Source organism: Pseudescherichia sp. AS216, assembly GCF_037152055.1.
Classification (GTDB): Bacteria; Pseudomonadota; Gammaproteobacteria; order Enterobacterales; family Enterobacteriaceae; genus Pseudescherichia.
The window spans coordinates 569014-626684 of the sequence record NZ_JBBCMV010000001.1 but is presented as its reverse complement, the minus strand read 5'-3'; the positions used below and the strand labels follow the sequence as shown (position 1 = coordinate 626684).

Annotated in this window: 47 protein-coding genes (2 of these 47 only partly in view); 17 read left to right on the top strand and 30 right to left on the bottom strand. The window is 57.6% G+C overall.

Features of this window, described 5'->3' with window-relative positions; genetic code table 11:
- Nucleotides 1–227: the 3' portion of a porin OmpA gene (gene ompA, locus WFN61_RS02955; protein WP_144812867.1), read on the top strand. 835 nt of this gene lie to the left of the window's left edge; only the last 227 of its 1062 coding nucleotides appear in the window; its start codon lies beyond the left edge, outside the window; the stop codon is at nucleotides 225–227.
- A gap of 77 nt (nucleotides 228–304) precedes the next feature.
- Here the strand turns inward: ompA and matP are convergent, their stop codons facing one another.
- Nucleotides 305–757, bottom strand: a complete 453-nt coding sequence (gene matP / locus WFN61_RS02950; RefSeq protein WP_042392481.1) for a macrodomain Ter protein MatP — start codon at nucleotides 755–757, stop codon at nucleotides 305–307.
- A 185-nt stretch (nucleotides 758–942) separates the two neighbouring features.
- Here matP and WFN61_RS02945 point away from each other — a divergent pair, with 185 nt between their 5' ends.
- Nucleotides 943–2703: a Lon protease family protein gene (locus WFN61_RS02945; RefSeq protein WP_337037556.1), complete on the top strand. Its 1761-nt coding sequence runs from the start codon at nucleotides 943–945 to the stop codon at nucleotides 2701–2703.
- 68 nt (nucleotides 2704–2771) lie between these two features.
- The gene (fabA, locus tag WFN61_RS02940) at nucleotides 2772–3293 is read left to right on the top strand and encodes a bifunctional 3-hydroxydecanoyl-ACP dehydratase/trans-2-decenoyl-ACP isomerase (RefSeq protein WP_144812874.1); all 522 of its coding nucleotides are present in this window, start codon (nucleotides 2772–2774) and stop codon (nucleotides 3291–3293) included.
- 55 nt (nucleotides 3294–3348) lie between these two features.
- Here the strand turns inward: fabA and rmf are convergent, their stop codons facing one another.
- The 6 genes from rmf to rlmKL form a co-directional block, all read right to left on the bottom strand.
- Nucleotides 3349–3516, bottom strand: a complete 168-nt coding sequence (rmf, locus tag WFN61_RS02935) for a ribosome modulation factor (RefSeq protein ID WP_072015258.1) — start codon at nucleotides 3514–3516, stop codon at nucleotides 3349–3351.
- A gap of 268 nt (nucleotides 3517–3784) precedes the next feature.
- Complete coding sequence (gene pqiC / locus WFN61_RS02930) at nucleotides 3785–4387, bottom strand: membrane integrity-associated transporter subunit PqiC (RefSeq protein WP_257757130.1); 603 nt, start codon at nucleotides 4385–4387, stop codon at nucleotides 3785–3787.
- On the bottom strand, nucleotides 4384–6024 hold the full coding sequence (gene pqiB / locus WFN61_RS02925; protein ID WP_337037554.1) for an intermembrane transport protein PqiB: 1641 nt from the start codon (nucleotides 6022–6024) through the stop codon (nucleotides 4384–4386). The genes pqiC and pqiB overlap by 4 nt, the downstream gene beginning before the upstream one ends.
- A 3-nt stretch (nucleotides 6025–6027) precedes the next feature.
- Nucleotides 6028–7281, bottom strand: a complete 1254-nt coding sequence (gene pqiA / locus WFN61_RS02920) for a membrane integrity-associated transporter subunit PqiA (RefSeq protein WP_312235008.1) — start codon at nucleotides 7279–7281, stop codon at nucleotides 6028–6030.
- A gap of 14 nt (nucleotides 7282–7295) precedes the next feature.
- The gene (locus tag WFN61_RS02915; protein WP_337037552.1) at nucleotides 7296–9203 is read right to left on the bottom strand and encodes an ABC transporter ATP-binding protein; all 1908 of its coding nucleotides are present in this window, start codon (nucleotides 9201–9203) and stop codon (nucleotides 7296–7298) included.
- A gap of 15 nt (nucleotides 9204–9218) precedes the next feature.
- The gene (gene rlmKL, locus WFN61_RS02910) at nucleotides 9219–11327 is read right to left on the bottom strand and encodes a bifunctional 23S rRNA (guanine(2069)-N(7))-methyltransferase RlmK/23S rRNA (guanine(2445)-N(2))-methyltransferase RlmL (RefSeq protein ID WP_144812890.1); all 2109 of its coding nucleotides are present in this window, start codon (nucleotides 11325–11327) and stop codon (nucleotides 9219–9221) included.
- Between the two features lie 99 nt (nucleotides 11328–11426).
- Here rlmKL and WFN61_RS02905 point away from each other — a divergent pair, with 99 nt between their 5' ends.
- Nucleotides 11427–12536 (top strand): YcbX family protein, encoded by a 1110-nt coding sequence (locus WFN61_RS02905; RefSeq protein ID WP_144812894.1) that lies wholly within the window; start codon nucleotides 11427–11429, stop codon nucleotides 12534–12536.
- Here the strand turns inward: WFN61_RS02905 and zapC are convergent.
- On the bottom strand, nucleotides 12533–13069 hold the full coding sequence (zapC, locus tag WFN61_RS02900) for a cell division protein ZapC (protein WP_144812898.1): 537 nt from the start codon (nucleotides 13067–13069) through the stop codon (nucleotides 12533–12535). The two genes, WFN61_RS02905 and zapC, sit on opposite strands and share 4 nt — an antisense overlap.
- Nucleotides 13070–13237: 168 nt before the next feature.
- A complete protein-coding gene (gene pyrD, locus WFN61_RS02895; RefSeq protein ID WP_337037547.1) occupies nucleotides 13238–14248 on the bottom strand; it encodes a quinone-dependent dihydroorotate dehydrogenase in 1011 nt (336 codons plus the stop codon).
- Nucleotides 14249–14495: 247 nt separating this feature from the next.
- On the opposite strand from pyrD, the gene ssuE reads away from it, so the two are divergent.
- From ssuE to ssuB, 5 genes are read left to right on the top strand one after another with little or no spacing between them, the layout of a single operon-like run.
- Nucleotides 14496–15071 carry an NADPH-dependent FMN reductase gene (gene ssuE / locus WFN61_RS02890; RefSeq protein ID WP_312235003.1) on the top strand — a complete coding sequence of 192 codons (576 nt, stop codon included), beginning with the start codon at nucleotides 14496–14498 and terminating at the stop codon, nucleotides 15069–15071.
- The gene (locus WFN61_RS02885) at nucleotides 15064–16026 is read left to right on the top strand and encodes a sulfonate ABC transporter substrate-binding protein (RefSeq protein WP_337037545.1); all 963 of its coding nucleotides are present in this window, start codon (nucleotides 15064–15066) and stop codon (nucleotides 16024–16026) included. The genes ssuE and WFN61_RS02885 overlap by 8 nt, the downstream gene beginning before the upstream one ends.
- Nucleotides 16023–17168, top strand: a complete 1146-nt coding sequence (ssuD, locus tag WFN61_RS02880) for an FMNH2-dependent alkanesulfonate monooxygenase (RefSeq protein WP_144812910.1) — start codon at nucleotides 16023–16025, stop codon at nucleotides 17166–17168. Before WFN61_RS02885 ends, ssuD begins: the two co-directional genes overlap by 4 nt.
- Before the next feature lie 9 nt (nucleotides 17169–17177).
- Nucleotides 17178–17969, top strand: a complete 792-nt coding sequence (ssuC, locus tag WFN61_RS02875) for an aliphatic sulfonate ABC transporter permease SsuC (protein ID WP_144812913.1) — start codon at nucleotides 17178–17180, stop codon at nucleotides 17967–17969.
- The gene (gene ssuB, locus WFN61_RS02870; protein ID WP_144812917.1) at nucleotides 17966–18736 is read left to right on the top strand and encodes an aliphatic sulfonates ABC transporter ATP-binding protein; all 771 of its coding nucleotides are present in this window, start codon (nucleotides 17966–17968) and stop codon (nucleotides 18734–18736) included. Before ssuC ends, ssuB begins: the two co-directional genes overlap by 4 nt.
- Nucleotides 18737–18804: 68 nt before the next feature.
- Here the strand turns inward: ssuB and pepN are convergent, their stop codons facing one another.
- A complete protein-coding gene (gene pepN, locus WFN61_RS02865) occupies nucleotides 18805–21417 on the bottom strand; it encodes an aminopeptidase N (RefSeq protein ID WP_312273294.1) in 2613 nt (870 codons plus the stop codon).
- Nucleotides 21418–21679: 262 nt separating this feature from the next.
- Between pepN and pncB the strand changes: the two genes are divergently transcribed.
- The 4 genes from pncB (at nucleotide 21680) to WFN61_RS02845 (ending at nucleotide 27555) form a co-directional block, all read left to right on the top strand.
- Complete coding sequence (pncB, locus tag WFN61_RS02860) at nucleotides 21680–22882, top strand: nicotinate phosphoribosyltransferase (protein ID WP_257757123.1); 1203 nt, start codon at nucleotides 21680–21682, stop codon at nucleotides 22880–22882.
- 163 nt (nucleotides 22883–23045) lie between these two features.
- Entirely contained in the window at nucleotides 23046–24446 is a 1401-nt protein-coding gene (gene asnS / locus WFN61_RS02855) for an asparagine--tRNA ligase (RefSeq protein WP_144812925.1), read from the top strand.
- Between the two features lie 594 nt (nucleotides 24447–25040).
- Entirely contained in the window at nucleotides 25041–26177 is a 1137-nt protein-coding gene (locus tag WFN61_RS02850) for a porin (RefSeq protein WP_286172094.1), read from the top strand.
- A 187-nt stretch (nucleotides 26178–26364) separates the two neighbouring features.
- Nucleotides 26365–27555: an amino acid aminotransferase gene (locus WFN61_RS02845; protein WP_238084109.1), complete on the top strand. Its 1191-nt coding sequence runs from the start codon at nucleotides 26365–26367 to the stop codon at nucleotides 27553–27555.
- Nucleotides 27556–27607: 52 nt separating this feature from the next.
- Here the strand turns inward: WFN61_RS02845 and WFN61_RS02840 are convergent, their stop codons facing one another.
- From WFN61_RS02840 to cmoM, 7 genes are all read right to left on the bottom strand, one after another.
- Complete coding sequence (locus WFN61_RS02840) at nucleotides 27608–28255, bottom strand: MBL fold metallo-hydrolase (RefSeq protein ID WP_144812931.1); 648 nt, start codon at nucleotides 28253–28255, stop codon at nucleotides 27608–27610.
- 24 nt (nucleotides 28256–28279) lie between these two features.
- Complete coding sequence (locus tag WFN61_RS02835; protein WP_257757121.1) at nucleotides 28280–28828, bottom strand: YcbK family protein; 549 nt, start codon at nucleotides 28826–28828, stop codon at nucleotides 28280–28282.
- Nucleotides 28829–29011: 183 nt separating this feature from the next.
- On the bottom strand, nucleotides 29012–30790 hold the full coding sequence (gene ldtD / locus WFN61_RS02830) for a L,D-transpeptidase (protein ID WP_257757119.1): 1779 nt from the start codon (nucleotides 30788–30790) through the stop codon (nucleotides 29012–29014).
- 178 nt (nucleotides 30791–30968) lie between these two features.
- On the bottom strand, nucleotides 30969–35423 hold the full coding sequence (gene mukB / locus WFN61_RS02825) for a chromosome partition protein MukB (protein WP_144812941.1): 4455 nt from the start codon (nucleotides 35421–35423) through the stop codon (nucleotides 30969–30971).
- On the bottom strand, nucleotides 35420–36127 hold the full coding sequence (mukE, locus tag WFN61_RS02820) for a chromosome partition protein MukE (protein WP_144812944.1): 708 nt from the start codon (nucleotides 36125–36127) through the stop codon (nucleotides 35420–35422). The genes mukB and mukE overlap by 4 nt, the downstream gene beginning before the upstream one ends.
- Nucleotides 36108–37430 carry a chromosome partition protein MukF gene (mukF, locus tag WFN61_RS02815; RefSeq protein ID WP_144812946.1) on the bottom strand — a complete coding sequence of 441 codons (1323 nt, stop codon included), beginning with the start codon at nucleotides 37428–37430 and terminating at the stop codon, nucleotides 36108–36110. Before mukF ends, mukE begins: the two co-directional genes overlap by 20 nt.
- Nucleotides 37423–38217, bottom strand: coding sequence for a tRNA uridine 5-oxyacetic acid(34) methyltransferase CmoM (gene cmoM / locus WFN61_RS02810; RefSeq protein WP_257757110.1), 795 nt, complete (start codon nucleotides 38215–38217; stop codon nucleotides 37423–37425). The genes mukF and cmoM overlap by 8 nt, the downstream gene beginning before the upstream one ends.
- Nucleotides 38218–38335: 118 nt before the next feature.
- Here cmoM and elyC point away from each other — a divergent pair, with 118 nt between their 5' ends.
- Nucleotides 38336–39115, top strand: coding sequence for an envelope biogenesis factor ElyC (elyC, locus tag WFN61_RS02805; RefSeq protein ID WP_337037520.1), 780 nt, complete (start codon nucleotides 38336–38338; stop codon nucleotides 39113–39115).
- Here elyC and WFN61_RS02800 read toward each other — a convergent pair.
- The 13 genes from WFN61_RS02800 to WFN61_RS02740 all read right to left on the bottom strand — a co-directional run bounded on the left by WFN61_RS02800 (nucleotide 39092) and on the right by WFN61_RS02740 (nucleotide 53973).
- Nucleotides 39092–39985: a YcbJ family phosphotransferase gene (locus WFN61_RS02800; RefSeq protein WP_144812956.1), complete on the bottom strand. Its 894-nt coding sequence runs from the start codon at nucleotides 39983–39985 to the stop codon at nucleotides 39092–39094. The genes elyC and WFN61_RS02800 overlap by 24 nt on opposite strands.
- Before the next feature lie 129 nt (nucleotides 39986–40114).
- Nucleotides 40115–40861, bottom strand: coding sequence for a 3-deoxy-manno-octulosonate cytidylyltransferase (gene kdsB / locus WFN61_RS02795; protein ID WP_257757106.1), 747 nt, complete (start codon nucleotides 40859–40861; stop codon nucleotides 40115–40117).
- On the bottom strand, nucleotides 40858–41040 hold the full coding sequence (locus tag WFN61_RS02790) for a Trm112 family protein (RefSeq protein ID WP_042392435.1): 183 nt from the start codon (nucleotides 41038–41040) through the stop codon (nucleotides 40858–40860). Before WFN61_RS02790 ends, kdsB begins: the two co-directional genes overlap by 4 nt.
- 52 nt (nucleotides 41041–41092) lie before the next feature.
- Nucleotides 41093–42325, bottom strand: a complete 1233-nt coding sequence (locus WFN61_RS02785; protein ID WP_313448041.1) for a winged helix-turn-helix domain-containing protein — start codon at nucleotides 42323–42325, stop codon at nucleotides 41093–41095.
- Between the two features lie 42 nt (nucleotides 42326–42367).
- A complete protein-coding gene (lpxK, locus tag WFN61_RS02780) occupies nucleotides 42368–43345 on the bottom strand; it encodes a tetraacyldisaccharide 4'-kinase (protein ID WP_144812965.1) in 978 nt (325 codons plus the stop codon).
- Nucleotides 43342–45090, bottom strand: coding sequence for a lipid A ABC transporter ATP-binding protein/permease MsbA (gene msbA / locus WFN61_RS02775; protein WP_144812967.1), 1749 nt, complete (start codon nucleotides 45088–45090; stop codon nucleotides 43342–43344). Before msbA ends, lpxK begins: the two co-directional genes overlap by 4 nt.
- A gap of 36 nt (nucleotides 45091–45126) precedes the next feature.
- Nucleotides 45127–47391, bottom strand: coding sequence for a ComEC family protein (locus WFN61_RS02770; RefSeq protein WP_337037515.1), 2265 nt, complete (start codon nucleotides 47389–47391; stop codon nucleotides 45127–45129).
- Between the two features lie 175 nt (nucleotides 47392–47566).
- Nucleotides 47567–47854, bottom strand: coding sequence for an integration host factor subunit beta (gene ihfB, locus WFN61_RS02765; protein ID WP_042392427.1), 288 nt, complete (start codon nucleotides 47852–47854; stop codon nucleotides 47567–47569).
- A 125-nt stretch (nucleotides 47855–47979) separates the two neighbouring features.
- A complete protein-coding gene (gene rpsA / locus WFN61_RS02760) occupies nucleotides 47980–49653 on the bottom strand; it encodes a 30S ribosomal protein S1 (protein ID WP_042392425.1) in 1674 nt (557 codons plus the stop codon).
- Between the two features lie 157 nt (nucleotides 49654–49810).
- Nucleotides 49811–50494: a (d)CMP kinase gene (gene cmk / locus WFN61_RS02755; RefSeq protein WP_042392424.1), complete on the bottom strand. Its 684-nt coding sequence runs from the start codon at nucleotides 50492–50494 to the stop codon at nucleotides 49811–49813.
- A gap of 184 nt (nucleotides 50495–50678) precedes the next feature.
- Nucleotides 50679–51962, bottom strand: a complete 1284-nt coding sequence (aroA, locus tag WFN61_RS02750) for a 3-phosphoshikimate 1-carboxyvinyltransferase (RefSeq protein WP_312633678.1) — start codon at nucleotides 51960–51962, stop codon at nucleotides 50679–50681.
- Between the two features lie 68 nt (nucleotides 51963–52030).
- Nucleotides 52031–53119, bottom strand: coding sequence for a 3-phosphoserine/phosphohydroxythreonine transaminase (gene serC, locus WFN61_RS02745; protein WP_144812977.1), 1089 nt, complete (start codon nucleotides 53117–53119; stop codon nucleotides 52031–52033).
- A 161-nt stretch (nucleotides 53120–53280) separates the two neighbouring features.
- Nucleotides 53281–53973, bottom strand: coding sequence for a DUF421 domain-containing protein (locus WFN61_RS02740; RefSeq protein WP_144812981.1), 693 nt, complete (start codon nucleotides 53971–53973; stop codon nucleotides 53281–53283).
- 138 nt (nucleotides 53974–54111) lie between these two features.
- On the opposite strand from WFN61_RS02740, the gene ycaO reads away from it, so the two are divergent.
- The 3 genes from ycaO to pflB form a co-directional block, all read left to right on the top strand.
- Entirely contained in the window at nucleotides 54112–55878 is a 1767-nt protein-coding gene (ycaO, locus tag WFN61_RS02735; RefSeq protein ID WP_144812984.1) for a 30S ribosomal protein S12 methylthiotransferase accessory factor YcaO, read from the top strand.
- A gap of 398 nt (nucleotides 55879–56276) precedes the next feature.
- Entirely contained in the window at nucleotides 56277–57134 is an 858-nt protein-coding gene (focA, locus tag WFN61_RS02730) for a formate transporter FocA (protein ID WP_144812988.1), read from the top strand.
- A gap of 51 nt (nucleotides 57135–57185) precedes the next feature.
- Nucleotides 57186–57671 carry the 5' end (the start) of a formate C-acetyltransferase gene (pflB, locus tag WFN61_RS02725; RefSeq protein ID WP_144812991.1) on the top strand. The gene runs 1797 nt beyond the window's last position, so the window shows 486 of its 2283 coding nt (coding positions 1–486); its start codon is at nucleotides 57186–57188; its stop codon lies off the right edge, out of view.

The window sequence follows — 57671 nt, the reverse complement described above, 5'->3', positions numbered from 1 at the left end:
GTCTGTCCGAGAAACGTGCTCAGTCTGTTGTTGACTACCTGATCTCTAAAGGTATCCCGTCCAACAAGATCTCCGCACGTGGTATGGGCGAGTCTAACCCGGTTACTGGCAACACCTGTGACAACGTGAAAGCACGTCCGGCACTGATCGACTGCCTGGCTCCGGATCGTCGCGTAGAGATCGAAGTTAAAGGTATCAAAGACGTTGTAACTCAGCCGCAGGCTTAAGTTTACGTCTTATAAAAAAACCCCGCTCTGCGGGGTTTTTTATTGCCTGCTCTCTGCTGATGGGCTGAGGTTATGCGTTACTCTTTGCCCAGCAGCGCCTGCAGATCCTGCTTCAGGGTACTCATTTTGCTAGCATACTTCTCTTTATGCTCGGCGTCTTCAATCAGCTGCACAATCGTCTCTGACAGCGTTTTTCCCCGCCGCTGGGCAAGACCGGCCAGACGTTGCCAGACCATAAATTCCAGATCGATTGATTTTTTACGCGTGTGCTGGTGCTCGGCGTTGAAGTGTCGTTTTCGCCGGGCGCGGATGGTCTGCTTCATGCGGTTCATTAATGCGGCATTCATATGCTGCGCAATCCAGTCGTTAACACGAACCGGTTCGTATTCAAGCTTCAGCAACAGATCGACGGCCTCTTTAGCCGCACTGGTTTCTAAATAGCGCGTGATGAGTTCACCTTCACGGTGCTTTTTCACCAGGTACTTCCATTTCCAGCCGCTTTCGAGATTTTCCAGTTGTTGATATTTCATTGCGATCTCAGTGTTACCGTGTAACTTAGTTCAGAATATCAGTTTTTTGCCAATCTGCTGAAAAGAAATCACATCCTGTGAGCTAAGCGGTGCCCGGATAGCGGTAAAAGCATCTATTCCGCGTGTGCTGAATTGCCGCTTACGCTATAATTTCGCCCTTTACAGCTGATGATAAAACCTCGACTTTGACCATAACTAAACTAGCCTGGCAAGACCTTGTTCCTGATACCGATAGCTATCAGGAGGTGTTTACACCGTCTGACGTTGACCTTGAGTCTGAGCTTTCTCTTGGTGACACGCAACCTCGTTTGCAATACGCGCTGGAGCAGTTGCTGCATCCGTCTGCCTCTTCACGCTTCTTACTGGCCAAAGCGCCGGAAGAGCCGGAGTATCTGTCCCTGATCGCCGCCGCTGCCCGTGAGCTTCAGCCCGCAACGTCGTCGGTTGTTGGCGTCGAGTATAGCGTCGCTGGCCGCACGGTAAGCGTTAAGCCTGCCGCCAGTGCAGAGGCAAACTTTGCCGGCCAGAGTGAAGTGGTGGTTGCCGATTGGGTAGAAGCTGAGCAGCTCTTTGGCTGCCTGCGCCAGTTCAATAATGAGATCACCCTTGAGCCAGGGCTGGTACACCAGGCCAACGGCGGCGTACTGGTGGTGTCGCTGCGTACCCTGCTGAGTCAGCCCCTGCTCTGGATGCGCCTGAAATCCATCGTGACTCGCCAGCGTTTCGACTGGGTCTCCTTTGACGAGTCGCGTCCCCTACCCGTTAGCGTTCCCGCAATGCCGCTGACGCTGAAGGTTATTCTGGTCGGCGAGCGCGAGTCGCTGGCAGATTTCCAGGAGATGGAGCCGGATCTGGCCGCCCAGTCTATCTACAGCGAGTATGAAGAGACGATCCAGATCACCGATCTGGACGCGCTTGCTACCTGGCGTCAGTGGGTCATTCTTAACGCCGAGCAGGCCGGACTTCCCACCCCGGCAGAGGATGCCTGGCCGATATTTATCCGTGCCGCGGTACGCTACACCGACGATCAGGAGACGCTGCCGCTCAGCCCGCTGTGGCTGGCGCGCCAGCTGCGCGAGGTCTCTGCCTTTACCGAGGGAAGCACCTTCGACGCGGAGCAGCTGCAAACCATGCTGAGCCAGCGCGAGTGGCGTGAAGGCTATCTGCCGGAGCGTATGCTGGATGAGATCCTGCTGGAGCAGATCCTGATTGAGACCGAAGGCGATCGCGTGGGGCAGATTAACGCCCTGTCGGTGGTTGAGTTTCCTGGTCACCCTCGCCCCTATGGCGAACCGTCACGCATTAGCTGCGTGGTACACATCGGCGACGGCGAGTTTCATGACATTGAGCGGAAAGCCGAGCTGGGGGGCAACATCCATGCGAAGGGCATGATGATCATGCAATCCTTCCTGATGGCCGAGCTGGAGCTGGAGCAGCAGATGCCGTTCACGGCGTCGTTGACCTTCGAGCAATCCTACAGTGAAGTAGACGGCGACAGCGCCTCAATGGCCGAGCTTTGCGCCCTAATTAGCGCCCTGGCCGATGTCCCGCTGCATCAGCATATCGCTATCACCGGCTCGGTGGATCAGTTTGGACGGGCACAGCCGGTAGGCGGTCTGAACGAGAAGATCGAAGGCTTTTTCGCCATTTGCCAGCACCGGGGTCTGACCGGCAAGCAGGGCGTGATCATCCCGGCGGCCAATGTCCGTCACCTTTGCCTGCATCAGGAGCTGCTGGACGCGGTCCAGGCAGAACAATTTTTCATCTGGGCCATTGATGATGTAACCGATGCACTACCCTTACTGACAGACCTGGTCTGGGATGGCGAAGGGCAAACCACGCTGGTCCAGACTATTCAGGAACGTATTACGCAGGCGACGCAGCAGGAAGCGCGTCATCGCTATCCGTGGCCGCTACGCTGGGTCGGCTGGTTTACGCCTAACTGATCGGAGTTGTTCAGCGTACACGTGTTAGCTATCCTGCGTGCTTCACTAAAATAAGGCTTACTGAGAACATGGTAGATAAACGCAAATCCTCTTATACGAAAGAAGACCTTCTTGCCTCTGGTCGTGGTGAACTGTTTGGCGAAAATGGCCCGCCGTTACCAGCAGGAAACATGCTGATGATGGATCGTGTGATCACAATGAGCGAGACGGGCGGTAATTTCGATAAAGGCTACGTTGAAGCAGAGCTGGATATCAAACCGGATCTGTGGTTCTTCGGTTGCCACTTCATCGGCGATCCAGTAATGCCTGGCTGCCTGGGCCTTGATGCCATGTGGCAGCTGGTTGGTTTTTACCTCGGCTGGCTCGGCGGCGAAGGTAAAGGCCGTGCCCTCGGCGTAGGCGAAGTGAAACTGGCTGGCCAGATTTTACCTACTGCCGCTAAAGTTACCTACCGCATTCACTTCAAGCGCGTGATCAACCGTAAGCTGATCATGGGTATCGCGGACGGTGAAGTGCTGGTTGACGGTCGTCAGATCTACACCGCAACCGATCTGAAAGTGGGTCTGTTCAAGGACACCTCTGCATTCTGATCCCCCTGACAGGCGAAACCTCCGCCAGGCGGAGGTTTCATTTAAAGAGACAGAATCAGGCGATAACTACCCTATCCTCCATGGCTTCTCGCCAGCCTCCAAGCCAGTATGATCTCTGATTCAGCGTCTGGTAAGGACACAACTCTTTTGAGCGTCCGGCAATGCCGGCCTGGTAACCACGTTGATGTGCCCGTTCCAGGCGATCTCGTTTTTGTCTCTTCATGCCTCGTTTCCCTCATTATTTATGTCTGGTGGAAAAGAAAACAGTGGCTACTAAATGTGCAACCACGTCTAAGAAATAGCGCGATAGACGCAGACAGTCAATGCACAAAATTCATACCAATGTCATAAATGTGAGATATGCGAGAGTTCATTTGTACAAAAAGTGTGAGCAGGCACAGGTTTTATCCCGCTTAGAAGGCGAAAAAAAACCACGCTACCGGGAAAGACAGCGTGGATTTTTTAGGATTAATTGCAGACTGAGGTACAAATTAGGGTAAGCGATTTATCTCCCGGGCCATGTTGCTGGCCTGCTGCGCCCACGCTTCGCCCAGCACTTTTACCATCGCGTCATAGCCATCCTGAGGCTGCGTCATCTCCACATGGAAAGGACGCTTGATCAGCGTGCCCTGGTGATTAAGCAGCCACTCGCCGCTGACAATCACGTGCCCATCATAACGGCCATGAAAACCGGTCACGGTAACGTTAAGGGTATCTTGATCGCTGCCCATCGGCTGAGAGGCGACCACCCAGCCTGGGAGATTGCGGCTAAGGTTCGCCACCAGCGAAGTACGCAGCTGCTGGTCGAGCGGGCTGGCCCACAGGTTGTTGTTAGCGATGACGTACTGCACGTCGCTGGTCTGGTAGACCACGCCGTTACCCGCGAGATAGTCCGGAACCGACACCTGCTCCACCCACAGCTGACGCTGTGCCTGCCCAGGGTTGGTTGCCATCATGCTCTGCGACGCGGCGGCCTGCGACAGCTGAGCGTTTGATAGCTGATTGTTCGGCAACTGATAGTAGCGTGGCTCCTCGCTACCGCTACTGCAGGCGCTGAGCAACAGCACCGCAATGACCATTATCCCTTTTCTCACTGTTTAACCCCCTTCGGCTCAGGATCTTTTTTGCCCTTCGCCTCAAAGACCAGGGCGTTGCTCTTCTGGTTAAGCGTTTGCAGCACCGGCTGCAGCTCGCGCAGAACCTGATCCAGGCGCTGCATATCCGCCACCATCTTGTTATAGGCTGCCGATCCCGGCTGGAAGCCCTGCATGCTACGGTTCAGCTCGCGCAGCGTTTTCTGCATATCCTGCGGCAGCTGCTGTACCGACTGGCTGGCTGTCAGCTTGTTCAGATTATCCAGCGTGGTTTGCAGACGGCGCATGGTGCGCTGGCTCTCGGCAAGCGTGCCGGTAGCCTGCTCAAGCATCGGATTCAGCGGCAGGTTGTTGATCTTATCCAGCATGTCCATCAGGCGCTGCTGGATCTGCGCCAGACCGCTGCTGACCGTCGGAATAATGCTGTAGCCGCCAAACTCACGGATGCCGGTGATCGGCGGCGGTTTCGAGACGAAATCCATATCTACGTAGAGCGCGCCAGTCACCAGGTTACCGGTTTTCAACGAGCCGCGCAGTCCCTGCTTAAGCAGCTCAGGCAGATTCGTCAGGATATCCGGACTTTCCCCCATCTGGCTGGCGATCCGCTCTGGCTCAATACGGATCAGCACCGGAATACGGTAGTCCTCGTTCAATGCCTGACGCAGGCCCGGCATAAAAAACGGTACCTTGCTGACGGTCCCAAGACGCATGCCGCGGAACTCTACCGGTGCGCCTGGTTGCAGACCGCGAATGGAATCTTTAAAGAACAGCAGGAAATCTTTGTGCTCGGTGTAGAGCGACTCCTGAATGCTGCGCTGGTTATCATAGAGATCGAACTCGGCCTTCTCGGCTACCGGCTGGCCTAAGTCGATGCCGTCGGGCACGTCAAAGCTGACGCCGCCGCCAAACAGAGTGGTCAGCGCCCCCATCTCGACGCGCATGCCTGCCGAGGTGAGATCGACAGCGATACCGCTATCCTTCCAGAAGCGGACGTTGCTGGTCACCAGACGGTCGTTAGGCGCGTTAATAAACAGCTGATAGCTCATGGTGCGCTTCTGCGGGTCGAACACGCTGGTCTCTACCGAGCCGACGCGATAGCCGCGGAAAAGTACCGGATCGCCAGGGGTAAGCTGACCCGCTTTTTTACTGTCGAGCACCACGCGGATGCCTTTTGCATCCGGCGGTGCCAGCGGCGGCGAGTCCAGCAGCTGGTAATCGTCACGCACGCCGCCTTTGGATCCCGGCTTAAGTTCAATATAGGCCCCGGAGAGCAGCGTACCCAGCCCGCTGATCCCCTCCCTGCCGACCTGCGGCTTCACCACCCAGAACACCGTATCGCCGTGCAACAGCTTTTGCATATTGGCATTCAGCCGCGCCTTGATCTCAACGTGGGTCAGATCGTCGGTCAGCGTTGCGGACTCCACCACGCCGACGTCAATGCTGCGGCTTTTGATGGTGGTTTTACCCGCTTCAATGCCTTCAGCATTGGTGGTGATCAGCGTCACCTCCGGCCCCTGATGGCTATAGTGATAGAAGAGGATCCATGCCCCGATCAGCGCCGTGACAATTGGGAAGATCCACACCGGTGACCAGTTCTTCACCTTCTGCACTTTGGCTTCCCCACCTTTGGTCTCCATGTTTTACGACTCCTCCTGGCTTGATTCTGGCTCGCGATCCCACGACAGGCGTGGGTCGAAGGTCATGGCCGCAAACATCGTCATGATGACAACCAGCGCAAACATCAGCGCGCCCATTGCGGGGTAAATATTCATTAATCCGCCCATACGTACCAGGGCAGAGAGTACGGCAATGACGAAGACGTCTATCATCGACCAGCGGCCAACAAATTCAACGACTTCGTAGATGAGGTGCATACGCTCGCTGTCGCGTCGGCCGTGCCCTTTCGCATCCCAGCAGAGCCAGGCGATGGCGATCATCTTCAGGGTTGGCACCATGATACTGGCGATAAAAATCACCAGCGCCACTGGATAGGAGCCTTCGCTCCAGAGCAGGATCACCCCGGCCAGAATGGTCGAGGGCATTTTATCCCCCAGCAGATCGGTGATCATGATGGGCAAAATATTGGCTGGCAGATAGAGCAGGATGGAGGTGACCAGCAGCGCCATCGTTAGCTGAAGGCTGTTTCTGCGCCGGGCGTGGCCATGGCTGTGGCAACGGGGGCACACCGTCTGATCTACGGGCAGTACCGCCGTGCAGCAGGCGCAGGAGCGCAGCCCCTGACGAATCCCCGGCACGCCGACGTGCAGCGGCTGAGCCAGGGCCGGCGGGGGAGCAATGTCGTCCCACAGCCAGCGTTTATCGACGCACTGAAAGGCGCGCAGATGCAGAATGCAGAACAGACACCAGGGGATGAAGCTGCTACCGACGCCGATATCGCCATAGGCCATCAGCTTCACGAAGCTGACCAGCACCCCGGCGAGGAAGATCTCGGCCATCCCCCAGTTTTTGAGCATGAAAAAGATGCGGGCCAGCCTGCGCTTCAGGCGATCCGGCAGCGGAACCTGGTTCACCAGCAGAATGACGGTGACCAGGCAGAACGCGGGCACGAACTGCACAAAGAGCAAGAAGAAGGTGCCAAGGCTGGCGTAGTCTTCATTGAACATGACGCGCGGGATCTCCATCAGCGTCACTTCACTGGTGACCCCTGCCACCTTCATGTTAACGAAGGGGAACAGGTTAGCCAGTACCAGCATAAACAGCGCCATCACCGAGTAGGCCAGCGGGCGCTGCCGGGGTGCATCCCAGCGGGTGGTCAACGTATGGCCGCAGCGCGGACAGGCTGCCTTGTGCCCGTGTGCGAGCGGTGGCAGCACCACCAGCAGGTCGCACTGCGAACACAAAATGTGCCGGGCGTCATGATGTTGTTCGCACATGCGCACTCCCTGAATTACGTTGCGTTTTTAAGCGCCTCAAGATGCTCCCACCGCTCAAAGGCCTCTTCCAGCGCCTTCTCTGCGGCAGCCATCTCGTCTAACACCTTTTGTGTCTGCTCGTGAGGCTGGCTGAAAAAGGCCCCGTCGGCAACCTGTGCCTGCAACGCAGTAAGATTCGCCTCCAGCTCTTCAAGCCGTTGAGGAAGCTGTTCAAGTTCCCGCTGCAGGTTATAGCTTAGTTTGCTCCCGCCGCGTTTGACAGTATCCCCTTTTGCTACCGGGGTGTCGGTCACTTTTTTAGTAACAGACTGTTTTTGCGCCTGTGAAGCGGCCTGCTGACCACGTGCATCCTGGTAGCCACCCACGTAGCGACCAATCCGACCCTGGCCTTCGAAGATCCAGCACTCGGTCACGGTGTTATCGACAAACTGACGGTCGTGGCTCACCAGCAGAACCGTGCCCTGGTAACCATCGATCAGCTCTTCCAGCAGCTCCAGCGTCTCAACATCGAGGTCGTTGGTCGGTTCATCGAGGATCAGCAGGTTGCTGGGCTTGAGGAACAGGCGCGCCAGCAGGAGACGGTTACGTTCCCCACCGGAGAGCGCCCGAACCGGGGTCATAGCGCGTTTCGGGTGGAACAGGAAGTCCTGCAGGTAGCCCAGCACGTGGCGCGGCTTACCGTTGACCATCACCTCCTGCTTGCCTTCGGCGAGGTTATCCATCACCGTCCGATCCGGATCCAGCTCAGCACGGTGCTGGTCAAAATAGGCCACTTCCAGCTTGGTACCGATATGAATACGTCCGCTGTCAGCCTGTAACTGGCCGAGCATCAGCTTCAGCAGGGTGGTTTTCCCGCAGCCGTTCGGGCCAATCAGGGCAATTTTATCCCCGCGCTGTACCTGAGCAGAGAAATCGGTAACCAGCTTTTTGCTGTCCACGGCGTAGTGAACGTTCTCCATCTCAATAACGATTTTACCGGAGCGGGAAGCCTCTTCAACCTGCATCTTCGCGCTGCCCATCACCTCACGGCGTTCGCTACGCTCGCGACGCATCGCCTTCAGAGCCCGGACGCGTCCTTCGTTACGCGTACGGCGCGCTTTGATGCCCTGGCGGATCCACACCTCTTCCTGGGCCAGCTTGCGGTCAAATTCGGCGTTTTGCAGCTCTTCGACCCGCAGTGCCTCCTCTTTCTCCAGCAGGTACTGATCGTAGTTGCCTGGATAGGTCACCAGCTTGCCGCGATCGAGATCGACAATGCGCGTCGCCATATTGCGGATAAACGAACGGTCATGGGAGATGAAGATAATCGTGCCGTTGAAGGTTTTCAGGAACCCTTCCAGCCAGTCGATGGTTTCAATATCCAGGTGGTTAGTCGGTTCGTCCAGCAGCAGCACGCGCGGGTTGCTCACCAGCGCACGTCCCAGCGCCGCCTTACGCAGCCAGCCGCCGGAGAGCGAGGCCAGCGCCATATCGGCCTCCAGACCCAGCTGGGCCAGCACCTCGTTGATACGGTTCTCCATCTGCCAGAGGCCGTAGTGATCCAGCAGCTCCTGCAGGCGCGCCATCTCGTTGAGGTTCTTCTCGCTTGGATCGGTCATCACCAGATGGGAGATCTCATGGTACCCCTTGAGATACTCCGCCTGCTCTGAGATACCCTCGGCAACAAAATCGTAAACGCTGCCAGCGACGTTACGCGGCGGATCCTGCTGCAGACGTGCCACAACCAGATCCTGCTCATAGACGATGCGGCCATCGTCCAGACCCTGTTCGCGATTGAGGATCTTCATCAGGGTAGATTTCCCCGCGCCGTTACGTCCGACCAGGCAGACGCGCTCGTTGTCTTCGATGTGAAGCTCGGCGTTGTCCAGAAGCGGCGCGTCGCTGAACGACAGCCAGGCACCGTGCATACTAATTAATGACATCTTGTTCTATTCCTCTCAGGCTGCGGTAATCAGCCAGCAGTTATGGATCTGACGGTTGCGGGCGAAATCCTGCGACTGTGTTTTTTGGGTAATGTCTTGTGCTTTCAGCCCCAGTTCAGCCAACCCGTCGTGATCCATGCGGAAACCGCGTTTATTGTTTGAGAACATAATCGTGCCGCCTTTACGCAGCATCCGTTTTAAGTCTTTCATCAAGCTCAGGTGATCGCGCTGGACATCAAACGCCTCTTCCATTCGCTTGGAGTTAGAGAAGGTCGGCGGATCGATAAAGATCAGATCGAACTGCTCGTCGGTTTCCCGCAGCCAGCCCATCACGTCGGCCTGCATCAGGCGATGCTGACGACCGGTGAGGCCGTTCAGGCGCAGGTTGCGCTCGGCCCACTCCAGGTAGGTGCGCGACATGTCGACGGTGGTGGTCGACGCCGCGCCGCCCAGCCCCGCATGCACGCTGGCGCTGCCGGTATAGGAGAAGAGGTTGAGGAAATCTTTGCCTTTGCTCATCTGGCCGAGCATCCGGCGGGCGATACGGTGATCGAGGAACAGGCCGGTATCCAGGTAGTCGGTCAGGTTAACCCACAGGCGGGCGTTGTATTCGCTCACCTCCATGAATTCGCCCTTCTCGTTCATCTTCTGGTACTGGTTCTTGCCTTTCTGCCGCTCGCGGGTTTTCAGCACCAGCTTGTTAGGCGCAATGCCCAGCACCGTGATGGTGGCGGCGATGACATCCAGCAGGCGCTGACGGGCCTTCTGCGCATCAACGGTTTTCGGCGGAGCGTACTCCTGCACTACTACCCAATCGGCGTAGCGATCTACCGCCACGTTATAGTCCGGTAGGTCAGCATCGTAGAGGCGATAGCACTCGATCCCCTCCTGGCGCGCCCACTTCTCCAGCTTTTTGACGTTTTTGCGCAGGCGGTTGGCGTAATCTTCCGCCATGCCGCTGCCTTTAATATCACCAAAGTTTTCTGCGATAGAGTAGTTTTTCTGTACGCAGTCCAGCGGGCCGTTTTTGGCTTTAAACTGGCGGTCGGCGCGCAGCTGGAGGCAGTTGAGCAGCTCCGGCGAGGCGCTGAACAGGGAGACGTTCCAGCCGCCAAAGTTGTTTTTCAGGGTGCGGCCCAGCAGGCTATGCAGGGCGATCAGCGCCGGCTCGCTCTCCAGACGCTCACCGTACGGCGGGTTACTCAGCACGGTCCCGTGCGGCCCTTCCGGCTGCGGGTTGGTCAGCTGGGCAACGTCTTTGACGTTAAAATCGATCAGCTCGCCGACGCCTGCGCGACGGGCGTTGCTGCGGGCAATATCAATAACCCGGGCATCGCTGTCGGAGCCGTAGAAGCGTGAGCCGTAGTCCGCCAGCCCCTGACGGGCGCGGGTCTGGGCCTCGGCTTTCACCTCTTTCCACAGCGCTTCATCGTGCTGCGCCCAGCCGCTAAAGCCCCAGTGCCCGCGATGCAGGCCCGGTGCGCGATCGGTGGCGAGCATCGCCGCCTCAATCAGCAAGGTACCGGAGCCGCAGAGCGGATCGAGCAGTGGCGTACCCGGCTGCCAGCCGGAGCGCATCACTACTGCCGCCGCCAGGGTCTCTTTCATGGGGGCCAGCCCGGCCCGGTCGCGATAGCCGCGCAGGTGCAGGCCGTCGCCGCTGAGATCGAGGGCGATATGCGCCGTCTCTTTATTCAGCCAGACGTTAATGCGCATATCCGGCTGCTCGCGATCGACGTTCGGGCGTTCCATATTCTTACGCGTGAAGCTGTCGACGATGGCGTCTTTTACCCGCATAGCACCGTACTGGCTGTTGCGGATCTCTTCATTCACCCCGCTAAAGTGCACGGCGAAGGTCGCGCCAGGATTGAAAATCTCCGTCCAGTCAATCGCCTGCACGCCCATATAGAGATCGAGGTCGCTGTAGACCTTGCACTCGTTCAGCGGCAGCATAATGCGCGAAGCCAGACGACTCCACATCAGGCTCTGGTAAATGAGCCGGGTGTCCCCCTCAAAATGGACACCGCCCTGAACCACCTGGACGTGCTGCGCCCCGAGGTTTTCCAGTTCAGTTTTTAACAGCTCTTCCAGCCCACGGGCCGTACTGGCAAACAGAGAATTCATATCGTCACTTTTACTCTAATAAAATTGTTGCGCATTATAGCCAATATAAGTGGGATGTCATAAAGTTGAGACCCTATTTTCACACCCATGGAGGGCGCAGTGGCTACCCTGTCGCGGCTTTTTATACATCCGGTCAAATCGATGCGCGGAATTGGCCTCACGCACGCTCTGGCCGACATCAGCGGTCTGGCCTTTGACCGCATCTTTATGCTTACTGAACCCGACGGTACCTTTATTACCGCTCGTCAGTCTCCACAGCTGGTGCGTTTTATCCCGTCGCCGCTGCATGACGGTCTCCATCTCACCGCCCCCGACGGCAGCAGCGCGCTGGTCCGCTTTGCCGATTTCATCAGCGATGCCCAGCCGACGGAGGTATGGGGCAACCATTTTACCGCATTAATTGCCCCGGCGGCGATTAACCAGTGGCTGAGCGGCTTTTTTAATCGCGAGGTGCAGCTGCGCTGGGTAGGACAAGAGCCCACCCGCCGGGTGAAGCGCTTTGAGAGCGTGCCGCTCTCCTTTGCTGACGGCTTCCCCTATCTGCTCACCAACGAGGCCTCGCTGCGCGATCTACAAAACCGCTGCCCGGCCAGCATTCAGATGGAGCAGTTTCGTCCGAACCTGGTGGTGACCGGGGCGCAGGCGTGGGAAGAGGATAGCTGGAAAACCGTGCGCATCGGCGAGGTGATCTTTGACGTCGTTAAACCCTGTAGCCGCTGCGTATTTACCACCATCAGCCCCGAGCGTGGGCAGAAGCACCCGGCCGGAGAACCGCTGCACACCCTGCAACAGTTCCGCACCGCCGTTGATAATGGCGATGTCGATTTCGGTCAAAATCTGATCGCCCGTAACAGCGGCGTGATCCGCGTCGGTGACGAGGTGAGCGTGCTGGCGAGCGGTCCGGCGAGAGTGTACGGTGCCGGGGAGCCGGTTGAAACGCTGGAGATTGAGAAGCAGGCTGCGTCAACGGTGACCATTGGTTGGCAGGGAGAGACCTTTACGGGCAATAACCAGCAGGTGCTGCTTGAGCAGCTGGAGAGTCAGGGGATCCGCGTGCCCTACTCCTGCCGGGCTGGGATCTGCGGCTCCTGCCGCGTACGTCTGATAGAGGGGGAAGTCAGCGCCCTGAAGCAGTCCGCCATTGGCGACGACGGCACCATCCTGAGCTGCAGCTGTATTCCCAAAACGCCGCTGGTGCTGGCGCCTTAAACCGCCTGCTCCAGGCTATACATCTGGGGCAGCGGTCGCATCCGATCGTTCATCACTTTGATCGCGTCGCCAAGCTGCATCGTACGCCCGGCAATCACCACGCCGGGCTGGGCCAGCAGGCAGAGCGTGGCGTTATCACCCGGCTCAACCACCAGCAAATTGACCTGCTCTGCGGTATCGCTGAGCCAGACGCTGGCGGCTTCGCCCAGATCGGGCTGCCAGCTGTCGCCGTAGGAGTGGAAGTGCCAGCTTTTTGGCATCTGCGGCTTGAGAAAACGGATCGCCACCAGCGCATTCAGCACCAGCTCGGCCCGCTGCTCCCGGGAGAGATCAAACTCGCGGCAGCGCTCCTCAAAGGAGAAGTAGAGTGCGGCATCATCCACACAGAAACCAGAGGGTGCGAACGCGTCCGGCGTCAGCATCCGACGGGCGTAACGGGAGCGAAACAGCATCCCATTGGCAAGATCGAGCATCATCCGGTCGTGCTCTTCGTCGTAATACCAGCGCCAGTTATCGTCAGGTTTAATTCGCATAGTCCTCTCCGCTTCCCCTTAAGCATCCTGCTGCGTTTGTATCCGTTGCTACCGCTTCGCTTACCACAAAATGTCAATAGTGAGAACGTTTAAATTAACAACAACCGGGGGAATATAAAACAACCAGGGCGGGAAATAAAGCCCTGGTTAACATTTAGACGCAAAGGATTAGATATGGGTAACGATCTCTTTAATCAGCGGCGGGCCTTTAAATATAAAGCCGGAATAGATCTGCACCAGCGTCGCACCGGCCGCTATTTTCTCCCGGGCGGCGATAACGGAGTCGATTCCGCCGACGCCGATAATTGGCAGCTGACCCTTCAGCTCCTGGGCAAGAAGGCGAATAATTTCGGTGCTTTTCAGCTGCAATGGCCGGCCGCTTAAGCCTCCGGTCTCATCACAGTGCTTCATTCCCTGTACCAGCCCCCTATCGAGCGTGGTATTGGTGGCGATAACGCCATCGATATTATGGCGAACCAGGCTGTCAGCCACCTGAATTAACTCTTCAACCGAGAGATCGGGAGCAATTTTCACCGCCACAGGGACATATTTATGATGAATATTCTGCAGCTCGCGCTGCTTATTTTTGATGGCGGAGAGCAGATCGTCCAGCGCCTCACCGTATTGCAGCGAGCGCAGGCCTGGGGTGTTTGGCGAGGAGATATTAATCGCAATATAGCCCGCGTAGGGATAGACTTTATCCATACAGATCAGATAGTCATCTTTCCCCTGCTCTACCAGCGTATCTTTATTCTTGCCGATATTAATGCCCAGCACGCCGTCAAAATGGGCTTTTTTGACGTTCTCTACCAGGTTATCTACGCCAAGGTTATTGAAGCCCATGCGGTTAATTAACCCCTCGGCCTCGACCAGACGGAAGATACGCGGCTTATCGTTACCCGGCTGAGGGCGCGGCGTCACGGTGCCGATCTCAATCGCGCCAAAGCCCATTGCGCCCAGCGCATCGATGCACTCGCCGTTTTTATCCAGACCCGCTGCCAGGCCGAGCGGATTCTTAAAGGTCAGCCCCATACAGGAGACCGGTTTTTGCGGCACGTTCTGGCGTACCAGTGCGGCTAACGGTGTGCCGGAAATCCGGCGTAATTGCTGAAACGTCAATTCATGAGCGCGCTCAGGGTCGAGCTGGAAAAGGGCTTTACGAACGAAGGGGTAGTACATGAACTCTCCTGGATTCCGGTGTGCAAACCGGGGGCGTATTATCTGCGATTGCGAAGCGAAAGGGAATTGACCTGAGGCAAATAATTCGGATAAAACGCAAACGTTTTCCTTTCTGCTCCCACTTTATCTAGTTTTTAGCTATCTAGTCTCGAATAAATTATTTAGGGAATAACCCGCTCGGTGCCACACTCCTGAAAATTGTTATCAATGTTAGATAAAAGCAAACAATTAGTTATAAGGAGCAAGCATGCGCGTTATTACCCTGGCCGGAAGTCCACGCTTTCCCTCTCGTTCCAGCGCATTACTGGACTATGCCCGCGAAAAGCTCACCGCCCTGGATGTGGAAGTTTGTCACTGGCACCTTCATAACTTTGACGCTGAAGATCTGCTCTACGCCCGGTTTGATAGCCCGGCGCTCAACGCCCTGACCGAACAACTTAAGGACGCTGACGGACTGATCGTGGCGACACCTGTCTATAAAGCCTCCTTTTCCGGCGCGCTTAAAACCTTACTCGATCTTCTTCCTGAACGTGCCCTGGCTGGCAAGGTGGTGTTACCGCTGGCCACGGGAGGTACGGTTGCCCATATGCTGGCAGTGGATTACGCCCTGAAACCGGTGCTCAACGCCCTCAAGGCGCAGGAGATTTTACATGGTGTCTTTGCTGATGATTCGCAGGTCATCGACTATCAGCATACCCCCCATTTCACGCCGAATTTACATCACCGTCTTGATGAGGCGCTGGAAACCTTCTGGCAGGCTCTGCACCGCCGCGATGTTCAGGCGCCTGCATTTAGCCAACCGCAAGGAGTGGCCCATGTTTAAAATTCTGTCCCGCATCGGGCTGGCTGGCGTGCTGACACTCTCATCGCTGAGTCATGCCGCGGAAACCTCTCCGGAAAGTCTGCGCATCGGCTATCAAAAAGGGAGCGTCAGCATGGTGCTGGCAAAAAGCCATCAGCTTTTAGAAAAACGTTTCCCTACTACAACATTTTCCTGGGTCGAATTCCCGGCGGGGCCGCAGATGCTCGAGGCGCTGAACATCGGCAGTATCGATCTCGGCAGCACCGGCGATATCCCGCCTATCTTTGCCCAGGCTGCGGGCGCGGATCTGGTCTACGTAGGCGTAGAGCCTGCCAAGCCTAAGGCTGAGGTGATCCTGGTGGCTGAAAACAGCGCCATTAAACGCGTCGCCGATCTGAAAGGTCACAAGGTCGCGTTTCAGAAAGGCTCCAGCTCGCACAATCTGCTGCTGCGCGCGTTACAGGAGGCCGGGCTTACGTTCAAAGATATTCAACCTGTCTATCTGACACCTGCCGATGCTCGCGCGGCATTCCAACAGAAAAACGTGGACGCCTGGGCAATCTGGGATCCGTACTACTCCGCCGCCTTGCTGCAGGGCGGTGTACGGGTGCTGAAGGATGGCACAACGCTGAAGCAGACCGGCTCGTTCTATCTGGCCGCCCGCCCCTATGCCGAAAAGAACGGAGCGTTTATTCAGAGCGTACTCGATACATTCTCCCAGGCGGATGCCCTGACGCAGAGCCAGCGGCCTGAGAGCATCGCTCTGCTGGCGAAAACAATGGGTTTACCTGAGCCGGTGATCGCCACCTATCTTGACCACCGTCCGCCGACCACGATTGCTCCGGTCAATGACCACGTCGCGGCGCTGCAGCAACAAACTGCCGATCTCTTTTATCAAAATCGCCTCGTTCCAAAACAGGTGAACATTCGCGACCGTATCTGGCAACCCGCAGACACTAAAGGAACTAAATCATGAGCCTGAATCTTTTCTGGTTTTTACCTACCCACGGTGATGGGCATTATCTTGGCACAGAAGAGGGTTCCCGCCCGGTCGATCATGGCTATTTGCAGCAGATTGCCCAGGCCGCGGACCGAATCGGCTTTAGCGGTGTGCTGATCCCTACCGGGCGCTCCTGCGAAGACGCATGGCTGGTTGCCGCTTCCCTGATCCCCGTGACACAGCGGCTAAAGTTTCTCGTTGCGCTGCGCCCGAGCGTGGTCTCGCCTACCGTGGCCGCCCGCCAGGCTGCGACGCTGGACAGGCTCTCTAATGGCCGCGCCCTCTTTAACCTGGTGACCGGCAGCGATCCGCAGGAGCTGGCAGGCGACGGTGTATTCCTCGATCACACTGAGCGCTACGAGGCTTCCGCCGAGTTTACCCGCGTCTGGCGTCGTCTGCTGGAGGGCGACACCGTGACGTTTGAAGGCAAACATATTCATGTCCGGGACGCGAAACTCTACTTTCCGCCGGTACAGCAGCCGCGCCCTCCCCTCTACTTTGGCGGGTCGTCGGACGTGGCACAGGATCTGGCGGCTGAGCAGGTTGATCTCTATTTGACCTGGGGCGAACCGCCGGCGCTGGTTAAGGAGAAGATTGCTCAGGTGCGTGCCAAAGCGGCCGCGCAGGGTCGGACGGTGCGCTTTGGTATTCGTCTGCACGTGATTGTGCGCGAAACCAATGAAGAGGCGTGGCAGGCGGCTGACCGTCTGATCGCGCATCTGGATGATGACACTATCGCCAAAGCGCAGGCCGCCTTTGCCAAAACCGACTCCGTCGGGCAGCACCGGATGGCCTCCCTGCATAACGGCAAGCGTGAGAATCTGGAGATCAGCCCGAACCTGTGGGCAGGGGTGGGACTGGTGCGCGGCGGCGCAGGGACCGCCCTGGTGGGTGATGGCCCAACCGTGGCGGCGCGGATTAACGAGTATGCCGGACTCGGTATCGACAGCTTTATCCTCTCCGGCTATCCGCATCTGGAAGAGGCCTATAAAGTCGGCGAGCTGCTATTCCCGCACCTGGATGTTGCTATCCCGGAGGTGCCGCAGCCGCGCCCGCTGCCGCTTCAGGGCGAAGCGGTGGCCAACACCTTTATCCCGCAAAAAGCGGCGCAAAGCTAAGGAGTCACGATGTCCGCCACCTCACAAAAATGGCTGCTGCGTGCTGCCCCCTGGTTTTTACCCGTCGGCATCGTGGCGATATGGCAACTGGCGTCGTCAACAGGCTGGCTGTCGAGCCGCATTCTGCCCTCTCCTGAGGGGGTTGTAGAGGCTTTCTGGTCGCTGAGCGTTAGCGGCGAGCTGTGGCAGCACCTGGCAATTAGCTCCTGGCGCGCAGTGATTGGCTTTTCGATTGGCGGAAGTATTGGTCTGACGCTGGGGCTTATCAGCGGCCTCTCCCGCTGGGGCGAGCGACTGCTGGATACCTCTATTCAGATGCTGCGCAACGTGCCGCATCTGGCACTGATCCCACTGGTGATTTTGTGGTTTGGTATTGATGAGAGCGCAAAAATTTTCCTGGTGGCGCTGGGCACGCTGTTCCCAATCTACATCAATACCTGGCACGGCATTCGTAATATTGACCGCGGGCTGGTAGAGATGGCGCGCAGCTACGGCTTATCCGGTTTCGCCCTGTTTGTCCATGTGATCCTGCCGGGCGCTCTCCCTTCCATTATGGTGGGCGTGCGCTTTGCACTGGGATTGATGTGGCTGACGCTGATTGTCGCTGAAACGATTTCGGCCAACTCCGGCATTGGCTATCTGGCTATGAATGCCCGTGAGTTTCTGCAAACGGACGTGGTAGTGGTGGCCATCATTCTTTATGCCCTGCTCGGCAAGCTTGCCGACGTCAGCGCCCAGGGGCTGGAACGCGTCTGGCTGCGCTGGAATCCAGCCTATACCCCTCAGGAGGCGAAAGCATGAATACTGCCCGGCTTAATCAAGGTACGCCGTTGCTACTGAACGGCATTATCAAACGCTATGGCGATAACACCGTTCTCAACGAGCTGGATCTGCATATTCCTGCGGGGCAATTTGTGGCCATTGTGGGTCGCAGCGGCGGCGGGAAAAGTACGTTGCTGCGCCTTTTGGCCGGGCTGGAGGCACCCGACGGCGGCGAAATCCTGGCGGGGACGACGCCGCTGGCCACGATTCAGGACGACACGCGGATGATGTTTCAGGACGCGCGCCTGCTGCCGTGGAAAACAGTGGTCGATAACGTTGGCCTGGGGCTGAAGGGGAGCTGGCGCGAGCGTGCCCGTCAGGCGCTGGCCGCCGTCGGTCTGGAAAACCGCGGGGGTGAGTGGCCAGCGGCACTCTCCGGGGGGCAAAAACAGCGCGTGGCGCTTGCCAGGGCCCTGATCCACCGCCCCGGCCTCCTGCTGCTGGATGAGCCGCTCGGCGCGCTCGATGCTCTGACCCGTATCGACATGCAGGCGCTAATCGAATCCCTGTGGCAGGAGCATGGCTTTACGGTGCTTCTGGTAACGCATGATGTGAGCGAAGCCGTCGCCATGGCCGACCGCGTCCTGTTAATAGAAGAGGGGAAAATTGGTCTGGATCTATCCGTGGATATCCCGCGACCTCGCCGCGTTGGTTCAGCACGCCTGGCAGAGCTGGAGGCGGAGGTACTGGATCGGGTGATGCAGCGCGGGGTGAGCGAACGGACATTGATAACCGCCCATGCCTGATGCTCTCTCCCACCGGGAGAGAGCGAAACCGTCAGCCCGATGGCCACCTGCCACCGGGCTTTTTTACATCAGGCCAGCGCCTTGGCAATCTTCTCGTAGAGATCGCCAGAGAGGTTTTCCAGCCCTTTCAATTGCTCCAGCGCGGCACGCATCTGGGTCTGACGCCCTTCATCGTAGCGTTTCAGGCGGATCAGCGGCTCAATCAGACGCGACGCCACCTGTGGGTTACGGCTGTTAAGCTCGGTCAGCATCTCAACCATGAAACGGTAGCCGCTGCCGTCTTCAGCATGGAACGCCGCCGGGTTGCTGCCAGCGAATGCACCAATCAGCGAGCGCACGCGGTTCGGGTTGCTGAGCGTAAAGGAGCGGTGGTTAAGCAGGCCGCGCACCGTCTCCAGCACGTTGCTGGCCGGGCTGGTGGCTTGCAGGATAAACCACTTGTCCATCACCAGACCGTCCTGATGCCACTTATCATCGTACTCCTGCATCAGCGCGTCACGGCACGGCAGCTGCGCCGCGACGGCGGCAGAGAGCGCCGCCAGCGCGTCGGTCATGTTGTCCGCGGTGTGATACTGCTGAGTAACCAGGGCATCGCCCAGCTTCGCGTCGGCAAACGCCAGATAGCGCAGGCAGGTGTTGCGCAGCGAACGCTTGCCGATATCCGCATGTTCAACCCGGTAAGCATCGAGCTTATGCGCGTTGTAGACCGCGAGGAACTCGTCGGAAAGCTCGGTCGCCAGGGTGCGGGTCAGCGCCTCGCGGACGGCAACGATCGCCACCGGATCGATGATGTCGAACAGCTCGGCCATTTCGCCTGCGCCAGGCAGGGTCAGGATCTCTGCCGCCAGCGCCGGATCGATATCGGCATCCAGCAGGATCGCCCGGAAGGCATCGGCCACGTGCAGCGGCAGCGACAGCGGCTGACCCTGCTGGTGGCGGGCGACGTTCAGCTTGATGTAGGTCGTCAGCAGGCTCTGGGCCGCATCCCAGCGGGAGAAGTCGTTGCGCGCATGGCGCATCAGGAACGTCAGCTGCTGATCGCTCCACTTATACTCCAGCTTCACCGGCGCGGAGAACTCGCGCAGCAGAGACGGCACCGGCTGGAAGTAGACCTTATCAAAGACAAAGGTCTGCTCCTCCTGAGTGACGTTGAGCACGTTGTGTACCGGATGTCCCTCTTTTTGCAGCGGGATAACCTGGCCCTCGTTGTCGTACAGCTCAATATCAAACGGAATGTGCAGGGGCAGCTTCTCTTCCTGATCCGGCGTCGGCGGCGTGCGCTGGCTGATGGTCAGGGTGTACTGCTCGGTCTCTGGGTTGTAGTCGTCGCGCACGCTCACAATCGGCGTACCAGACTGGCTGTACCAGCGACGGAAATGAGAGAGGTCGACGTTGGAGGCGTCTTCCATCGCCTGCACGAAATCGTCGCAGGTGGCGGCACTGCCGTCGTGGCGCTCAAAGTAGAGCTGCATCCCGCGCTGGAAGTTCTCTTCCCCCAGCAGGGTATGCAGCATGCGGATCACCTCTGATCCCTTCTCATACACCGTCAGGGTATAGAAGTTGTTCATCTCGATGACTTTGTCCGGACGGATCGGGTGCGCCATCGGGCTGGCATCTTCCGCAAACTGCAGGCCACGCATGGTGCGCACGTTGCTGATGCGGTTCACCGCGCGGGAGCCGAGATCGGAGCTGAACTCCTGATCGCGGAACACGGTCAGCCCCTCTTTCAGGCTCAGCTGGAACCAGTCGCGGCAGGTCACGCGGTTGCCGGTCCAGTTATGGAAGTACTCGTGGCCAATCACGCGCTCAATATCGAGGTAGTCTTTATCGGTAGCGGTGTCGGTGCGGGCCAGCACGTATTTGGAGTTAAAGACGTTGAGGCCTTTGTTCTCCATCGCCCCCATGTTGAAGAAATCCACTGCGACGATCATATAGATGTCGAGGTCGTACTCAAGACCAAAGCGCTCTTCATCCCACTTCATGGAATTTTGCAGGGAGGTCATCGCCCACGGGGCGCGGTCAAGGTTACCGCGATCGACAAACAGCTCCAGCGCCACTTCGCGGCCGGAGCGGGTGGTATAGGTATCGCGCAGCACGTCGAAATCACCGGCCACCAGCGCAAACAGGTAGCAGGGTTTCGGGAACGGATCCTGCCACTGTACCCAGTGACGACCGTTCTCCAGCTCGCCCTCACCTACGCGGTTACCGTTGGAGAGCAGGAACGGGTATTTGCTTTTATCGGCGATGATTTTAGTGGTAAAGCGCGCCAGCACATCCGGACGGTCAAGGTACCAGGTAATATGGCGGAAGCCTTCGGCTTCACACTGGGTGCAGAGCGCTTCGCCTGACTGGTAGAGCCCTTCCAGCGCGGTATTGGTGGCCGGGCTAATCTCGTTGACGATGCGCAGGGTAAACCGATCCGGCAGGTTATTGATCACTAGCGCGTTCTCAGCGATCTGGTAATCAGACCACGGCTGCCCGTCTACGTGGAGAGAGACGAGAGTCAAATCTTCGCCGTTAAGACGTAAAGGCTCGGCCGTTGCGCCATGGCGAGAGACGCTGCTCTCAGCCGTAACGACGGTTTTAACAGCATCAAGATCGAAAGTCAGGTCAATATCGCTAATCAGGTAATCTGGCGCACGGTAGTCGTGGCGGTATTTGGCTTGGGGCTGTTGAGTCATAAAAAACCTTTAGCATCTCATTAGGGTAACGACTCAGTCTATTCCTGTTGCCTCATTCGCGCTACGCGGAAACGCACTCTTTTCAAGGCAAAAAGCCCTGTTTGCTACATTTTGATAACAGAGGCACAAATTGCCCTCGTACATCTTACGCGGTTGTGTTGTGATCCAGGTTCATTAAACCGATAATCAAGGTATACTCCTGCGTCTTTATCTGCTTTGGCTTTGATGGATACGCTCCAGTGAGAGGATGCTACGGCGCACCATGACACAACTCGCGAACCCTATTCTGCGAACGCTGCTTGATACCGATGCCTATAAGCTGCATATGCAGCAGGCGGTTTTTCATCAATATCATGATGTCCACGTGTCGGCTGAGTTTCGCTGCCGGGGCGATGACCTGCTGGGTATCTATGCGGATGCCATTCGCGAGCAGGTCGATGCCATGCAGCATCTGCGCCTGCAGGATGATGAATACCAGTGGCTCTCCAGCCTGCCCTTCTTCCGTGCCGACTATCTCGACTGGCTGCGGACGTTCCGCTATGACCCAAGCCAGGTTGTTATTACCAATGACCAGGGCAAGCTCTCTATTCGCCTCGCCGGCCCATGGCGCGAGGTGATCATGTGGGAAGTGCCGCTGCTGGCGGTCATCAGCGAGGTGGTGCACCGCTACCGCTCGCCGGATGCGGGCGTCAGTGAAGCGCTGGCAACCCTCGAAGAGAAGCTGGCGAATTTCTCGCAGATGACCGCCGGACTGGATATGTCCCGCTTCCGTCTGATGGACTTCGGCACCCGCCGCCGCTTCTCCCGCGACGTGCAGCAGGCTATCGTTGAGCGCCTGCAGCAGGAGCCGTGGTTTGTCGGCACCAGCAACTACGATCTTGCTCGCCGCCTGACCTTAACCCCGATGGGGACGCAGGCACACGAGTGGTTCCAGGCCCACCAGCAGATCAGTCCTGAGCTGGCCACCAGCCAGCGCGCCGCCCTTGCCGCCTGGCTAACCGAATACCCCGATCAGCTGGGCATTGCCCTGACCGACTGCATTACTATGGACGCCTTCCTGCGCGACTTTGGCCCAGAGTTTGCCTCCCGCTACCAGGGCCTGCGCCACGACTCGGGCGATCCGGTTGAGTGGGGTGAAAAAGCGATTGCCCACTATCAAAAGCTGGGGATCGATCCGCTCAGTAAGGTGCTGGTGTTCTCGGACAACCTCGACCTGAAAAAAGCGCTGGATCTCTACCGCCACTTCTCCGCGCGGGTGAATCTGAGCTTTGGCATCGGCACGCGCCTGACCTGCGACATTCCGCAGGTGAAGCCGCTGAACATCGTTATTAAGCTCGTTGAGTGTAACGGCAAACCGGTGGCAAAACTCTCTGACAGCCCGGGTAAAACCATCTGTCACGATAAAGCCTTTGTCCGGGCGCTGCGTGAGGCGTTCGATCTGCCGCAGGTGAAAAAAGCCAGCTAATCCACGCAGGGAGCCGCTTCGGCTCCCTTTTCTTTATTAATTTCTTATTTCTTCCCTTCTTACTGTTAATTCTGCTTGTCTGATGGCGCACGCCAGGTAACATAGGCAAACCCCCTCTTTGGGTGGAAAACGTATTTTTCGGACAATTAACAGAGAGAATATTATGAGCGTTGTGCCTGTAGCCGACGTACTCCAGGGCCGCGTCGCCGTTGACCAAGAAGTCACCGTGCGCGGATGGGTACGTACCCGCCGAGATTCAAAAGCTGGCATCTCCTTCCTGGCCGTCTATGACGGTTCCTGCTTTGATCCTGTACAGGCCGTTATTAATAATTCTCTGCCCAATTACAATGATGAAGTCCTGCATCTGACCACCGGCTGCTCCGTGGTGGTGACCGGCAAGGTTGTTGCCTCTCCGGGCCAGGGCCAGAGCTTTGAGATCCAGGCAAGCCACGTTGAAGTGACCGGCTGGGTCGAGGATCCGGATACCTACCCGATGGCGGCCAAGCGCCACAGCATCGAGTACCTGCGTGAAGTGGCGCACCTGCGTCCGCGCACCAACCTGATCGGCGCGGTGGCTCGCGTACGCCACACCCTGGCGCAGGCGCTGCACCGCTTCTTTGATGAGCAGGGCTTCTTCTGGGTCTCGACCCCGCTGATCACCGCCTCCGATACCGAAGGTGCTGGCGAGATGTTCCGCGTCTCTACGCTGGATCTGGAAAACCTGCCGCGCAACGACCAGGGCAAAGTCGATTTCGACAAAGACTTCTTTGGCAAAGAGTCCTTCCTGACCGTTTCCGGCCAGCTGAACGGCGAAACCTACGCCTGCGCCCTGTCAAAAATTTACACCTTTGGCCCGACCTTCCGTGCAGAGAACTCCAACACCAGCCGTCACCTGGCTGAGTTCTGGATGCTGGAGCCGGAGATCGCCTTCGCCGATCTGGAAGATAACGCCGCGCTGGCGGAAGCGATGCTGAAGTATGCCTTTAAAGCAGTGCTGACCGAACGTGCAGACGACATGAAGTTCTTTGCCGAGCGCGTAGATAAAGATGCGGTGACGCGTCTGGAGCGTTTTATCGAGGCGGACTTCGCGCAGGTAGACTACACCGACGCAGTTACTATTCTGGAAAACTGCGGCAAGCAGTTTGAGAACCCGGTCTACTGGGGTGTGGATCTCTCCTCCGAGCACGAGCGCTATCTGGCTGAAGAGCACTTCAAAGCGCCAGTGGTCGTGAAAAACTACCCGAAAGAGATCAAAGCGTTCTATATGCGTCTCAACGACGACGGCAAAACCGTTGCGGCCATGGACGTCCTGGCACCGGGCATCGGTGAAATCATCGGTGGCTCCCAGCGTGAAGAGCGTCTGGACGTGCTGGATGCGCGTATGGCTGAGATGGGCCTCAATAAAGAGGACTACTGGTGGTATCGCGATCTGCGTCGCTACGGCACCGTACCGCATGCCGGTTTCGGCCTCGGCTTTGAACGCCTGATTGCCTACGTGACCGGCGTTCAGAACGTTCGCGATGTGATTCCGTTCCCACGCACGCCGCGTAACGCTACGTTCTAATCCTCTCAGGGCCAGCCTATGCTGGCCCTTCTTCTCTTCCCCTTGTCAACTTTTGTTAACAAATCGTGAGTTATTCCCCTAATCAACCCTTCCCCCGTTAGCGTCTGTAAGCGTATTTTTCAGAAATAATTTTGTACAAAAATCATACTGACTAAAACTTGCACAAAAAATTCTCTTTTGGCTTTAGCACATTTGGATAAAACACGCACAGCTATCCAGATGTCTAAACGCAGAGATGAGAAAATGTCTCACTCACCCCTTTTCTGAATAAGTTAATCCTATATCACTATTAAACATAAGTAATTCATATATATAGGAATGGATCCGCTGTTTTTATCAGCAACTCTATTGGAAACATGAAGTGGTTCACAAAGTTCCCTAAAATACACAAATTATTACACATTATTTCTTTTTGTTACCTCTTTAAGACATTTGTAGCACTTTCAAGGTAGCGAAACGGTTTTATGAATGGAAAGATGCTCTCAGACACAAAAAGACACCAAACTCTCAGCAATAGTTCCGTAAATATTTATTGACGGAATTCATTGACGGCAGTGGCAGGTGTTATAAAAAACCTAATGAGGGTAATAAATAATGATGAAGCGCAATATTCTGGCAGTGGTTATCCCTGCTCTGCTGGTAGCCGGTGCAGCAAACGCTGCAGAAATCTATAACAAAGCCGGTAACAAATTAGACCTGTACGGTAAAGTTGTAGGTGAGCATGACTTCGTAACCTCTGGTGATGACACCGGCAGCAACGACAGCACCTATGCTCAGATTGGCTTCAAAGGCGAAACTCAGATCAACGACCAGCTGACCGGTTACGGCCAGTGGGAATACCGTGCACTGGCAAGCGGCGAAGAGAGCGGCGGCCAGTCCCAGCGTACTCGTCTGGCATTTGCCGGCCTGAAAATTGCTGACGCAGGCTCCATCGACTACGGCCGTAACTACGGTATCGCGTACGACGTTGACGCTTACACCGATATGGCACCGTCCTTCTCCGGTATGACCTGGGCGAACTACGCTGACAACTTCATGACCGGCCGTACCTCTGGCGTTGCGACTTACCGTAACTCCAACTTCTTCGGTCTGGCTGATGGCCTGAACTTCGGCCTGCAGTACCAGGGTAAAAACGACCGTGCTAACCCGCTGACCTCTAACGGCGACGGCGTAGGTTACTCTCTGGGTTATGACTTCGCAGAAGGCTTCAGTGTAATCGGTGCTTACTCCAACGCTGACCGTACTAACAACCAGGAAGGCCTGAACCTGCGTAACGCCGCTGGCGACATCACTCGTGGCAGCGCCCGCGGTAGCCGTGCGGAAACCTGGGGTGTGGGTGTGAAATATGACGCCAACAACATCTACCTGGCGACCACCTACGCTGAAACCCGCAACACTACCCGTGAAGCGGACGGCACCTTTGCTAACAAAACGCAGAACTTCGAAGCCATCGCTCAGTACCAGTTCGACTTCGGTCTGCGTCCGTCCCTGGCCTACGTGCAGTCTCGCGGTAAAGACCTGGCAGCAACTACCGACGGCGCGTTCGGCGGCGGCAGCGAAGACCTGCAGAAGTTTGTTGAAATTGGTGCTACTTACTACTTCAACAAAAACTTCAACATCTGGGTTGACTACCAGCTGAACCTGATCGACGACAGCGACTACAGCCGCAACGTTGGCATCGTCAACGGCAAAGACGACCAGGTTGCTGTAGCGGTAACTTACCAGTTCTAATTGCACGACCTCCTCGTTATATGCTGATAAAAACAGGGCTACGGCCCTGTTTTTTTATGCCTGAAAAGCCCGTCAACGCTGCTTGCGGTCACACTCTGTTTCTTTTTGTCGCAAACGGTTGGCAATTGATAAATCTCCCGTTACCCTGATACGCAACGCCCTTCTGTCATCAAAATGGAACCTCGTCATGTTTGAGAATATTACTGCAGCCCCTGCTGACCCTATTCTGGGGTTAGCCGATCTGTTTCGTGCCGACCAACGTCCGACAAAAATTAACCTTGGCATCGGCGTCTATAAAGATGAAACCGGTAAAACGCCGGTGCTGACCAGCGTGAAGAAAGCCGAGCAGTATCTGCTGGAGAACGAGACGACGAAGAACTATCTCGGCATCGACGGGATCCCGGAGTTTGGCCGCTGCACTCAGGAGTTGCTGTTTGGCAAAGGCAATGCGGTCATTAACGACAAGCGCGCCCGTACGGCGCAGACCCCGGGCGGCACCGGCGCGCTGCGCGTAGCGGCAGACTTCCTGGCGAAAAACACCGACGCTAAGCGCATCTGGGTGAGCAACCCAAGCTGGCCGAACCATAAAGGCGTGTTTAATGCAGCCGGGCTGGAGGTGCGCGAATATGCTTACTATGACGCGGCTAACCATACGCTGGACTTTGACGGCCTGCTGGCTAGCCTCAACGACGCCCAGGCGGGTGACGTAGTGCTGTTCCACGGCTGCTGCCACAACCCAACCGGCATCGATCCAACCCTGGATCAGTGGCAGACCCTGGCGCAGCTCTCCGTTGAGAAGGGCTGGCTGCCGCTGTTTGACTTCGCCTATCAGGGCTTTGCCCGTGGTCTGGAGGAGGATGCTGAAGGACTGCGCGCCTTTGCCGCGCTGCATAAGGAGCTGATCGTTGCCAGCTCCTATTCGAAAAACTTTGGTCTGTATAACGAGCGCGTCGGGGCCTGCACCCTGGTGACTGCCGATGCGGACACAGCCGATCGCGCCTTCAGCCAGCTGAAGTCCGTGATCCGAGCCAACTACTCCAACCCGCCTGCGCACGGTGCATCTGTCGTCGCCACCATTCTCAGCAATGACGCCCTGCGCGCCATCTGGGAGCAAGAGCTGACCGATATGCGCCAGCGCATTCAGCGCATGCGTCTGCTGTTTGTTAATACGCTACAGGAGAAAGGGGCTAACCGTGACTTCAGCTTTATCATTAAGCAGAACGGCATGTTCTCGTTCAGCGGCCTGACCAAAGAGCAGGTTCAGCGTCTGCGCGAAGAGTTTGGCGTCTATGCGGTGGCATCCGGTCGCGTTAACGTGGCGGGCATGACCCCGGACAATATGGCTCCGCTGTGTGAAGCTATCGTCGCCGTGCTGTAAGCGTAGCGCAAAAAAAAAGGGTCGCCGAAGCGACCCTTTTTTATGGGACGAACTACCAGATCGGCTGCTCGTCCTGCAAAAACGGGTTGTGCAGTCGCTCTTCGCCCAGGGTCGACATCGGCCCGTGACCGGGAATAAAGGTCACGTCGTCGCCCAGGGGCAGCAGCTTGCGCTTGATAGAGTCGATCAGCTGACCGTGATCGCCGCGCGGAAAATCGCTGCGCCCTACCCCGCCCTTGAAGATCACATCCCCAGAGACCAGCAGGCGCGACTGTGCATCAAAGAAGACAATGTGGCCAGGCGTATGGCCCGGGCAGTGCAGCACCGCCAGCGTTACATTGCCGACGCTCACGCTCTCGCCCTCATCCAGCCAGCGGTCGGGCGTCAGAGGCTGACACTCCTCCAGGCCAAACATACGGCTTTGGGCAGGAAGCCCCGTCAGCCAGAACTCATCCTCTTTTTCCGGGCCGACAATAGGCACACCGTAGTGTTGCGCCAGCTCGGCGGCGGCTCCCACGTGATCGAGATGACCGTGGGTGAGCAAAATCTGCGTCAGCGTAACGTCAGAGGCGGCAACCACCTCTTTGATACGCTCGGCATCACCACCGGGATCCACCAGCGCGGCCTGACGCGTCTCCTCACACCAGATCAGAGAACAGTTCTGGGAAAACGCGGTAACCGGAATAAGACGATAGTTCATACTGCTCCTTTTCATTAAGCCCTGTTACCAGTGCCGAACCGGCCCGGTATCAATATGTACAAAGTTGCTGCGCGGGTAATATCCTACACCACCTGCTCCCATAGATAACGCAGCTTTGCGAATATTGCTTAATGCGAGGCCTTCAATATGGAAATCCATTGCCTGGCCTTTAGTGTGGTAGCTGTGCTTGGCGACGCCGCTGCTGTGGGCGCGAAGCTCATTGTTGGTATCGACAGAGCGATAGCCAGAGATAAGCTGAACCGGTTTACGCGTGCCGAGCAGGCCCTGCAGGCGGTAGATCTGGTCGAAAAGCTTAGGGTCAATGGACGTCACTTTATTGGCGCGATAGTCGCGGAAAAAGTGGTTAAGTTTAGCTAATTCATCCTGAATATAGCCCTTGCCGTCAAAAAACTCGGTTTTGATTGACTCTCCGGTATGTAAATTACTGAGGGTCAGGATCCGTGGGCGTGGCGTAGAGAGGGTAGCGAACGCAGGCGTTGGCAGGATGGCTGCACCGAGTGCAATGCCACCTAACGCCAGCAGTTTGCGGCGATTAGCGTCAAATTTATCCATGATAATCAGGTCTACAGGTAAAAAGGTTGCTTAATTAATGCACTTCTGGCGCGTGAAAAAGCAACTTACCGGGCAAAAATTCTTACGTCAAGGAAGGTCAAGCGTGGTAAAGACGGGCCGCGTAGCCTGGAGAGCCCGTTTTTACCAGTGATTTGGGGAATGGATTAATCTGAACTACTTCATTTATTTGATTAATTGTTCCGCCTTCGGCAAAACGTCAGCGCTTGAACGGGCGGTCAGATCGTAATTGTAAATATCTGTACGATACTGGGTACGCCCGTCGCTGCCGACGAAGGCGGTCAGGTAGTAGAGGTTCACCGGAATATTCTGGCGAATATTCACGTAGCGCGTGTTTCCTTCCTGCAGTGCGTCAGAGATGCGCGTATCGTTCCAGCCTGCGTCCTGCAGCAGCATGCTGGCCAGCTCGGAGGATTTATTCACGCGAACGCAGCCGGAGCTGAGCGCACGCTCGTTCTTCTGGAACAGAGTATGGTTCGGCGTATCATGCAGGTAGATAGCATCCGAGCTGGGCATATTGAACTTGTAGCGGCCCAGGGAGTTATGCGCGCCCGGAGCCTGCTGGAAGCGGAATGGCAGATTAGACGGCGTGATGGTGCCCCAGTCGACCCGCCACGGATCGATCGTCTCTTTGCTGTTCCAGCCGCGCAGCACAACATAGTTATGTCGCTCCAGATAGCCGGGATCGTTCCACACCTTCGGCAGAATGTCCTTGCGCGCCAGGGTCGGCGGGACGTTCCACGGCGGATTGACCACCACGTTATTGAGCGCGCTGCTCATCATCGGCGTTTTACGGTCGGGACGACCGACGATCACCCGCGAGGCCAGCACCTCGTTACCCTGCTGATAATAGACCAGCGAGTAAGCCGGAATGTTAACCATAATGCCGGTAGAGATCGTGCCCGGCAGCAGGCGCAGACGCTGAATGTTAAGAGCCAACACCCCTGCGCGCTGGGCGGGGGTCACATTAAGCCAGTCGCGGGTGGACTGACCGATAGAGCCATCGCTCCCCAGCCCCTGCCAGGTCTGGAAACGTTTCACCGCCGCCACCAGCTCGGGATCGTAGGTGCCGCCGCGCGCAGACTTCGCCTTTTTAGGTTTATCCCCCGGCAGAACGATGTTCTCGGCGTTATCCAGCATCCCCGTGCGGGAGAGGATCTCGCGCAGGGCGGGAATATCGTTGCTCCACTGTCCCGGACGCAGCGTGGCGGTGCTCTTTAGCGTCGGCCACGGCTGAGTATCACTCACTAGCTTCAGCAGCGACGTGTGCATCAAAGAGTACTGGTCATGCTGCGGTGCAAGGCTGGCAACAAAGGGGGTCAGATGGCCGTTATCCAGCGCCATCTGCCACTGGTTAATCACCGTCAGCGGCGGCGTCGCCAGCTGATAGGGTTTGGCGCTATAGAGCCAGCTATTGCCCTTAACGGGAATACCAGCGATGAAGTGCAGGTAGCCCAGCATGGCATCAGAAAGCACCACGTCCCGGGCCTGACCGGTTACAGCAGGATCGGTCAGCAGCTCTACCCATTTCGTGAACTGGGGCTGGAAACCGGCGATTGCCACCTCGGCCAGCTGTTGCTGAAACGCTTTAACCGCCTCGCGATCGTCCCACATGGCTTTTTGCTCGCGGGCGGCATAGAGCGCAACGAGCTGGTTCATATAGACCGGGGTATAGCCTGCCGGCAGCTGAGCCTGGATTTCAGCACGGGTTTTGGCCATCAGGCCAGCATCGGCCAGCGCCTCTACGCCCGCCAGCACCGCGGTAGCGTGGGACTGCACCAGCGGCTCGGCCAGCGCCGTAGGCTGTACGCCCATGCTGGCAGAGCTGTCGGTTGGAATAACTTCTGGCTCATCGGCCATAGCGTTAAACAGCGGAGCAAACGTGAGGGCCACGCACAAACTCAACGCGGATACCCGACGACTCTCTTTTTTCTTCAGCAACATCCCTTGCCCCCTGTTTAAAAACGAATCGATTAATCCGTCTGGTTCTATGAGTATATAAAGACAAAAATACATTTGCCCGGCAAAATGTAAAGAAGATTAAAGATTGATCTGGTGCTGGTTGGGCCAGCAGGCAATAAAAAAGGGCGGCTATGCTGCCGCCCTTTTGCTCGATTAACCGTCAGGTTACGCTGGCATCCGCCGTGCCGGGCAGCGGCTCAGGCAGCTGCGGGGCAAAGCCGCGCAGGCCCACCACGTGCACGTGCTCTTGATTGTTGAACACCTTACGCACCAGCTTATAGGTGGTACCTTTCTCCGGACTGATGTTTTCAGGCGCAGCGATAATCAGCTGCATCTCCAGCCGCTCGCACAGCTCAAACAGCGTGGCGATAGAGCGGGCATCAAGACGGGCGGCCTCATCGAGGAACAGCAGGCGGCATGGAGAGATATCTTTCCCACGCAGACGACGGGCTTCGTCTTCCCAGCTCTGCACCACCATCACCAGAATCGACATCCCGGTACCGATCGCCTCCCCGGTAGAGAGCGCGCCGGACTCGGCACGCAGCCAGCCGTCGGATCCACGGTTAACCTCGACCTCCATCTCCAGATAGTTACGGTAGTCGAGCAGCTCTTCACCGATGGTCTGCGGCGTACGCTGGCCCATATCAATCTGCGGGTTCAGGCGCTGATAGAGTTTCGCCAGCGCTTCCGAGAAGGTCAGACGGTTGCTGTTAAAGAGATCCTGATGCTGTTCGTGCTGCTCGGAGAGCACGTCCAGCAGCGTAGCGTGGGTCTCCCGCACGTTCACGTTCAGACGTACGCTGTTCACCTGACCAAAGGAGACGCTCTGTAGCCCCTGGTTGAGCTGGCGGATACGGTTCTGCTCGCGCTGGATGGTTTTACGAATGATGTTTGCCGCACTGCGGGAGCTGATCGCCAGCTTCTGCTCGCGGGAGGTCAGCTCTTCCGTCAGACGGCCCAGCTCGATCTCCATCTGCTCAATCGCTTCAACCGGATCGTCGGTGCGAATAATATCCTGACGGATACGCTCGCGCAGATGCTGGTAGACTGCGACAAAGAACTGGATCTTACGCTCGGGGCGCTTCGGATCTTCGGACATGCGCAGCACGTCGCGCAGGTGTTCGTTATCCGCCACCGCCAGACGCAGCGCACCCAGCGCCTTATCCGACATCGAGCGCAGCTCATCGGCAGAGAGATAGGCCAGCTCGCGACGGTGCAGACGACGCTCAACGCCGTTATCTTTCACCATCCGCATCACCGCGCACCAGCCCGCTTTGGCCGTCACCACCTGCTCGCGCTTCTCGTAGTAGTCACGCTCAAGCCGCTTGAGCTTGCGGGTCAGGTTATCCATCTCCGCTTCGCAGAAGGTCAGGGCTTTCTCGAGCTGGTTGCGACGCGCGCGGTTGCCGGAGAGCTGGGCATAAAGCTCATCCCGACGAATGCGCGCCCGCTCTTCCGAGCCGCTGTCTGCCCGCACGCCAATCTCCTGCAGCTCTTTATGCAGATCGTTCAGCAGCTCTTTTTTGGTGTCATAAGAGCTTTTCAGCGATGCCTGCACTTGGCCGTACTGGCTAAGCTGGGCGGCGTGGCTGCGCATCGCCTCACGGGCGCGGGCGCGTTCGCTCTCCGCCTGCTCCAGACGCTGGCGCAGCTTCTCGTTAAGATCGCTGTTGCCGGTGAGCATCGCGGCGGAATCGCTATAGCTAAAGTGGGCGCGGCGCTGCACCACCTCGGTGAGGGCAAACGCCTGCTGGCGCGCTTCACGCTGCACCTGCTGCGAGTAAGCATAGTCCTCTTTTAGCTGTTCAAACTGCTCCGGGTCGCTCTGCAGCACCGAGACCACCGGCTCCAGCTTCGCCAGCTGGTTACCGAACTGCTGGATAAAGCGTGCCGCTTCCTGGGCTTCGTCAAGGCGCTCGCGGATCTCATCCACGCGGTCGGCCAGGGTATCGTCGCTCAGCAGGTTGATGCGCGGCAGCAGGCGGTTAAGGGCGCTGACGCCCTCCTTGGCCTGATCGTACTGGGCACGGCTCTGCTGGTTGTCGCTCTCGTGAGCGCTGATGGCGCGCTCAAGCTCGCCCCGACGACTGGTCAGGGTACGGATCTCGGCTTCCGGATCGTCCTCAAAGGCGACTGCCAGATGGCTACCGATAAAGCGGCTGAAGGCCTGATGCAGACGCTGGGTCTTCTGGACATCAAACGACAGCGTGGCGAAGCGCTCTGCCAGGGTTTCACGCTCGGCGTGCAGGCTCTCAATACGGCTTTCGCGGGCGGCACGACCAAACAGCGGCAGCGACGGAAAGCGAGAGTAGCGCCACTGGCGATCGGCGACCTTGACGATCACCGCTTTTTCCAGCTCGTCGGCAGCAAAGACGCTGTCGTCAAAGGACTGCGGATCCCCTTCAATCAGGTAGAGATCTTCCGGGCAGTCGGTTAATCCTTCCAGCTGCTCGGCGATCAGAGAGAGATCCGGCACCACGATAGCGTGACGGGATGGGCCATACAGCGCCGAGTAGTACGGCGCATCGTCAAGGCTGACATCATCGTAGATTTCAGAGAGCAGCACGCCGCCGAAACGTTCCGCCAGAGCGTTGAGACGGGCATCTTCTGCCCCGCCCGGCTGGCTCAGACGCTCGATCTCGTCGTCTACCGCCTGCTTGCGGGCACCGATTTCGTCACGCTCAACAATGGCTTCGCGCTCGCGCTCCAGCAGCTGTTGCAGGAACTCGGTTACGTCCTGGCTTGATTCAAACTCTTGCCCGCTCTGCTCGCAGAGCTGGTTGAGGCTGTTCTGCGCGGCCAGCCAGACCGGGGCACGCTTCAGCAGGCGCTGAATACGTGCCTGCAGCTGCTCCAGCTCCTGACGCAGGGCCATGCGCTGCTCACCGGCGTTGGCAACGGTCTCAGAGAGGGCGGCAATCTGCGCCTCCAGCTGCTGGTGCAGGGCCTCCAGCTCATCGGCGTCGACGCGCTTGTTGTGACGCTTGCAGAACTCGGCCAGCAGACGCTCGGCCTCCTGCTGCTCGCGCAGGCGCTGCTCCAGCTCGTTAAGACGCATCCGCAGCGGCTGCACCTGGTCTGCCAGGTGGCGCTGGTTAACGGCGTCACGCAGCAGCTCCCGGGCGACGCTCCAGGCCTCGCTGCGCGCGAGCGGACCGTTAATGGCCGCCACCAGCTGATACGCCTGCTCAAACTGGCTGTGCGCGGTCTGGGCCACGCTCATCTTCTGCTCCAGCGAGAGCAGCTTCTCAGTGGCTTCCTGCTCTTTGGCCTGGAAGGTCTCCTGCCACTGCTGGGCGCTCTCCGGCGTCAGATCCGGAATGTGGCACAGGGCCTGAGCGCGCTCCAGCGCGGCCAGCGCCTGGTTATACTGGATGGCACGCGTCTGCTGCACGTCGAGCGCCTGCTGATAGTTGGCAAGCTGGCTCTTCAGCTCATCCACCTCCAGCTCGGCGGCTTCCGCCCGGGCCTCGTTCTCTTCATGGCGGTCGGCGGCTTCTGCCACCACCTCGTTCTGCTCCTCCAGACGGATTTGCAGTTCGTCGAGATCCGCTTCATAGCGCTCAATTTTTTCCTGCTGACGCAGCGCGGTTTGCACCAGGTTCAGGTGGTCGCTGGCGGCCTGGTGATCCGCTTCGAGATCGCCCTCCGCCCCAGTGTGCTCATGCAGCTCCCGCGCCATCTCAACGTGTTTATACTGCTCGGCAGCCAGCTGCGACCGGGAGGTAAAGAGATCCCGACGGAAGGCCAGGGCCTGATCGAGATGCACCCGACGCTCGTTGGCGTGGCGCATGTAGTCCGAGGCCACGTAGTTGGTGGCTTCGCTGATCAGGTGCTTGAAGAGATCCCTGTCCGACTGGGTGACGCGGATCGCCTCCAGGGTCATACGGTTCTCCCGCAGCGCGGCTTCCATATCCTGGAATGCCTTCCGTACCCCGCCGTTTTCCGGCAGCAGGTAGTCACGCAGCGAGCGGGTAATGGCGCTGGAGATCCCGCCGTAGAGCGAGGCCTCAATCAGACGGTAGAACTTGCTGCGATCCGAGGCGGAGCGCAGGCGACGCGCCACGATGCCCAGATCGAACATCAGGGCGTGGTAATCGATAATTGAGTTGAACTGCTTGAACTGAACGCCTTCGATCTCGTCCAGCTTCTCTTTCAGCTCGGTCAGGCTCAGCACCCGCGCCTGGCGCTCGTTGAGCGTCTCGGTCAGCAGCTGAGTCGGTTGAATGCTGGTCGGCAGGCCCTGAATCGCAAAGGGTTTAATATCGACTTTGCGATCGCGCCCGGCGACCTGCTGCAGGCGTACGCCTACCACCACGCGCTGGTTGCGCGAGTTGATCACGTCCAGCACCGAGTAACAGACGCCCGCCTTCAGCTTGCCGTGCAGACCCTTATCGCGCGAGCCGCTGGTGGCCCCTGCTTCGGTGGTGTTACGGAAGTGCAGCAGGGTTAAATCCGGGATCAGCGCCGTGACAAACGCCGCCATGGTGGTGGATTTACCGGCCCCGTTACCGCCTGACAGCGTCGTAACCAGCTCGTCAAGGTCAAAGGTGCGGGCAAAAAAGCCGTTCCAGTTTATCAGCGTTAGCGAGCGAAATTTACCGCGATCGATCATGACTCTTCCTCCGCACTGTCCGGCTGGTTCTCATCTTGCTCATCATTGAGCTGCAGGTTGTTCTCTATCGGCATGGCCTCGCCGTCGCGGATCATGCGCAGCTGTGCTTCACGCAGATCGTCGCCGCCGCGCACGTCAGCGCCGAAGCGGAACACCGACTCGGTGATGCGGAATTTGCTGCTGTCGTTCCCCATAAACCAGACCATGCCCAGGCGGCGCAGACGGTTCAGAGAGGAGCGCACCTTCTCCTGTAATTTCTGGCGATCGACGTCAGAGCCGGTGGAGCGGTTGTTAACCAGCTTCAGCAGCTTGCTCTCATCTGCCAGCGCCAGCAGCTCGTCGTAGAGCTCCTGCTGGGTAAAGATGCCCTCGTTGGCCAGGCGCTCCGGGCTAAGATAGAGGTAGCAGAGGATCTTGCCGACCATCATATCCAGCTCTGAAAGCACCGAGCGCGGGATCAGCGTCGTGGAGCGCGGGCGCAGGTAGAAAAACCCTTCTGGCGCGCGGATCAGCTCCACGTTATAGCGGGCGTAAAACTCCTCCAGATACTCCTGGAAGTCCATCAAAAATGCGTGATTGTCCAGCTCATCAAGACCAATGTGGCGACCGGCGCGCAGCTGACTGTCCAGCGCCGGGAACAACGGGTTAGCCAACGCCTGCGCCAGCTTGACTGGCATCACTTGTTCAATATTTGTCAATGACATGCGCCTGTACCCTGGCTCCGTAATCATTAATTGGCTGCCATTTTGCTGGCAACCCGGTGAAATCGCCCTGCGCTACGCCGAGGCGTACCGCCTGATCAACCACAATTCGCGCAACGTCAAAGTGACGCGCCCGCGGATATTGCGCCAGATATTCGCGCACTACGAGACCGAGATCCAGTGGCACTTCTCTGGTTTTATATACCGCCAGCTGCGCTTCAATCATGGCGGCAAGCTGCTCGCGAATTTCGTTAAACTCTTCAAATTCGAGATCCGGTGGCAGTTCGCCGGTGACCTCTTCATCGCGCAGCGTCATCTCTTCGTCGCGCATATCCAGCAGACGATCGGCGCTGGCGTAGGTCAGTGCCCATGGGGCATCGAAGTAAGACTGCACCGACTGGCGCAGGCGCTGGGCAAAGACGCGGTTTTTATCCATATCGATGGCGGTACGGATAAACTTATGCACATGGCGGTCGTAGCCGATCCACAGATCGATTGCCTGCTGACCCCAGCTGATGATGCGGTCCAGCTTGCTTTGCAGATCGAACACCAACCGGTCGACGAACTCGAGATCGTTATGGGCAAGGGTCGCATCCTGGATGCGCAGCAGGTTGGCCTGCAGCTTATCCCCCGCCGCCTCCAGCGTATCCTGCAGCTCACGCAGGGTACCTGAGGTTTCCGACAGCAGAAGCTCACAGCTGGAGATCGCCGCCCGCCAGTCTTTGTTCAGCAGCTGGGCGATGTCATCTTTCACCAGCTGCTGCTGCTCGTCCATAATCCGCTGGGTCAAATCAATGCTGTCGAAAATCTCCGCAACGGAGTACTTGAGCGGGGCATAGACGTGACGATGCCAGTGGAACTCGTCTCCGCCTTCCGCCGCCGCGTCAGCCGCGCGTTTCAGTTCGCTGGCAACAATAGAGAGCTGCATCGAGAGGCGCAGCGTAGAGAACTCGCGCTGACGGATGTAGTAGTCCGTGATGCCGATCCCCAGAGGCGTCAAACGGTAGATGGCGTTCCCCTCGGCCTGCTCGCTGGTAAAGCGGTTCAGCAGGCGCTGGCGCACCATATCGTTGATGGCGTTATTGGCGCGCACGCCGATGGTTTCGCTGGTCTGCTCAAACGCCTCGCTGACGTGACGAAACGCGTCAATCAGCTCCCCTTCGCTCATCTCGCCATCGAGTCGCTCGCCGTTGAGGGTGGCGACAGCCAGCAAAAAGGAGAGTCTGTCCACCGGCAGCGCGATCGAGAAATCATTTTTTCTGGCCCAGGCAACCAGTTCGGGGACTGTCTGGGAAAATTCACTCATCGTTAATCCTTGTATCTACCTGCGGCTTCTGCGCGGTAACGTGTATATAGCGGCCCAGGCTCAGGTAGGGCTCCTGACGGCAGTAACGCGTCTCCAGCTCCACGAGTGCAGCAAAACAGTCATGCTGTTTTTGCTTATCGCGCAGATAATCGTGAAAAACTCTGATACCGGTTTTACCGGTGATCTGCCAGCCCATCTCTTCGAGCCAGCCGTAAACCTGCTGCGGATCGCGCGGAAAGTCCGGTGAAAGCGTCCGCCGTTTCTTTTTGTACATGCCCTGCTGCACATAGCCAAAATTGCCGACCAGCACGTTCCGCATCAGCAGGCCGTTGGCATTGTAAAACATCAGCGACAGCGCGCCGCCGTGACGCAGCGCCGACCAGAGGGTTTGCAGTACGGCAACCGGCTCGGCGACCCACTCCAGCACGGCATGGAACAATATCAGATCGACCGGCGATTCCAAGTGCTGGGCAATGTCCTGAGCGGCGCAGTGGATAAAATGCATGTTGTCGATCACACCTTCCGCCTCCGCCGCCGCGCTGGCCCGGGCAACCATCTCACCCGACAGATCGCACAGGGTGACGTGATGACCGAGCTTCGCCAGCCGGATGGCCGTCTGCCCCTCTCCGCCACCAGCATCGAGAATACGCAGCGGCCGTGGGCCAAAGGTCGCCAGCAGCGCGTCAAGATCCTGCCACAGGATCGCCTGACGTAGCTGCCCTTTCGTCGTGCCATAGATATTGCGGGAAAACTTCTCCGCGATGTCATCGAAATTGCGATCCTGCATCTGCTACTCCGCGATCCTGGCAAAACCGCTATTTTGTCACAGCCACGTTAAGAAGGAACCTATCTGGTGTAAGATCCACAGAATAACCTGCTGTATGGTCAAAAAGGAAACGGAAGCCATGCTTTTTACGCTGAAGAAATACATTGGTGGGATGCTGCTGCCCCTGCCGCTGCTGCTTTTGCTGATGGGGATTGGCCTGGCGCTGGTCTGGTTTACCCGCTATCAGAAGTCAGGTAAGGCGCTGATGAGCGCGGGCTGGCTGGTGCTGGTGCTGATCAGCCTCCAGCCGGTGGCGGACGGTATGCTCAGGCCGATAGAGCAGACCTACCCGACCTGGCGCGGCACCCAGCAGGTGAAGTACATCGTGGTGCTCGGCGGGGGCTACACCTGGAACGATTCGTGGGCACCGAGCTCGAACCTTATCAACAACAGCCTGCCGCGTCTGACCGAGGCGGTACGCCTGTGGCGGCAAAATCCAGGCGCCAAAATGATCTTCACTGGGGCACCGGCGGTCACCAACCCGGTCAGCACCGCCGAGGCCGGGGCGCGGGTGGCTGAAACGCTGGGCATCCCGCGTAGCGACATTATGACACTCGACAGTGCCAAAGATACCGAAGAGGAGGCCGCCGCGGTGAAGCAGGCTATCGGTGAGACGCCGTTTCTGCTGGTGACCTCGGCGTCGCATCTGCCCAGGGCGATGATCTTTTTCCGCCACGCAGGCTTACATCCCCTGCCCGCACCGGCTAACCAGCTGGCGATCGACTCACCGCTTAACCCCTGGGAGCGCATTATCCCCTCCCCGGTGTGGCTGATGCACAGCGACCGGGTCGGCTATGAGACGCTGGGGCGCGTCTGGCAGTGGCTTAAGGGTTCGTCAGGCGATCCACGGCACGAGTGATTTTGAGGCGAGGTCAAAATTGGCGCGATTGAAATGGCCGGTGTTCACCAGCTGCGCCACCTCGTCCCACAGCGTGTAGAGCCAGCGCCGCCAGATAAACGACTCGGAAACCGGGGCATGCTGGAGATAGTGCCACAGCAGCCCTTCTGCCAGCGCGCTGTCGGAGAGGCGAAACAGCTCGTACTCCCGCGGCGCCCAAAGCATGACGCCTGGCCCTACCATCGCCACCAGCTGATCGGTGCGGGCATCTTTTAACATGCTGCGCAGGTTCAAATTGCCGTGCACAAGTACGCAGTTGTCGTTAAAGCCTTCAAAGAGTTTGGGCAGGCACTCCCGGGTGCGGAACAGGATCCGTTTATCCTGCATTGTCAGGCCAGTGTTTTTAAACTGATTGAGGGTGTTCCACAGCACCTCAACCCGCTGGCGATACCATGAGGGCCAGATGTTCTCCTGGGTGCTGTCCACCACGCCGACACAGCCGTGGCTATCCTGCCGATGCCAGGCGAGCAGCGCCTCAACGATCTGATCTTTCAGTTGCTCCCAGCGCTCCGGCGTGCGGGCCGGAGCCTCAACCGGTACGCCGCGCAGCCGCTCGATCAGCAGCACGTCCGGGCCGGGGTGCTCGTCATGGGTCATCACCCCGTAGACCACCGGCATGCGAACCGTACCGCTGCGGGCCAGCATCGACATCTTCCACGCCAGCTGCCGCGCCAGACCCGGCGTGGTAAAGCTTCTCGCCAGCAAGGGCATGGGGTGGCCGTGGCTGTCGTACAGTGACCACAGCGCGGTGTCCGCCTTCTCGTTAACACACTCCACGCGGCTGAGTTTTTCCCCCAGCAGGTGGCTCAGTTCGGCACGTAGTTGTTCCATTCACGTTTCCCCCTTACGAATACCCTTACTTTTTATAATGGGCTTCCGTCACAGAGATGTCATCCTGATAAGATCAAAACAGCGGTAGAAAGTGTAGAAATTCCCCTCCGGGCGGAGGGGAGAGAGGAACTAGCGGAGTTCAGCGCGCACGCGGGCGAGATCTTCTGCGGTATCCACGCCGGTGCCGGGGATGGCCTGCGCCACATCAACGTGAATCTTTTCCCCGTTCCAGAGCACACGCAGCTGTTCCAGCATCTCGATCTGCTCCAGCTGGCTTGGCTGCCAGGTGACGTAGCGGCGGATAAACCCGGCCCGGTAGCCGTAGATACCGATATGGCGCAGGAAGTTATCGCCGATAGCCTCGCGCGACTGGGCGAAGCGGTCGCGATCCCAGGGAATGGTCGCCCGGGAGAAGTACAGCGCGTAGCCCTCGCTGTCCATCACCACTTTAACCGCGTTAGGGTTAAACGCCTCTTCCGCGCTGTGGATCGGCACAGCCAACGTCGCCATCCCAACCTGGCGCTGGGCCAGATTCTCCGCCACCTGGCGAATAATCGCCGGTGGGATCATCGGCTCGTCGCCCTGGACATTAACGATGACCGTGTCATCGCTAAAGCCGCACGTCTCCACCACCTCTGCCAGCCGCTCGGTGCCCGACTGGTGATCGGCGCGGGTCATGCACACTTCGCCCCCGGCCGCTTCGACGGCCAGCGCCACGTCAGGATGATCGGTAGCAACAATAATTCGCGCCGCCCCGGACTCGCGCGCCCGCTCCAGTACGTGCACGACCATCGGCTTGCCGTTGATATCCACCAGCGGCTTACCCGGCAGGCGGGTTGAAGCATAACGCGCAGGAATGATAACAACGAAACTCATGGACGGCTCTCTTCGGCTGCGAGCGGGCGAGCTTCGTTTTCCAGCAGTACCGGAATACCTTCCCGCACCGGGAAAGCGAGGCTGTCGACTTTACAGATCAGCTCTTGTTTATCCTGGCTGTAGTAGAGCTTACCGTTGCAGACCGGGCAGGCAATGATTTCGAGTAGACGGTGATCCATAGTTCCTCCTGAGGGACCGAAAGTGGTATGCCTTAAATGTTATCATATTCCCCTAATCCACAGCGGCAATTTCCCATTCGCCTTGCCTGTGGGTAAAGAGCCCGTCCGGGAGGCGTTTGCAGACCACCTGCCGCGCGCCCTGCCAGCGGGCAAAATCCTCAATGGCCGTTGTGAGGCCGCTCTCCAGCCTGCGGCCCGGCTTGATGTCCGGCTCCAGATAAAGGGCGATAATTTCTAGCACGCCCGTTTTACGGTGCATCTTGGCATCCATCCGCCCGACCAGCTGCCCGCAGTGCAGCAGCGGCAGGACAAAATAGCCATACTGCCGTTTCGGTGCCGGGGTGTAGCACTCCAGCCGGTAGGTAAAGTTAAAGAGCTGCTCGGCGCGCTTGCGATCCCACACCACCGGATCGAAAGGCGAGAGTACCGCGCTGTGGGTAGCGTTCAGCCTGCCCGCCTGCGCCAGCTCAAGCTCGGACAGCAGGTCGGTATGCACAAACGCCTCCCCCAGAGTTTCAACCTCTACGCGCACCACCTTCTGCTCAGCCTGCCAGCGCGCCATCAGCGCGGGCAGTGCCGGCTGGCGCAGACGATAGTAGTCCGCCAGCCAGGCGGGGCGAAAAAGACCTAAGCTGCGGGCGCTCTTCTCCAGCATCCGATCCTCCGCCACCGCCTGGGAGAGAAGATCCCGCTCGTCATCCCAGTGGGGCATCACGCGGTGGGTCAGATCGTAGACGCGCTGAAAGTTGCGCCGCTCAACCACCATCACCTTACCGGCGGTAAACAGCCCCTCAAGGTGTCGCTTATGCGGCTTCCACTCCCACCAGCCGCTGCTGCCTTTGCGCGGATGAGCGAAATCCGCCGAGCGCACCGGGCCATTCTCAAGGATATGGGCAATAAGCTGCTCAATTTCAGCCGCGTGCTCATCCATCCAGGCCGCGCGGTATTTCCAGCCCATATTTTCCGGGGCCAGCATGCGGTGGCGTACCAGGGCAAAATCCTCACGCGGCAGAAAGCAGGCCTCGTGCGCCCAGTACTCCATCAGCTCCCCCCGGCGCAGCGCCTCATCGAGCCATGACGGCGAGTAGTCGCCGAGGCGGCTAAACAGTACGAGGTATGGGCTACGGGCCACGATATTAATGGTGTCGATTTGCAGAAGCGACATCTGCTGAATGGTAGACAGAATATCGGCAGGCCTGGCGCGGCGGCGCGGCTTTTTCAGCAGGCCCTGGGCGGCAAGATGGAGATGACGGGCGGCGGTAAGCGAGAGTTGCGGCACAGACATACGGGTTCCCGTGGTTAACAGGGCGCTGTCGGCACTGTGCCGCTAGCGCACCAGAGTGAGCAGATCCTGTAGCAGGCGTTCCGGTTTGTCGCCCTCCAGACGGGCGTCAACCGGCAGATACCACCAGCTCTCGTCGGCAAAGGCGCGGCACTTGACCGCGTCCTTCTCGGTCATTATCAGCGTTTGGCCGGGTTGAATAAACCCGCTCACCTGTGAATAGCTGAGCGCCTGATGATCGGCCAGCGCAACGGTGTTCTCTACCGCTGCGCCGCAGTCGGCCAGAGTCTGGAAAAAGCGCGGCGGATGACCAATCCCGGCCATAGCGACCACGGCGGGAAGTTCAGCAACCGGACGGCGCTCGCCGCTCTTGAGGTTCACGGCAAGACCCGGCTGCAGGCGCATCGGGATCTCTTCCGCCCGCGCCTCACCGCCGTTGGTTATCACCGCATCGACGGAGCGCAGACGGGAGGCCCGCTCGCGCATCGGTCCGGCAGGCAGCCACCAGCCGTTGCCAAATCGGCGTACGCCGTCGATCACCACGATCTCTTTATCGCGGGCGAGACGGTAGTGCTGGAGTCCGTCGTCGGTCACAATAAGCTGGAGATCGTGCGCGTCCAGCAGGGCTTTCACCGCGTCGCTGCGCACCGGGGAGACCGCTACCGGTGCACCGGTACGCTGATAGATCAGCACCGGCTCGTCGCCCGCCTGCTCCGTGGTTGTCTGTGGGTCCAGCACCAGCGGATAGCTATCCGCCTTGCCGCCGTAGCCGCGAGAGACCACGCCAACCCGCACGCCGCGCTGCCGCAGCTGCTCAACCAGCCAGATCACCACCGGCGTTTTGCCGTTGCCGCCCGCCGTGAGATTACCCACGACCACCACCGGCACCGGTGCGCGCCAGGCTTTTTTAATGCCCAGCCGGTAGCAGAGACGAATTGCCCCGCTCACCAGGCCATAGAGCCAGGAGAGCGGCAGCAGCAGCAGCCACAGCGGTGATTCGCCTGACCAGATGCGGGCTATCATGCGCCAAACTGCATCTTATGCAGCTGGGCATAAACACCCTGCTGAGCCAGCAGTTCATCATGGCTACCGCGCTCAACGATGCGACCATCTTCAACGACCACGATCTCGTCCGCCTTCTCAATGGTAGAGAGACGGTGAGCGATCACCAGCGAGGTACGGTTTTTCTGCAGCTCGTCCAGCGCGGCCTGGATAGCGCGTTCAGACTCGGTATCCAGCGCTGAGGTGGCCTCGTCGAGGATCAGGATCGGGCTGTCGCGCAGCAGGGCACGGGCGATAGCGATACGCTGGCGCTGGCCGCCGGAGAGCAGCACGCCGTTCTCGCCGATAATGGTATCGAGACCGTTATCCATCTTACTAATAAAGTCCATGGCATAGGCCATACGGGCAGCGGTCTCGATCTGCTCCCGGCTGTACTCTTCCGTGCGCGCATAGGCGATGTTATTCGCCACCGTGTCGTTAAACAGATGCACGTTCTGCGATACCAGTGCCACCTGATTACGCAGGGAGTGCAGCTTGTATTCGCGCAGATCGTGGCCGTCCAGCAGGATCTCGCCGCTGTCGGTGTCATAGAAGCGGGTGATCAGGCTGGCAAGGGTTGATTTACCCGAGCCTGAACGCCCCACCAGCGCCACGGTTTTGCCTGCGGCGATGTTCAGGTTGATGTCACGCAGCGCTGGGGTTTCACGCCCAGGATAGGTAAAGGTGACGTTGCGGAACTCCAGGTTGCCTTCGGCACGCTCAATGTCGCGCTTGCCTTCGTCTTTCTCCTGCTCGCTGTCGAGAATGGCAAACAGCGTCTGACAGGCAGCCATGCCGCGCTGGAACTGGGCATTAACGTTGGTCAGCGACTTCAGCGGACGCATCAGGGCAATCATCGAGGAGAAGACCACGGTGATGGTCCCGGCGGTCAGGGTCTCCATCACGCTGGGGAAGCTCGCCGCATAGAGCACAAAGGCCAGCGCCAGAGAGGCGATCAGCTGAATGATCGGATCGGAGATCGAGGAGGCGGAGACCAGCTTCATCCCCTGCAGGCGCATCTTGTTGCTCACCTTGTCAAAGCGCTCGGTTTCGACCTGCTGGCCGCCAAACATCAGCACCTCTTTGTGGCCCTTGAGCATCTGCTCTGCGCTGGTGGTCACCTGCCCCATCGTATTCTGCATGTTCTTGCTGATGTTACGAAAACGCTTCGATACCACACGAATGGCAATCGAGACAATTGGGGCCAGCACGATCAGGATCACCGACAGCTGCCAGCTGTAGTAGAACATCATGATAAACAGGCCAATAATTGACGCCCCTTCACGCACGACGGTAATCAGCGCGTTAGATGAGGAGGAGGCAACCTGCTCAGAGTCATAGGTGATACGGGAGAGCAGCGTCCCGGTGGACTGTTTGTCAAAGAAGGCGACGGGCATGCCCATCATGTGGCTGAACAGGCGCCGGCGCATGCCCATCACCACTTTGCCGGAAACCCATGAGATACAGTAGCTAGAGATGTAGCTGGTGATCCCACGCAGGATCATCAGCCCAATGATCACCAGCGGCATCCACAGCAGCACGGAGCGGTCCGTTTTACCAAAACCTTCATCGAGCAACGGTTTCAGAAGCGATAGCATAAAGGTATCGCTGGCTGCGTTAAGGATCAGTGCGACCCCCGCCACGAACAGACCCGCTTTGAAAGGTGCAATCATTGGCCAGAGGCGGCGGAACGTTTGCCACGTAGAGAGATCTTTGTCGTTATGCATTCAAAAAACCAGCACTTGTTGAAATAGCCGCATATTCTACCCGTTATCTGCAGGGACGCCAAACCGCTGATGATACCAGCGGGGGAAAAGTTGTTCGCGCAGGCTGAGGATCTTCCAGCCTTTGGTAGAAAAGTAGATGCTCGTTTGCCCCGCATGCGGCGTGTCGTACCAGCGGTAGCCCTGCTGCCGGTAGCGGCGAATCACTTTTGCTGAGGGGAGTCGCCAGGCGTTATAGCGCGAGGCGGAGGCCAGCGCCGCCTCGCCGTTGACCCGTTGAATAAGCGGCAGCGACGAAGAGGTGCTGCTCCCGTGGTGTGGAACCTGGATAAATGTAGCCTGTAGATGCTGCCAGTAGCGGCTCAGCATGCGCTGCTCGGCAGGGGCTTCAATATCGCCGGTAAGCAGGATGCTCTGTTGACCATCATCGACCTTAACGACGCAGGAGCCGTTGTTTCCTTTCGCCACCTCCCCCGCCAGCGGCCAGTGTGCGGTAAAGTTAAGACCCTGCCACTGCCAGCGCTGGCCGCGAAAACAGGGCAGATGTCCGCCCCACCCCAGCGGACTGCGCACGGTCATCTCCGGCCACGCTTTTTGCAGCGTCTCCAGCCCGCCCCGGTGATCGAGGTGCTCATGGCTGAGGATAACGCCATCAGGTTTAAGATGATGCCAGCGTAGCCACGGAACGATCAGCTGCTGGGCACTGTCCCCGCCCGGCCACGCCAGTCCGGTGTCATAGAGCATGGCGCGCTGATTGCGGACAATGACCATCGCCAGCCCCTGCCCTACGTCCAGCATGTGTACGGCCCACTCATCGCTGCGGGCAGCGCGGTTGCGCGGCAGCGCCAGCAGCACAACAATCGTCAGGCCAAGGAACGGCGCTTTGGTGTAGATGCGTAGCCGCCAAAGCGCTATCGCCACCCACGGGAGCCAGACCAGTCCCTGCCAGCGCTGGTCAATGTCATACCAGCCGTCAGGCAGCTGGCGTAAAAACCAAAACAGCAACGCCAGGGTTCTGTCCGCCAGCAGCCAGCTGCCGCTCTCGACGATCGCGGGGCCGCTCAGATGCAGCAGCATGCCAGTGAGGATCAGCGGCACGGTGACAAAGGTCACCAGCGGTACGGCAATGAGATTGGCAACGATTGAGGTCAGGCTGATGCCATGAAAAATGGCTACCTGAATGGGCAGGAGGAGGATCATCATGCCCAATTGCAAATGCAGCAGGCTCAGGACGCTGCGCACGATACGCCCTCCTGGCAGGGGCGGCAGCGGCAGCGGCAGCCACTGATACCAGAAGATCAGCGCGGCGACGGCAAACGCGGAGAGCCACAGGCTCTGGGAGAGAATAGCTACGGGATCGATAAACAGGATCGCGGCTACGCAGCAGAGCCAGACCTGCCAGGGCGACCACTGTCGACCCGAGAGGCGTAGCGCGCCCCAGACGACGAGAGACACCGCCGTACGCAGGGCTGGCGGCTGCATACCGGTAAGCCAGGCATAGTAAACCGCGCAGGCAAGACCAAACAGCAGCGGCAGCCGCCAGCCGATCCTGTTGCCAGGCAAGAAAAACTGTAGGCCGCGCATTAGCAGCCAGCCCAAAGACGCCGCCAGAGCAATATGCAAACCGGAGATGGCCATCAGGTGTGCGGTGCCGGTCTGGCGCATCAGGGCTTTAACATCGGCACTTAGCGCGGCGCGCTCCCCCATGCCTAGCCCCAGCATGACCGGTCGCCACGTGTAAAGTGCCAGCGTCTCGCTCAGAGAGGCGAGATAGCGGGCGCGCAGGTCGCAGCGAAGATCGATCGGCGTGGCATGAATAAACCGCCCGCTTACCGGCTGATGCTGGGCTATAGCATAGCGCTGGGTATCGAAGCCGCCATCGTTAAGCTGTCCGTGTACGGCACGCACTTTCAGCGTCATCTCCCAGCGCTGTCCGGCACAGCCTGGCTGAGGCAGATACTGCCCGTACAGTCTAATCCCTGGCGCAGGGAAGAGCCGCCTGCCGTCCAGCTGCTCGATAATGCCCCGATGGGCGGTCATACCGTCGGTGGCGACAATCTTTACCACCGCCCGCTGGGTTGCCCCCGGCAGCGATTTTGCTGGCCAGACGGCCTCCTGTGCGGCCAGCACTCCCCAGGCAAAAAAGAGCAGCCATAGCGCCAGCCAACGGACTCGCGGCCAGCCTCCCATCAGGCAGCCAGCAACAATGATAGCCACGACTCCACTGATTTCTGGCAGGGCTGGAAGCCATAGCAGGGGCAAAACGGCAGTAATCAGACAAAATGCAACGGCGGGCAGACTCATAGCCACCTCCTTGTGCCGCGAGTATGCAGGCATCGGGCGGCGCTGTCGGCTATGGCTTTTCGGTTTTACGAGGCAGCTTCAGAAGCGATAGAAAAATCGCGAACGACAGAAATGAAAAAAGCACCCGCAGGTGCTCTCTTCAGAGAAGTACGTTTTCGCCGGTACGGCGTAAAACCTACTCTTCGTAAATGTTGGCGCGGTCGCGCAGTTCTTTACCCGGCTTAAAGTGTGGGACATATTTGCCTTCCAGATCCACTTTATCACCTGTTTTTGGGTTACGCCCGGTGCGTGGTGCCCGATAGTGCAGAGAGAAACTGCCGAAACCGCGGATCTCAATGCGCTCGCCCTGGGCCAGGGTCGAGGCCATATGCTCCAGCATCTCTTTCACAGCGTCTTCTACAGACTTAGCCGGAATGTGAGATTGTTGGCTTGCAAGTCTTTCGATCAATTCTGACTTGGTCATGATTCCTCCGGTTTCCTTAATCAGGAATATTTACTAACAGCAGATTAGACAAGGGCGGCCGTAGCCGCCCTTTGTTATTGATTACAGGACTAATCTTGTAATCTGTCAAGCTACCCGAGGGTAACTTATTCGCCTTTCGCTGCTTTGAACGCTTCAGCCATAGCGTTAGAGAAGTTGCCTTCTTCCTGTTTGTTGTTAACAGTAGCGATTGCATCTTTCTCGTCAGCTTCGTCTTTAGCACGAACAGACAGGCTGATGGCGCGGTTCTTACGATCAACACCGGTGAACTTAGCTTCAACTTCGTCGCCAACGCTCAGAACCAGAGTTGCGTCTTCAACGCGGTCACGGGACGCTTCAGAAGCGCGCAGGTAGCCTTCAACACCGTCGGCCAGCTCTACGGTTGCGCCTTTCGCGTCAACTGCAGTCACTTTACCGGTTACGATTGCGCCTTTCTTGTTCAGGGCAACGTAGTTGTTGAACGGATCTTCTGCCAGCTGCTTAACGCCCAGGGAGATACGCTCACGCTCTGCGTCAACCTGCAGAACAACCGCTGCGATTTCGTCGCCTTTTTTGTATTCACGAACTGCTTCTTCGCCTGTAACGTTCCAGGAGATGTCAGACAGGTGAACCAGGCCGTCGATGCCGCCGTCCAGGCCGATGAAGATACCGAAGTCAGTGATAGACTTGATTTTACCTTCAACACGGTCGCCCTTGTTGTGGGTTTCCGCGAACTGCTGCCACGGGTTGTTTTTGCACTGTTTCAGGCCCAGGGAGATACGACGACGTTCTTCGTCGATATCCAGAACCATTACTTCCACTACGTCGCCAACGTTAACAACTTTAGACGGGTGGATGTTTTTGTTGGTCCAGTCCATTTCGGAAACGTGCACCAGGCCTTCAACGCCCTCTTCGATTTCAACGAAGCAGCCGTAGTCGGTCAGGTTGGTTACGCGACCGGTCAGCTTGGTGCCTTCCGGGTAACGTTTAGCGATAGCAACCCACGGATCTTCGCCCAGCTGTTTCAGGCCGAGGGATACACGGGTACGCTCGCGGTCGAACTTCAGCACTTTAACAGTGATTTCGTCGCCAACGTTCACGATTTCGCTTGGGTGCTTAACGCGTTTCCATGCCATATCAGTGATGTGCAGCAGGCCGTCAACGCCGCCCAGATCAACGAATGCACCGTAGTCAGTGAGGTTCTTAACGATACCTTTAACTTCCATGCCTTCCTGCAGGTTTTCCAGCAGCTGATCGCGCTCTGCGCTGTTTTCAGACTCGATAACCGCACGACGGGAAACAACAACGTTGTTGCGTTTCTGGTCAAGCTTGATCACTTTGAACTCAAGCTCTTTGCCTTCCAGGTGCAGCGTATCGCGTACCGGACGCACGTCTACCAGAGAACCTGGCAGGAACGCACGAATACCGTTCAGCTCAACAGTGAAGCCACCTTTAACTTTGCCGTTGATAACACCAACTACAGTCTCAGCGTCTTCGTAAGCTTTTTCCAGCGTGATCCAAGCTTCGTGACGCTTAGCTTTCTCACGGGACAGCAGAGTTTCACCGAAGCCGTCTTCTACTGCATCCAGTGCAACGTCAACTTCGTCACCAACCTGGATTTCCAGCTCGCCCTGGGCGTTTTTGAACTGCTCTGCCGGAATGGCAGACTCAGATTTCAGACCGGCGTCAACCAGTACGATATCTTTGTCGATAGCAACAACAACACCACGAACGATGGAACCCGGACGGGTTTCGATTGTTTTTAAGGATTCTTCAAAGAGTTGAGCAAAAGATTCAGTCATGTTTAATCTTCAGGTTAATATAACGTCCACCTGGCTCCATGCCGGATGGGGTTGTTTCACATACCCGCTGTCACTCCGTTGCAGCGGGGGTACTACATAATCTTGCTACTACATAATTTTACTACTACATAATCGTGCTACTACAAATTCGGTCGCTTTAAGCGAGAGCCAACTTTTGGCGCGCGTATTGTAACGCTTTTTCAATCACTTGCTCAATGCTTAAACTGGTAGAATCCAGGACTAATGCATCGGCAGCGGGGACCAGCGGCGCTACGGGGCGATTACGATCGCGATCGTCGCGTTCTTTGATCTCGGCCAAAAGGCGTTCAAAGTTAACACTAAAGCCCTTCTCCTGCAACTGCAGCATGCGGCGATGCGCGCGCTCTTCCGAGGAGGCGTCGAGGAAAATCTTCACCGGCGCGTCGGGGAATACCACCGTACCCATGTCGCGACCGTCGGCAATCAGGCCGGGCAGCTCACGGAACCCACGCTGGCGACGCAGCAGTGCCTCACGTACGCGAGGAAACGCGGCCACCTGGGATGCAGCATTCGCCACTTCCTGGGTGCGGATCTCACCGCTCACGTCTTCGCCCTCAAGGATCACCTCTAGCTGGCCGTTAGTGGATACAAAGCGTACGTCGAGATGTGCAGCCAGCGGGACCAGCACCTCTTCCGAGGTAACGTCAACGTGATGATGCAGCGCAGCCAGCGCCAGCACGCGATAGATCGCACCCGAGTCGAGAAGATGCCACTGCAGCGCTTCCGCCATCGCCTGGCACAGAGTCCCTTTGCCCGCACCGCTTGGCCCATCAATGGTGATTACCGGGGCAGTTGCCGCCATCTTTTGCTCCTTATTAAAGGCTTACCATGAACGTAAACGCCGCGCATTATACGCGCCAACGTACGCAACTGTTATCTTTGCGTGTAAATAACGGAATTAATGAGACAGAGTGTAGAAGAAATGGGCAGGGATGAGTGTGAGAAAGCGTAAGGAAATGCCGCATCGCAGGATGCGGCAGAGATAATCATGCGAAGGTGCTAATACGCGCCAGCTGGTCGAAATAGTCCGGGAAGGTTTTCGCCGTACACTTCGGGTCAAGGATCGTCACCGGCGTTGCCGACAGGGCCACCAGAGAGAAGCACATCGCCATCCGGTGATCGTTATAGGTGGCAATGGACGCCTCCTGCAACACCGCAGGCGGCGTGACGCGGATATAATCCTCGCCCTCTTCCACCTCTGCCCCCACCTTGCGCAGTTCGGTCGCCATGGCAAACAGGCGATCGGTCTCTTTTACCCGCCAGTTATAGATGTTGCGCAGGGTCGTCGTCCCGCTGGCAAACAGCGCGGTAGTAGCAATCGTCATCGCCGCATCCGGAATATGGTTCATATCCAAATCAATCGCTTTCAGCTCACCGCGGGTGCAGGCGATGTAATCCTCGCCCCAGGTCACAGTCGCGCCCATCTTCTCCAGCACGTCGGCAAAGCGAATATCGCCCTGCACGCTGTTGCGCCCGATGCCGGTCACCTTCACCGTGCCGCCTTTAATGGCCGCCGCTGCCAGGAAATAGGAGGCAGACGAGGCATCGCCCTCTACCAGATAGTGACCCGGAGAGCGGTACTGCTGCCCGCCGCGCACCACAAAGCGCTGGTACTGCTGGTTCTCGACCTCGACGCCAAAGGTCTTCATCAGATGCAGCGTGATATCAATGTAGGGTTTTGAAACCAGATCGCCTTTAATAGCGATCTCCGTGTCTTTTGATGCCAGCGGCGCGGTCATCAGCAGCGCGGTAAGGAACTGGCTGGAGACGCTGCCGTCTACCGCCACCTGACCGCCGGTAAAGCCGCCGCGCAGGCGCAGCGGGGGGTAGTTCTCTTGCTCAAGATAGTCGATTTGAGCTCCGCCCTGACGCAGCGCATCCACCAGATGGCCAATCGGGCGCTCTTTCATGCGCGGTTCGCCAGTCAGCACAACGTTGCTGCTGCCGAGACACAGGGCAGCCGCTAGCGGACGCATCGCGGTACCGGCATTGCCGAGAAACAGCTCAACCTCTTCAGCAGACCGTAGCGCGCCGCCGTTGCCGGTGACTTCACAGCGGGTACGATCGCCAGAGAGCGTGTAATGAACGCCTAACGCTTTCAGCGCATTGAGCATATGGCGCACGTCATCGCTGTCCAGCAGGTTAGTGAGGACGGTGGTGCCGTGTGCCAGCGCTGCCAGCAGCAGAGCGCGGTTCGAGACACTCTTAGAACCAGGCAGATTAATGGTGCCATCTACGCGCGCAATAGGTTGTAACGTCAGGGATTCCATGAAACTAAACTCTCAACTCAACATAATAAAAACCCCGCAGCAGGCGTGCGGGGGTGAAAAAAGCGCTATTAACCGTGGCGACGTTCGAAGTCGACCATGAAATCGGTCAGGGCTTTGACGCCCGCCAGCGGCATAGCGTTGTAGATAGAGGCACGCATTCCGCCGACGACGCGGTGGCCTTTCAGGGCATGCAGACCGGCGGCGAAGGACTCCTCCAGGAAGAGGTTGTCGAGCGTGCTGTCCGCCAGCTGGAATGGCACGTTCATGCGCGAACGGTTCGCGACCGCCACGTCGTTACGGTAGAAGTCGCTGCCGTCGATAACGCCGTAGAGCAGCTCAGCTTTCTGCTGGTTGATGGCATTCATGGCCGCGACGCCGCCGTTTTGCTTCAGCCACTTGAATACCAGGCCAGAGAGGTACCAGGCAAAGGTCGGTGGGGTGTTGAACATAGAGTCGTTTTCGTTCAGCACGCTGTAATCGAGAATTGACGGGCAGGATTTGTGGGCTTTACCCAACAGATCGTCGCGCACGATCACCAGCGTCAGGCCTGCCGGACCGATGTTTTTCTGCGCACCGGCGTAAATAACGCCGTAGCGGCTAACGTCAAGCGGCGCGGAAAGAATAGTCGAAGAGAGATCGGCAGTTACCACGACGTTATCGCCAAACTCAGGCTCTTCATGGATAGCGATGCCGTCGATGGTCTCGTTCGGGCAGTAGTGCAGGTAGGCCGCATCGTTAGAGAGCTGCCAGTCACGCATTGGCTTCACCGCGCGCAGTCCGTCAACGGTCGTTTTGGCATCAATCACGTTCGGCGTACAGTATTTATGCGCCTCTTTTACCGCGCTGGCGGCCCAGTAACCGGCATCAACGTAATCCGCCGTGGTTTTATCACCCAGCAGGTTCAATGGAATGCCCGCGAACTGACCGCGACCGCCACCGTGGCAGAACAGAACCTTATAGTTCTCAGGGATGCTTAACAGATCGCGAAAATCCTGCTCCGCCTCTTCTGCGCACTGGATAAATGGCTTACCGCGGTGGCTAATCTCCATGACCGACGTGCCAAGACCCTGCCAATCGCAGAGCTCCTGCTGAGCCTGTTTAAGCACCTCTGTCGGCAACATCGCCGGACCAGAACTAAAATTAAAGACCTGTGTCATTTCCTCTCACCACGCTGAAAGCAATAAGTTATTCCTGTGACATCGGTTGTACCATTGCACGTCACCCGCCGCAACGGGTATTCCGACGGCGGGAAGAAATGTGCGCTCAGTCACATAGCAGATTATTTTGTGCTGTTCTGCGACGGTGGCGAAAAACCCTGTCAGGTAATGCGAATTGCCCGGCTGGCCTTCGTCCATTCTGGACTTTTGCAGCGCGGACAGGGTTGTTTATCTCCTGCCTGCATCGCAATCACCTCGCTGCATTTTACGCAGGCGTAGTCGCCCGCCTCTGGCGCGACCATAAAGCGTGGTACCAGCCCCGCCGGCATCAGCGATAGCCCAGGGCGCACGTCCTCATCGCGATAGTAGTAGGTACTGATCTGCCCGTTGGTTTCCAGGATGGCCAGCCGAATCTGCCCCAGTTGCTCTACACCGCTCACCCGCAGCTCCATATAGAACTCGACCTCGGTCAGGTTAGCCGCTCTAAGCTTGTCCCACGCCAGCTCGCCCTCTTCAACAATAATAATCGGCTTACCTTCCAGCAGATCCTCAAGCCGTTCACTGTGAGCCATGAGCCACATGACAAGCCGGTAGAACAGCGCCAGCGAGATAAACACCACCAGCACCGGCAGCATCGGCACGTCGTCATAGAAGGCAACGTCCCCTGCCGCCGAGCCGAGGGTCAGAATGATCAATACCTCAAAGAGCGACATCTGGCGCACGCCGCGCCGTCCGGCAATCTTCAGGAACAGAAAAACGAGGATAAAGGTATAGAGACTTCGCAGCGCGACCTCACCTAAAAAGTCGAGCGGCGCCTTGTCCAGCATCATACGATGCAAATCGAATGCTTTCATTTTCTTTTGCCTAAACAGGACGTTAGTTTCTACAAGCATAGCTCGCGCTTTTATTTTCGTCCTCTGGCGCAGGAAGATAGCGCCGTTCACCTAAAACCCGTATCATTGCGCGCTTTCCGTACGAATAAAGTGACGCTCATGACGCAAACATTTATCCCCGGCAAAGATGCCGCTCTGGAAGACTCCATCGCCCGCTTCCAGCAGAAACTGCTCGATCTTGGCTTCGATATCGAAGAGGCCTCCTGGCTGAACCCGGTGCCAAACGTCTGGTCCGTGCATATCCGCGATAAAGCCTGCGCCCTCTGCTTTACCAACGGTAAAGGCGCAACCAAAAAAGCCGCGCTGGCCTCCGCCCTTGGCGAGTATTTCGAGCGTCTCTCTACTAACTACTTCTTTGCCGACTTCTGGCTGGGCGATGAGATCGCTAATGGCCCGTTTGTGCACTATCCGAACGAGAAGTGGTTCCCACTGCCGGAAGACGACTCGCTGCCGGAAGGTATTCTCGACGCCCGCCTGCGTGCGTTCTACGATCCGGAAGGCGAGCTGGCCGCCGGCATGCTGATTGACCTGCAGTCAGGCAACGAAGAACGCGGCATCTGCGGTCTGCCGTTTACCCGTCAGTCAGATCAGCAGACGGTCTATATTCCGATGAATATCGTCGGCAACCTGTACGTCTCTAACGGCATGTCCGCCGGTAACACCCGCAACGAAGCCCGCGTACAGGGTCTGTCGGAAGTGTTTGAGCGCCACATCAAGAACCGCATTATTGCGGAAAGCATCAGCCTGCCGGAGATCCCGCAGGAGGTGCTGGCTCGCTATCCAGGCGTGGTAGAGTCTATTGCTACCCTGGAAGCTGAAGGTTTCCCTATCTTTGCCTACGACGCCTCGCTGGGCGGCAAATACCCGGTGATCTGCGTGGTACTGTTTAACCCGGCTAACGGCACCTGCTTCGCCTCTTTCGGCGCACACCCGGACTTTGGCGTGGCGCTGGAGCGTACCGTAACCGAGCTGCTGCAGGGCCGTGGCCTGAAGGATCTCGACGTCTTCACCCCGCCGACCTTTGATGATGAAGAGGTCGCCGAGCATGCCAACCTGGAGACCCACTTTATCGACTCCAGCGGTCTGATCTCCTGGGATATGTTCAAGCAGGACGCCGACTATCCGTTCGTGGACTGGAGCTTCTCTGGCACCACCGAAGAGGAGTTCGCGACCCTGATGGCCATCTTCCGTGAGGAGGATAAAGAGGTCTACATCGCTGACTACGAGCATCTGAGCGTCTACGCCTGCCGTATTATCGTGCCGGGCATGTCCGACATCTATCCGGCAGAGGATCTCTGGCTGGCGAACAACAGCATGGGGAGCCACCTGCGCGAAACCATTCTTGCCCTGCCGGGCAGCGAGTGGGAGAAAGAGGCGTACCTCGATCTGATCGCCCAGCTGGACGACGAGGGTCACGATGACTTTACCCGCGTGCGTGAGCTGTTAGGCATTGCTACCGGGAAAGACAACGGCTGGTACACGCTGCGCATTGGCGAGCTGAAGGCGATGCTGGCGCTAGCGGGGGGCGATCTTGAGCAGGCCCTGATCTGGACCGAATGGACAATGGAGTTTAATGCCTCCGTCTTTTCCCCGGCGCGAGCAAACTACTACCGCTGCCTGCAGACCCTTCTGCTGCTGGCTCAGGAAGAAGAGCGCCAGCCGCTGCAGTACCTCAACGCCTTTGTCCGCATGTATGGCGCGGACGCGGTGGAAGCAGCCAGTGCAGCGATGAGCGGTGAAGCGCCGTTCTACGGTCTACAGGCGGCAGACGGTACGCTGGAAGCGTTCCCGGCTCACCGCTCCCTGCTGGCAGCCTACGAGAAGCTGCAGCGGGCGAAACAGGCTTTCTGGCCAAAAGAAGCGTAAATAACACCATAAGCTGTAGGCGTATTGCGACAGCCAGGCTATATTACGGGGCAATTTCATTGCCCCGTTTTTTATATATTTTTGCAAAGAATTATAAATGTAATAATTAGGTTACTCATAAGTAATATTCTTTATTGAAACTCAGGCGTATTGTTACTTTTTGGCAGAATTACTCCATTGTAATTAACGCGCCAGCGACGAGTCCAAAAAAAGATTCAAAACATTTTATAATTTTTAAACTTTATTTATTTTATAAAAATCAATTAGTTACGCATAAAAAAACCTAAAACCACAACATCAAAAGGCCTATAAGACGGGTGAGATATGATCCATATCAAGTTCTCTCCTATAATGCTTTGTTAGTATCTCATTGCCAACTTAATGAAGAGAGAGTTAGTGTGAAAGCTGACAACCCTTTTGATTTGATACTTCCCCCTGCGATGGCAAAAGTTGCCGAAGAGGCGGGTGTCTATAAAGCCACAAAGCGTCCGATGACGACGTTCTTCCTGGCGATTACCGCCGGGGTGTTCATCTCCATCGCCTTTGTTTTCTATATTACCTCCACCACCGGCACCGCCGCGATGCCGTACGGTGTTGCTAAACTGATTGGCGGTATCTGCTTCTCACTGGGCCTGATTTTGTGCGTTATCTGCGGTGCAGATCTCTTTACCTCGACGGTACTTATCGTGGTGGCAAAGGCCAGCGGCAAAATCACCTGGGGCCAGCTGGCTCGCAACTGGATCAACGTTTACGTTGGCAACCTGGTCGGCTGTCTGCTCTTTGTGCTGCTGATGTGGCTCTCGGGTGAGTACATGACCGCTAACGGCGGCTGGGGACTCAACGTCCTGCAAACCGCTGACCATAAAATGCACCATACTTTTATTGAAGCCGTCGCACTCGGCATCCTGGCAAACCTGATGGTCTGTCTGGCCGTATGGATGAGCTACTCAGGCCGCAGCCTGATGGACAAAGCCATGATTATGGTCCTGCCGGTTGCCATGTTTGTTGCCAGCGGCTTTGAGCACAGCATCGCAAACATGTTCCTGATCCCACTGGGTATCGTGATTCGTGATTTTGCTTCGCCGGAGTTCTGGACCGCAGTCGGTTCATCTCCAGCCAATTTTTCTCATCTGACCGTGATGAACTTCATCACTGATAATCTGATCCCCGTAACGATCGGGAACATTATCGGTGGGGGTTTACTGGTTGGGTTGACATACTGGGTCATTTACCTGCGTGGCGATAACCATCATTGATGGCTGTTCCAGGCAGTAAATAAAAAATCCACTTAAGAAGGTAGGTGTTACATGTCCGAGCTTAATGAAAAGTTAGCAACAGCATGGGAAGGTTTCGTTGAAGGTGACTGGCAGAAAGCGGTCAACGTCCGTGACTTTATCCAGAAAAACTACGCTCCTTACGAGGGCGACGAATCTTTCCTGGCCGGTGCCACTGAAGCTACCACCACGCTGTGGGACAAAGTAATGGAAGGCGTCAAACTGGAGAACCGCACCCATGCGCCAGTTGACTTCGACACCTCCGTTGCGTCCACCATCACCTCTCACGACGCCGGCTACATCAACAAGGCGCTGGAGAAAATTGTTGGTCTGCAAACTGAAGCGCCGCTGAAACGTGCGATTATCCCGTTCGGTGGTATCAAAATGGTTGAAGGTTCCTGCAAAGCGTACAACCGCGAGCTGGACCCAATGCTGAAAAAGATCTTCACTGAATATCGCAAGACCCACAACCAGGGCGTTTTTGATGTCTACACCAAAGACATCCTGAACTGCCGTAAG

Bases quoted from the DNA above. Each gene is read 5' to 3' on its own strand.
- ssuD (WP_144812910.1), top strand. From the start codon at position 16,023: ATGAGCCTGAATCTTTTCTGGTTTTTACCTACCCACGGTGATGGGCAT.
- pqiA (WP_312235008.1), bottom strand. From the start codon at position 7,281: ATGTGCGAACAACATCATGACGCCCGGCACATTTTGTGTTCGCAGTGC.
- kdsB (WP_257757106.1), bottom strand. From the start codon at position 40,861: ATGAGTTTCGTTGTTATCATTCCTGCGCGTTATGCTTCAACCCGCCTG.
- ldtD (WP_257757119.1), bottom strand. From the start codon at position 30,790: ATGTTGCTGAAGAAAAAAGAGAGTCGTCGGGTATCCGCGTTGAGTTTG.
- lpxK (WP_144812965.1), bottom strand. From the start codon at position 43,345: ATGATAGCCCGCATCTGGTCAGGCGAATCACCGCTGTGGCTGCTGCTG.
- pepN (WP_312273294.1), bottom strand. From the start codon at position 21,417: ATGACTCAACAGCCCCAAGCCAAATACCGCCACGACTACCGTGCGCCA.
- cmk (WP_042392424.1), bottom strand. From the start codon at position 50,494: ATGGCGGCAACTGCCCCGGTAATCACCATTGATGGGCCAAGCGGTGCG.
- ihfB (WP_042392427.1), bottom strand. From the start codon at position 47,854: ATGACCAAGTCAGAATTGATCGAAAGACTTGCAAGCCAACAATCTCAC.
- rpsA (WP_042392425.1), bottom strand. From the start codon at position 49,653: ATGACTGAATCTTTTGCTCAACTCTTTGAAGAATCCTTAAAAACAATC.
- mukE (WP_144812944.1), bottom strand. From the start codon at position 36,127: ATGTCATTGACAAATATTGAACAAGTGATGCCAGTCAAGCTGGCGCAG.
- msbA (WP_144812967.1), bottom strand. From the start codon at position 45,090: ATGCATAACGACAAAGATCTCTCTACGTGGCAAACGTTCCGCCGCCTC.
- fabA (WP_144812874.1), top strand. From the start codon at position 2,772: ATGGTAGATAAACGCAAATCCTCTTATACGAAAGAAGACCTTCTTGCC.
- WFN61_RS02800 (WP_144812956.1), bottom strand. From the start codon at position 39,985: ATGGAACAACTACGTGCCGAACTGAGCCACCTGCTGGGGGAAAAACTC.
- WFN61_RS02790 (WP_042392435.1), bottom strand. From the start codon at position 41,040: ATGGATCACCGTCTACTCGAAATCATTGCCTGCCCGGTCTGCAACGGT.
- mukF (WP_144812946.1), bottom strand. From the start codon at position 37,430: ATGAGTGAATTTTCCCAGACAGTCCCCGAACTGGTTGCCTGGGCCAGA.
- WFN61_RS02835 (WP_257757121.1), bottom strand. From the start codon at position 28,828: ATGGATAAATTTGACGCTAATCGCCGCAAACTGCTGGCGTTAGGTGGC.
- matP (WP_042392481.1), bottom strand. From the start codon at position 757: ATGAAATATCAACAACTGGAAAATCTCGAAAGCGGCTGGAAATGGAAG.
- pyrD (WP_337037547.1), bottom strand. From the start codon at position 14,248: ATGTACTACCCCTTCGTTCGTAAAGCCCTTTTCCAGCTCGACCCTGAG.
- ssuB (WP_144812917.1), top strand. From the start codon at position 17,966: ATGAATACTGCCCGGCTTAATCAAGGTACGCCGTTGCTACTGAACGGC.
- pqiB (WP_337037554.1), bottom strand. From the start codon at position 6,024: ATGGAGACCAAAGGTGGGGAAGCCAAAGTGCAGAAGGTGAAGAACTGG.
- WFN61_RS02915 (WP_337037552.1), bottom strand. From the start codon at position 9,203: ATGTCATTAATTAGTATGCACGGTGCCTGGCTGTCGTTCAGCGACGCG.
- WFN61_RS02845 (WP_238084109.1), top strand. From the start codon at position 26,365: ATGTTTGAGAATATTACTGCAGCCCCTGCTGACCCTATTCTGGGGTTA.
- ycaO (WP_144812984.1), top strand. From the start codon at position 54,112: ATGACGCAAACATTTATCCCCGGCAAAGATGCCGCTCTGGAAGACTCC.
- aroA (WP_312633678.1), bottom strand. From the start codon at position 51,962: ATGGAATCCCTGACGTTACAACCTATTGCGCGCGTAGATGGCACCATT.
- elyC (WP_337037520.1), top strand. From the start codon at position 38,336: ATGCTTTTTACGCTGAAGAAATACATTGGTGGGATGCTGCTGCCCCTG.
- WFN61_RS02740 (WP_144812981.1), bottom strand. From the start codon at position 53,973: ATGAAAGCATTCGATTTGCATCGTATGATGCTGGACAAGGCGCCGCTC.
- WFN61_RS02840 (WP_144812931.1), bottom strand. From the start codon at position 28,255: ATGAACTATCGTCTTATTCCGGTTACCGCGTTTTCCCAGAACTGTTCT.
- ssuC (WP_144812913.1), top strand. From the start codon at position 17,178: ATGTCCGCCACCTCACAAAAATGGCTGCTGCGTGCTGCCCCCTGGTTT.
- WFN61_RS02850 (WP_286172094.1), top strand. From the start codon at position 25,041: ATGATGAAGCGCAATATTCTGGCAGTGGTTATCCCTGCTCTGCTGGTA.
- asnS (WP_144812925.1), top strand. From the start codon at position 23,046: ATGAGCGTTGTGCCTGTAGCCGACGTACTCCAGGGCCGCGTCGCCGTT.
- rmf (WP_072015258.1), bottom strand. From the start codon at position 3,516: ATGAAGAGACAAAAACGAGATCGCCTGGAACGGGCACATCAACGTGGT.
- WFN61_RS02785 (WP_313448041.1), bottom strand. From the start codon at position 42,325: ATGTCTGTGCCGCAACTCTCGCTTACCGCCGCCCGTCATCTCCATCTT.
- WFN61_RS02885 (WP_337037545.1), top strand. From the start codon at position 15,064: ATGTTTAAAATTCTGTCCCGCATCGGGCTGGCTGGCGTGCTGACACTC.
- zapC (WP_144812898.1), bottom strand. From the start codon at position 13,069: ATGCGAATTAAACCTGACGATAACTGGCGCTGGTATTACGACGAAGAG.
- pncB (WP_257757123.1), top strand. From the start codon at position 21,680: ATGACACAACTCGCGAACCCTATTCTGCGAACGCTGCTTGATACCGAT.
- serC (WP_144812977.1), bottom strand. From the start codon at position 53,119: ATGACACAGGTCTTTAATTTTAGTTCTGGTCCGGCGATGTTGCCGACA.
- rlmKL (WP_144812890.1), bottom strand. From the start codon at position 11,327: ATGAATTCTCTGTTTGCCAGTACGGCCCGTGGGCTGGAAGAGCTGTTA.
- WFN61_RS02770 (WP_337037515.1), bottom strand. From the start codon at position 47,391: ATGAGTCTGCCCGCCGTTGCATTTTGTCTGATTACTGCCGTTTTGCCC.
- mukB (WP_144812941.1), bottom strand. From the start codon at position 35,423: ATGATCGATCGCGGTAAATTTCGCTCGCTAACGCTGATAAACTGGAAC.
- ssuE (WP_312235003.1), top strand. From the start codon at position 14,496: ATGCGCGTTATTACCCTGGCCGGAAGTCCACGCTTTCCCTCTCGTTCC.
- cmoM (WP_257757110.1), bottom strand. From the start codon at position 38,217: ATGCAGGATCGCAATTTCGATGACATCGCGGAGAAGTTTTCCCGCAAT.